The sequence below is a fragment of the Kitasatospora sp. NPDC127116 genome, assembly GCF_042677365.1.
In the GTDB taxonomy this organism is placed as follows: Bacteria; Actinomycetota; Actinomycetes; order Streptomycetales; family Streptomycetaceae; genus Kitasatospora; species Kitasatospora lactacystinica.
Map to the genome: position 1 here is coordinate 113,030 of NZ_JBHXTL010000004.1, position 44,701 is coordinate 157,730.

Here is a 44,701-nt window from a genome sequence, read left to right on the forward strand (position 1 = left end):
GTGAGGGCGGGACTGTCGGGGCCGCACTCCGAGACCCAGTCGTGCAGATCGATGCCGAGGCCGTCCGGCGGACCGGCCACCGGCACGCCCTCGGTGAGCAGCAGGTCCAGCAGGTCGATCCTGGTCCGGCTGGCGCGGATGCCGGTGTGGAGGTCCACGGGGACGGCGTCGGCCTTGAGCCGCTCGACCATCCGGCGGGCCAGCGCGAGGGTGTCCGGGCAGCTGGGCCGGCTGCGCCAGCCGCGGCCGTGGTGGTTGCACCAGCGCTGCAGCCAGGCGGCGGCCGGTTCGGCGCCCTCGGGGCGGGGGCCGGTGAGCAGGTCCTCGGCGCCGGTCTCGGCGAGCAGCGCCAGCCAGGCGGTGTCGTGCGCGGCCGGTTCGGAGGAGGACGGGTCGGGCAGCAGTTCCAGCAGGCGGGTGCGGACCGCCCCGTCGCTGCGGCCGAGCTCGACCAGCGCGCCGTGCCAGGACTTCCAGAACGCGGCGGGCGCCCGCGTGACCGCCGGGGAGTCCAGCAGCTCGGCGAGCAGCGCCCGTTCGTGCTCGGCGCGGTCCAGCCCGGCGGCCTTGATCAGCGCGCGGGCGTCCTCGGCGACCCCGGCGTACGGGGCCATGCCCGCCGCGGAGCGCTCGGTGCACAGCTGGCGGAAGCGCTGCCAGGCGGTCAGCGGGTCGAGCCGCTGGGCGAGCTCCTTGACGTACTGGCGCAGGGACTTGACGGTGAGCGCGCCGGCCAGGGCGAACTCCAGGAAGACGGCGCGCAGCCGCTCCTCGTCCACCGCCAGGCCGTGGGTGCGCTCGGCCTCGCGGGCCTTGCCGAACCAGGCGGCGGCGTAGGTCCGGTTCTCGTGGCGCAGGAAGATCCGGCCGACCTCCTCGCAGAAGGTGGGCAGGAAGTGCGGGACGGCCCGGCCGAGGCGGACGAACAGCTCGTCGAAGCCGTCCTTGGCGGCGCCGGGCTTGGAGGCGGCCTGGCGGGCGAGCCGCTCCAGCTCCTTGACCAGGGCGAGCGCGTGGTGTCCGTTGGCCGGGTCGTGGACCAGGGCCCAGGCGGGGAAGCCGAGCGCCTCCTGGCGGACCTGGCCGACCTCGGCGGGCGCGGCCTCCGGCGCCAGGCCGAGGAAGTCGAGGGCGAGGTCCTCGGCCGGGCCGAGCGCCCCGGGGACGAGCCGGACGATCCGGCGCCCTTCGAGCGCGGGGTGGGTGTAGCCGCGGGCGGTGAGGACGTCGGCGGCGCTGTCGGGGCGGCCGGCCCCGGGCAGGGTGCCGGGCGGGAGCACGGCCCCGGCGTCGAGCAGTTCCTCGGGCGTCGCGGTGGTCGGGTGCGCGGTGGTCGGGTGCGCGGTGGCGGTCATGCGGCTTCCTCCCCCTGGATCGTGCGGCCGGCGTACAGGGCGGCGGCCATCCGCATGCCCTCGGACCAGGCGACCGGTCCGACCTCGGTGAGCGGCAGGGCACGGCCGTCGGGGCCGGCCCAGCTGAGCGCGCCGGTCTCGCACGCGTCGTACTCGTAGTAGTCGCCGACCCAGACCCGGGCCTCGACGGTGCGCCCGCCCTCGGTGACCGGCTGGACGGCGGAGCCGCCGCGGACCCGGCAGCCGAGCCGGGTGCAGCGCCCGACCAGCTCGCGCAGCTCCCGGTAGCGACCGCCGGCGTAGGTGGTGACCTCGCTGTCCGCCGGCAGCTCCGCGGGCCGGTGCCAGACCTCGCGGTAGAGCTGCTGGACACGCTGGGAGACTCCGAGTTCGACGGCGAACTCGCGCAGCTCGTCGAGGTCCTGCAGCAGGACGGGGTGCGGTATCAGCACCTCGCCGTCGGTGAGGCGCACGGTGTCGCCGTCCAGGTCGACCAGGCCGAGGCCGCGCTCGGCGTCGACGCCGCGCAGGAAGCCGGCCACGGAGCCGTCCGTGGTGGTGACCACGAGGTCCTTCAGGACGCCCTGCCAGGCCTCGTCCGGCCACACGGCGGTGAGCACGGCGGCGGGCACCGGCAGCGAGCGGACCATCCAGCGCTCGACGTCCTCCAGGCAGCGGCGCTCGTGCGCGGCCAGCCACTCGGCGAGCTGCTTGAGCTGGACGACCACGCGGTCGTCACCGAGCTTCGACGGCAGGGACTTGAGGTCGCGCCCCGCCGCGTTGCGGCACGCCACCCTGCCCTCCCCGTCGAGCGCGACGCGGTACCCTCCCGCGTCCGTCTCCACCCATGCCACGGCCGTACTCCTCCCACCGGGAAACACATGTCGATCGCCTGCTGACCAGCGATGCGAGGAACGTAGCGAGGCCCACTGACAACGCGACGGGCGGGGTGAACTCGGGCCGTGACATGCAAAGTTCAAACCACTCGAACGAGTGATCGAGGAGGCGAAAAAACGGGGCGGCTGCTCGAAAGCAGCCGCCCCGCCTGTCCCTCCGCCCCGCCCGCCCCTCCACCCCGTCAGACCGACGGCGCCCGGGGCACGATCACCGGCGCACCGTCGCCCGGCGCCGCGAGCACATGGCTGTCGATGTCGTACAGCGCCCGCACCAGCGGCGCGTCCACCACCTCGCGCGGCGGCCCGCAGGCCACCACCTCGCCGTCCCGCAGCGCGACCAGCAGGTCCGCGTAGCGGGCGGCCGCCGCGAGGTCGTGCAGCACCATGACCACCGTCCGCCCGCCCGCCGCGACCCGGCGGACCAGCTCCAGCACCTCCACCGCGTGCCCGAGGTCGAGCGCGCTGGTCGGCTCGTCGAGCAGCACCACCGGGGTGTCCTGGGCGAGCACCATGGCGAGCCAGCAGCGCTGGCGCTGGCCGCCGGAGAGCCGGTCGAGGCGACGGTCGGCGAGGTCCTCCACGCCGGTGGCGCGCAGGGCCTCGGCGGTCAGCCGCTCGTCCTCCGCCGACCACTGGCGGAACAGCCCCTGGTGCGGATGGCGGCCGTAGCGGACCAGCCCGGCGACGGTCACCGCCTCCGGGGCCTGCGGACTCTGCGGCAGCAGCGCGACCCGGTGGGCGGCCTGGCGCGGGCGCAGCCGCCACACGTCCTCGCCGCCGACCAGGACCCGCCCGCCGTCCGGGCGGTGCAGCCTCGCGACGGACCGCAGCAGGGTGGACTTACCGCAGCCGTTCGGGCCGACCACCGCCACCACCTGTCCGGCCGGGACGGTGAGGTCGACGCCGCCGAGCACCGGGCGCCCCGGCCCGTAGCCGGCGCTGAGCCCTTGGATGGTCAACTCCATGGCAGTCCCCCTGGTTCGACGTGCGCTCAGTTGCCGCCGAGTGCCTTGGCGAAGTCGCCGATGACGACGTCGGCGGCGAGCGGGCCGCCCCGGGTGGACCAGACCGAGCCGTCCACGGTGACGGCGTGGTTGTTCTTCACCGCGCCCAACTCCTGGTATGCGGGCTTGGACTGGACGTCCTTGAGCGCGGCCTTGCCGTCGTCGGTCAGGGTGGACAGGAACAGCCAGTCGCCGTCGATCTCGTTGAGCTTCTCCAGGCTGAGCGCCGGGCTGTGCGCGTTGCCGTCCTTGTCCTGCGCGGCCGGGCGGGTCAGGCCCATGTCCAGGGCGACGCCGCCGGCGAACTGCTTCTTCTCCATCCAGCTCGGGCCGGTGGGGTTCCAGCGCACGATGGAGACGGCGGCACCCTTGTTCTTGGTGAGCCCGGCGCCCGCCTTGGCGGCCTTGGCGTCGTAGTCGCCGATCACCTTGTTGGCCTGGTCGAGCTTGTTGACGGCGTTGCCGATGCCGCGGAAGGCGAGCTTCCAGTCGTCCGTGGGCGCCATGGTGACCAGCGTGGCGGGGGTGATCTCGCGCAGCTGCTTGAGCACCTGCTCGTCCTGCATGTCGCCGGCCAGGATCAGGTCGGGCTTGGCGGCGATCACCTTGTCCATCACGGGCTGGAGCAGGTTCCCGACCACCGGGATCCCCTGCACCTTGTCCTTGAGGTACGCGGGCGGCTCGGCCAGTCCCTGGCCGTTGGTGATGCCGACCGGCCTGACGCCCAGGGCGAGCACCGCGTCCAGGTCCTCCTGGGTGAGGGTGACGATCCGCTTGGGCTCGGCGGGGACCTCGACGGCCTTGCCGGTGGCGTCCTTGACGGTCCGCTTGCCGCCGCTCCCGCCGCCTGCCGCGTCCGCCGCCGGGGACGCGGCCGCGGAGGAGCCCGAGGACGAGGAGGAGGAGCCGGAGGAGCCGCAGCCGGTGAGCAGGAGCGCGGCCGCCCCGGAGACGGCCAGCGCCTGGGCCGCACGGCGGCGGACGGGGCTGAGCGGGCGGCGGGCGAACGGCATGGGTGCCTCCGGGCAACGGTGGTACGGAAGTTGAGCGGCGTCCGAGAAGTTCGACGGGACGGGGGTGCCCCACGGGACGGGCTCGGCCATTAGGTTAGCCTTACCTTATGACATTCTCGCAAGCCGGCGTCCGCGCGGCGCCCCCCGCCACCGCGCCGGATTCGCCGCCACCGGGCCGGCGGAGCCGTCGGCCCGAGGGTGCCCGCCCCACCTGGCCGGCCGTCACGGCGGCGGCGGTCCTCCTGCTCGCCCTCGCCGCGCTCTCGCTGTCGGTCGGCGCCGGCGAGGTCGGCCCCGGGCGGGTGCTGGACTACCTGCTGAACCACGACGGCGCCCGCGCCGACGGCCGACTCGCCCTCGTCGTCGGCGACCTGCGGCTGCCGCGCACCCTCACCGCCCTGCTCGTCGGCGCCGCACTCGGCGTCGCCGGGGCGCAACTGCAGTCCGTCACCCGCAACCCGCTGGCCGAGACCGGCCTGCTCGGCGTCAACGCCGGCGCCTCGCTGGGCGTCGTGCTCGGCATCGCCGTGCTCGGCGTGCAGACCTCCTTCGGCTACCTCGCCTTCGCCTTCGGCGGCGCGGTGCTCGCCAGCACCGTGGTGCTGCTGGTCGCCAGCAGCCGGGGCGGCGGATCGCCGATGCGGCTGGTGCTCGCCGGCTCCGCCGTCGCGGCGATCTTCCGCGGGCTCACCGACGTGCTGATCGTCAACTCCCCCGAGGCGTACGAGCGGTACCGGGTGTGGGTGCTCGGATCGCTGGCCGGGGTGGAAGGCTGGACGACCCTGCGCCAGCTCGCCCCGGTGCTCGGCGCCGGGTTCCTGCTCGCCGCCCTCACCACCCGTCCGCTGACCGCCCTCGCCCTCGGCGACGACCTCGCCCGCGGCCTCGGCCACCGACCCGGCGCCACCCGGGCCGCCGTCGCCGTCGCCGTCACCCTGCTGACCGCCTCGGCGGTCGCGCTGGCCGGGCCGATCGCCTTCCTCGGGCTGCTCTCCGGCTTCCTCGCCCGCACCGTCGCCGGCCCCCGGATCGGCCGACTCACCCTGCTCGCCGCGCTGTTCGGCGCCACCGTGCTGACCGGCGCGGACGTGCTCGCCCGGGTGGTGGCCCGCCCCTTCGAGGCGCCGGTCTCGGTGATCGTCGCGCTGATCGGCGCCCCGGCCCTGATCGCGATCGTCCGCTCCCGGCACTCCGCCGCCCTGGCCATGGCCGACCCCGCCGAGTCCACGCCGGCCGCGCGACGCGGCGAACCGGCGCCGCTCAAGCCGGACTTGACCCTGCGGCACGGAACATGGTCGCTGCTGCTGCCGCGCCGGGCACTGCTGGCCTCGCTCGGCCTGGCCGCCGCCCTGCTGGCCGCCGTCGTGGTCTCGGCGCACGCCGGACAGAGCGAACTCGACCTCGCCCGCACCTTCCAGGCCGTGTTCGGCTACGGCGACCGGCTGGACGTCCTGCTGGTGCAGAAGTTCCGGCTCGGCCGGATCGTCGCCGGACTCGCCGCCGGCGCCGCCCTCGGCCTGGCCGGCTGCCTCACCCAGACCCTCGCCCGCAACCGCCTGGCCACCCCCGAACTCCTCGGCGTCAACGACGGCGCGACCGCCGCCGTACTCATCTCCGCCAGCACCGCGGGCACCTTCGGCGCCTGGTGGGCCGGACCGCTCGGCGCACTGGTCGCCGTCCTGGTCGTCACCCTGGCCTCCGGCGGACTCGGCGCGCGCGGCTACCGGATCCTGGTGGTCGGGCTCGCCATGTCGGCGCTCGCCTCCGCCGTCATCCAGGTCGCGATGGCCCGGCGCTCGCTCAACTCGGCCGGATCGCTGTACATCTGGACCAACGGCAGCCTCAACGGACGCGACCTCGCCGTCGCCACGCCCGTCCTGATCGGACTCGCGGCACTGGTGCCGGTCGCGCTCGCGGTGGCCCGGCGACTGGCGGTGCTGCGCTTCGACGACAGCGTCGCCTCCGCACTCGGCGTCGACCCGGGCCGGGTCCGACTCGCCTGCCTGCTGCTGGCCGTCGCCCTGGCCGGGCTCGCGGTCGGCGTCTGCGGGCCGGTCGGCTTCGTGGCCCTGGCCGCGCCGGTGATCGCCGGACGGCTGGCCGGGCCCGCGCGGGTCCCCGTGCTCGGCTCCGCCCTCACCGGCGCCCTGCTCGTCGTGCTCGCCGACACACTGGGCCGAGTGCTGTTCGCCGGGGTGGAGATCCCCGTCGGCATCGTCACCACCGTCCTCGGCGGTCCCTTCCTGCTCTGGGTGCTGCTCGGCCGCAAGGGCAGCCCCGCCTAAGCCTTTTGGAGTCACTGCTGTGGAAACCCCGCTCGTCGCCCTCTGCCCCGACGACCCCGCCTACCGCCTGGTCACCTTCACCCATCACGACGGCGACTGCGACGGCGTGCTCGCGCTGCTGCACACCGTCACCGACAAGGACCGCCACGCCGGGGACCTGACGCCGCATCTGATGAAGCGTCAGTCGAATGGGATGTGGGCGATCACCTACCGGCTGCGCGAGGACCACCGCGCTTCCTACCAGCTGTACCCGTTCCACGGCGAGGCCCCCGGCACCACCCGGCCCGACTGGCTGCGCGTCCTCGACCAGGCCCGCCCCGACCCGTACGACACCGAGCCCCGGCTGCCCGCCCGCGACGGCCGCCACCCCGCCTCGGTGCTCAGCCTGCCCGCCGCCCCCGCGCAGCCGTACGTGGCGCGGCGCGAAGGCGTGCCGCGCGGACGGACGCTCGCCCACACGGTGGCCGGCCGGCGGGTCGACGTCCACCTCCCCGCCGGCCACCGGGCGGACTGCGGCCCGTACCCGGTCGCGGTACTGCTGGACGGCGAGATGTGGGGCGAGGTGCTCTCCGTCGGCGACACCCTCGACAACCTGACGGCCGACGGCGCCATCCCGCCCACCGTCACCCTGCTGGTGCACACCATGGGGCCGAAGCGCCCGGACGACCTGAGCTGCAACCCGGCCTTCATCGACCTCCTCGCCGACCGCCTGCTGCCCTGGGCCGCAACGGAGTTCGGCGCGAGCGGCGACCCGGCCGCCACCGTGATCGCCGGCCAGAGCGCGGGCGGCCTCACCGCCGCCTACGCCGCCTACCGCCGCCCGGAACGCTTCGGCAACGCGCTCTCCCAGTCCGGCTCCTTCTGGTGGCCCGACGAGACCGAGTTCGACGCGGGCAGCGAATGGCTGACCCGGCGCCTCGCCGCCGAGGAACGACGGCAGGCCCGCTTCTGGATCGAGGTCGGGCTCCAGGAGTGGATGCTCCTCGCCCAGAACCGCCACCTGCGCGATGTCCTCACGGCCCGCGGCTACGACCTCGCCTACCGCGAGTTCAACGGCGGCCACGACTACGCGTGCTGGCGCGGGGGCCTGGCCGACGGGCTCGCGCACCTGCTCGGGTCACCCGAGGGGATGGTTTCGGGCTGATTCGCATACCTCCAGGCCATCGGGCGTCTAGCGTCGAACTTCGCACCGATCGGCCTGGAGGTATCCCGTGAACGCGCCCTCGTCCGCCGCGCCGCCGCCGATGTCGTGGAAGTACTGCGGCAACCAGATCAAGCTGTGGCGGACACGCGCGGGTGTCAGCCGCGAGGACCTGGCCACCGAGGCCGGGTACGGCATCGAGAGCCTGCGGTCGATGGAGGCCGGGCGGCGCAAGCCCTCGATGCACCTGCTGCAGGTGGCGGACGACATGTGCGACGCGAAGGGGATCCTGGTGGCGGGGGCGCAGTTCCTGGTGCCGGAGAAGTATCCGCAGTTCGCAGAGGAGTACATCCGGAACGAGGAAGAGGCGCTGGTCATCAACTGGTATGAGAACCAGCTCGTTCCCGGCCTGCTTCAGACCGAAGCGACGGCCAGAACCATCATCGATGGTCGTTGGCCCCCACTTGACGACGAGACCGTCGCGGCGCGGGTGGCCGCTCGTCTCGAACGTCGAGGGTTGCTGAACATTCAGACCAAGGCGTTCAACTTCGTGATCGAAGAGGCCGTCCTGCGCCGTCGCCTCAGCACGGAAGAAGCCCACACCGAGCAGCTGCGGCACCTCATCACGGTCGGCAAGCAACGCAACGTCGTCATCCAGGTCGTTCCCTCGAAGGGTTTCCATCCTGGCTTGGAAGGACAGCTCATCCTCCTCGACCTGCCCGAACACCAGCGAATCGCCTATGAGGAGGGCCAGGCTGGCGGGCGGCTGTACTCGGACATCGACAAGGTACAGCTCCTGAGCCAACGCCATGAAAGGATCCTCCGACAGGCTCTCACTCCGGAGAAGTCGGCCGGGTTCATCAACAAGCTGGTGGAGGATCAGTGAATCGCGAGTTGGTCTGGTTCAAGTCCAGTCACAGCGGGAGCGAGGGTGGCGCCTGCATCGAGGTCGCTTCCACTCCAGGCACCGTCCGCGTCCGCGATTCCAAGGACAAGACCGGCCCCCAGCTCACCTTCACGACCGAGGCTTGGGCCGAATTCATCGGCAAGCTCGTGGAGGAGCTATGAACACCGAACTGGCCTGGTTCAAGTCCAGCCACAGCGGAACCGAAGGCGGCGCCTGCGTCGAGGTCGCTTCCACTCCAGGCACCGTTCATGTCCGCGACTCCAAGGACAAGACCGGGCCCCAGCTCACCTTCAGCCCGACCGCCTGGGCCGACTTCGTCCGACTCGCCCGAGACGGCGCTTCTCCGGACCGCTGAAGCCGCCTCCACAAGCCCCGTGCTAGCGTCCCCGGGGCGGTGCAGCGGCGCCGGCCCCGGACGAGACGTGCGCCGTACCCGGCCTGCCAAGACGACGCACTGTGGAGGCGTCATGGCCGCTGCCGGTGCACCGGTCGCCCGTCCGCTGGACGTGCGGTGGATCCACGGTTCCCCGTCCGCCAAGCACAACACGGACCCGGACATCCAGGTCCACGAGTACGACGAGCACACCGTCATCCTGCGGCAGAACAAGGCGATCAACTACGAGGCCCCGTTCCTGTTCCTGCTCTTCGGGGCGGAGCGGGCGGTGCTGATCGACACCGGGGCGACGGCCGAGGCCGCGTACTTCCCGTTGCGCGCGACGGTCGACGCGCTGGTGGAGGCGTGGCTCGCCCGCAATCCCCGGGACGGCTACGGGCTGCTGGTGCTGCACACCCACCCGCACGGCGACCACGTCGCGGGCGACGGCCAGTTCGCCGACCGACCCGCGACCACCCTGGTCGGTGCCGATCTGCCCACCGCCTGGCCGTACTTCGGCTTCGATCGGGACGAGGAGGCCGTGGCCCTGGTCGACCTGGGCGGCGGGCGGGTGCTGAAGTGCCTGGCCACGCCGGGGCACCACGAGGCGGCCGTCACGTACTACGACCCGTGGACGGGCTTCCTTCTCACCGGCGACACCGTCTATCCGGGGCGGCTGTACATCGACGACTGGCCGGCCTTCCGGCGCACCGTCGAGCGGCTGGTGGCGTTCACCGGGAGCCACCCGGTGACGCACGTGCTCGGCTGCCACATCGAGATGACCCGCGAGCCGGGCGTCGACTACCCGATCCGCACCACCCACCAGCCCGACGAGCCCCCGCTCCAACTCACCCCCGCCCACCTGGACCGCATCCGGGCGGCCGTCGCCGAACTCGGTGACCGGCCGCGCCGGTACCCGCTGGACGACCTGATCCTCTGGCCGAGCGAGTGAACTCCCCGGGCCCCGCGGCCGATCAGTCCCGGTAGGGGACCAGCCGGGTCAGGTCCAGCTCGAAGTCGAAGGGCGCGGGGATGCGGAGATTCTCGCCGAACTCCCGTTCCGTCCTGGTGTGGTAGCGGTCGCGGTTGGGTTCGGAGAACAGGGTCACCGTCTTCTGCCGGGGGTCCACGATCAGGTAGAGCGGGAAGCCCATCCGCGGGTAGTCGCGGACCTTCCCGCTCCAGTCGTTGTCGGGGTTGGACGGCGAGGCGATCTCGACCGCGATCAGCGCCAGGTCGGCGGGGATCTCGCGGCCCAGCTCGATGATGTCCTCGGGCAGGTAGGTGAGGTCCGGATTGCGGACGGAACCGACCTCCGGCGAGGAGAGGTCGCTGTTCCCCGTCGGGAAGTAGCCGGGAGGACAATGCGCCTCGAACTGGCGCTGGACGATCGCCAGGTTGAGCTGGTGAATCGATGACGGTGACGTCTGCATGACGATGATGTCACCGGACAGCTCGACCTTGTAGCCGTCCGGCAGGCTACGACGGGCCTCTTCGAGCAGACGGTAGTGCTGAGGGTTCATGGGCTCTCCTCCGGTGCTCCGACCACCGTAGGGCAGTCGGAGCACCGGAGGACCACGGACCGCACCGGCGTCATTCCTCCGGGGGCGGGCCCGGGGCCTCGGCGGGGAGGCGGGCGGCCAGCAACGCGCCGGCGGCGACCAGGGCGGCTGTCAGCAGGAGGGCGAGGCGGTACGGCCCGACACCCGTGCCGTCGCCGAGCGCACCGATCAGCGCGGCGGTGGCCGCGATGCCCAGCGCCCCGCCGAGGGTGCGCAGGATGGTGAACAGGCCCATCGCGCGGCCCATGGCGGGCGGCGGGACGTCGGCGAAGCCGGCGATCTGGACGGTGAGGACGGCGGTGCCCAGGATCAGGCCGACGCAGAACATCAACACCCGTACGGCCCACGGGTTCTCGGCGAAACCGAGGGAGGCGAGGACGACCGCCGCCAGCAGCAGGCCCGGCAGGGCGAGCCGGCGCGGACCGAGCCGGGGCAGCAGGCGGTCGACCACCTGGGAGGCGGCCATCAGGCCGATCGCCTCCGGGAAGACGCTCAGCCCGGCGTCCAGGGCGGTGGCGCCGCGCGCCGCCTGGTAGAGCAGCGGCAGCACGAACAGCGCGCCCATCAGCCCGGCCGAGGTCAGCAGGGCGAGCCAGCTCGCCGCGCCGAAGGTGCGGTCGGCGAGCAGCCGCAGGTCCACCAGAGGTTCGGGGGCCCGGAGTTGGTGCCGTACGGCCGCCCCCAGCAGGGCCAGGCCGAGCAGTCCGCCGAGGGCCACGCCCGGGGAGGTCCAGCCGTGCGCCGGGCCGAAGCCGAGGGCGTAGGTCAGCAGGCCGAGGCCGGGCGTGGCGAGCAGGAAGCCGGTGGTGTCGAAGCGGCCGGCCGGGGGCTCCTGTTCGTCGCGCAGGCCGACCAGCCCGAGGAGCACGGCGGCGACCCCGATCGGCACGTTGACCAGGAACAGCCAGTGCCAGGAGAGGTGTTCGGTGAGGAAGCCGCCGAGCGGCGGCCCGAGGGCGGGCATCAGCGCGGTCGGGACGATCAGGATGCGGCCCAGGCCCGCCCGCTCGTGCGGGGCGAAGGCCCGGAACAGCAGCGTCATCCCGACCGGGGTGAGCAGCCCGCCGGCCACGCCCTGGACGGCCCGGGCCGCCGACAGCGCGCCCAGGCCGGGTGCCGCCGCGCAGAGCGCGGAGGCGAGCGTGAAGGCGGCGAGCGCGCCGAGGAAGACCCGCTTGACGCCGTACCGGTCGCCGAGCCAGCCGGCCACCGGCAGGCCGAGGGCGAGGCCGACCAGGAAGGCGGTCTCCACGGCGTTGGCCGCCGAGACGGGCCGGCCGAAGTCCTCGGCGATGCTGAACAGCGCCGGGTTGACGATCGTCGAGTCCAGGCCGTTCATGCACATCGCGGCCGTGTAGGCGACCACCACGGCGGCGCGCCCCGCGAGCAGGGGGCGCGCCGGGGCCTCGGCGCCGGGGGTGGCGGGTGGGGTCACAGGGTGGTCCAGTTCGCGGTGATCCACTCCAGGACGGCCGGGCGCTCGCACGGACCGTGGGCGATGCTCCAGCCGGCCGGGACGGCGGCGAAGGCGGGCCACAGGGAGTGCTGTCCCTCGGGGTTGACGAGCGCGAGGAACTCGCCGTCGGCGTCGAAGGGGTTGGCGGGGGCGTCACTCATCGGTGGTCTTCTCCATCGTCGGTCTTCTTCGGGAGGTCGGCGAGGTGGTCGGCGATCACGCTCGCGATGTGCGCGATCGGGGCGGGCAGGGTCATGTCCTTGTGGGAGCAGGCCACGTTCGTGTTGGCGATCCGGCCGGACACGTACGGCTCCCAGAGCTCGGGCACCAGGGTGTCGTCGATGGTGTCGACGGTGGCGCGGAAGAACAGCACGTCGCCGTCGAAGCGGCGGTGGTCGTAGCCGCGCACCAGGTGGTTGGTGTTGAGGTAGATCTCGTTCAGCGCGGCCACGGTGGCCTCGTCGAGCCCGGCGAGCGGGCTGCCCTCGCGGCGCAACAGCTCGGTGACGGGGCCGAGTTCGAGCGGACGTCCGTCGAGGTCCTCCGGCCCGAAGCCGCCCATGGTGAGCAGCGCCTCCAGCGCCTCGGCCTGGTCCGGGACGGGCAGCTCGCGGAAGCCCTCGGCGGGGTAGGCGTCCAGGATCGCGAGCAGTTCCACGTCCTGGCCGAGTTCCTGGAGGCGGACGGCCACCGCGTGCGCGATGATCCCGCCGGTGGACCAGCCGAGCAGCCGGTACGGGCCCTCGGGCTGGACCTCGCGCAGCCGGTCGGCGTAGTGCGCGGCCAGCTCCTCCAGCGTCGCGGGCAGCGGGAGTCCGGCAGTGGCGGCGCCGACGCCCTGGGCCTGGAGGCCGTAGATCGGCACCTCGCCGGGCAGGTTGCGGATCAGTCCGGTGTAGCACCAGCTGAGGCCGCCGGCCGGGTGGACGGCGAACAGCGGGCGCTGCCGGCCGGGGGCGACGGGCCGCAGCGGGAGCAGCACGTCCAGGGCGTCGGTGTCCGGTGCGCCCGCCGCGAGGGCGGCGTCCAGGGCGGCCACGGTGGGCGCCTGGAACAGGGCGCCGATGCCGACCTCCAGTCCGAGCACCTCGCGGATCCGCCCGGCGAGGCGCACGACCAGCAGCGAGTGCCCGCCGAGCGCGAAGAAGTCGTCCTCGACGCCGACCGAGGCCACGCCCAGCACCTCGGCGAACAGTTCGCACAGCTGCTGCTCGCGCGGGGTGCGCGGCGGGCGGCCGGCGCCCGCGGCGGGGGCCTCGGGGGCGGGCAGGGCGCGGCGGTCGAGCTTGCCGTTGGCGGTCAGCGGGAGGCGGTCGAGCAGGACGACGGCGGAGGGCACCATGTGGACGGGCAGTTCGGCGGCGGCGTGGGCGCGCAGCTCGTCCGGGGCGGCGCCGTCGGCCACCGCGTAGCCGACCAGCCGCTTGTCCCCCGGGACGTCCTCCCGGACCACCACGGCGGCGTCGGCGACGGCCGGGTGCGCGGCCAGCACGGCCTCGATCTCGCCGAGTTCGATCCGGAAGCCGCGCAGCTTGACCTGCTGGTCGGCGCGGCCGAAGTACTCCAGCACGCCGTCGGCGCGGCGCCGGGCGAGGTCCCCGGAGCGGTACATCCTGGTGCCGCGCTCGCCGAACAGCTCGGCGTACGGGTCGGCGACGAAGCGGGTCGCGGTCAGCTCGGGGCGGCCGAGGTAGCCGCGGGCCAGGCCCGCCCCGGCCACGTACATCTCACCCGTGACGCCGGGCGGGACGGGCTGGAGGTGCTGGTCGAGGACGTAGACCCGGAGGTCGGGGATGTTGACGCCGATGGTGCTGCTGCTCCCGGCGGCGGCGCTCGCCCGGTCGAGGGCGATGTACGAGACGTGCACGGTGGTCTCGGTGATGCCGTACATGTTGACCAGCACGGGGGCGTCCTCGGCGTGCCGGTCGTACCAGTCGTCCAGTCGGGCGAGTTCGAGCGCCTCGCCGCCGAACACCACGTAGCGCAGGGCGAGTTCGCTGCCGGGACGGTCCCGGTCGGCGGCACTGAGCTGGTAGAAGGCGGACGGCGTCTGGTTGAGCACGGTGACCCGTTCGCGGGCGAGCAGTTCCAGGAAGGCCGCCGGGTCCCGGCTGACCAGGTGCGGGACGACGACCAGCCGGCCGCCGTGCAGCAGGGCGCCCCACAGCTCCCAGACCGAGAAGTCGAAGGCGTAGGAGTGGAACAGCGTCCACACGTCCTCGGCTCCGAAGCCGAACCAGTGGTCGGTGGCGCCGAACAGCCGGACCACGTTGCGGTGGGTGACGGGCACGCCCTTGGGCCGGCCGGTGGAGCCGGAGGTGTAGATGACGTAGGCGGTGTCCTCGGCCCGCAGCGGGCGGGTGCGCTCGTGCTGGGCCAGCGGGACGGCCGGGTGGCGCTCGGACTCCGGTCCGTCGACCAGGAGTTGGCGCACCTCGTGGGCGGGCAGCCGGGGCGCGGTGGCCCGGTCGGTGAGCAGGGCGGCGGGGGTGGCGTCGGCCATCATGTAGGCGAGCCGGTCGGCCGGGTAGTCGGGGTCGAGCGGCAGGTACGCGGCGCCGGACTTGGCCACCGCCAGCAGGGCGACGACCAGTTCGAGCGAGCGCGGCAGGGCGAGCGCGACGATGGTGCCGGGGCCGATGCCCTCGGCGGCCAGCAGCCGGGCCAGCCGGTCGGCGCGGGCCCCGAGTTCGGTGTAGTCGAGCTGCTCGCCCTGGTAACCGACCGCGACGGCGCGCGGGTTGGCGGCGGCGGCCGCCTCGAACAGTTCGGGCAGGGTGGCGTCCGAAGCCGTCTCCACCGACGGGCCGTTCCACTCGACCAGGGCGCGCAGCCGCTCCTCCTCGCCGATCAGCGGCAGCCGGCCGATCGGGGTGTCGGGGGCGCTCGCGGCAGCGGTGAGCAGCCTGGTCAGGCGCTCCGTGAGCGCGGCCGCGGTGGCGGCGTCGAAGAGGTCGGTGCGGTACTCCAGGAAGCCGCCGATGCCGCCGCCTGGCAGTTCGCCGGCGTTGAGGGTGAGGTCGAACTTGGCCGTACCGCTGGGGATCGCGGCGATGTCGGCGGTGAGGCCGCCGCCCAGGGCGGTCCGCTCGTCCGGGCGGCTCTGCCAGGCGAGCATCACCTGGAACAGCGGGTGGCGGGCGAGCGAGCGGGCCGGGTTGAGCTCCTCGACCAGCCGGTCGAAGGGCAGTTCGGCGTTCTCGTGCGCGGCGAGCACGGTGGCGCGGACCCGGGCGAGCAGCTCCCGGAAGGTGGGGTTGCCGGACGTGTCGGTGCGCAGCACCAGCGAGTTGACGAAGTAGCCGACCAGTGCGGCGGTCCGCTCGTCCTCGCGGCCGGCCACCGGGGTGCCGACCGGGACGTCCGTGCCGGCGCCGTGCCGGGTGAGCAGGGCGGCGAGACCGGCCTGGACGGCCATGAAGACGGTGCTGCCGGCGGCCCGGGCGAGCCCGGCCAGGGCGCCGTGCGCCTCGGCGCCGAGCGCGAAGGGAACGGTGGCGCCCCGGTGGCCCGCCACGGCCGGGCGGGGGCGGTCGAGGGGCAGCTCCAGCTGGTCGGGCAGTCCGGCGAGCGCGGCACGCCAGTGCTCCGCCTGCCGGACGGCGAGCGCGCTGGGCGCCTCGGTGGTGCCGATCCGCTCCCGCTGCCAGGCCGCGTGGTCGGCGTACTGGACGGTGAGCCGCGGCAGTTCGGGGTCCAGTCCGGCGATCCTGGCGGTGTAGGCGGCGGCGAGGTCGCGGAGCAGCGGGGTGGTGGAGGCGCCGTCGCCCGCGATGTGGTGGAGCAGCAGGAGCAGGGTGTGCCGGTCCGCACCGCCGGTGGGCGGGGTGGATCCGCCGGCCGCGGCGGGCCCGGTGAACAGTGTGGCGCGCAGCGGGGGTTCGGCGGTCAGGTCGAAGGCGTACCGGACGGCCTCGGCCAAGTCGCCGGTGCCGTCGTGCAGTTCGATGCCAGCGGCGGGCAGGATGCGCTGGTACGGGCTGCCGTCCGCCTCCTCCCCGTAGACGGTGCGCAGGACTTCGTGCCGGGCGACGAGGTCGCCGAGGGCGAGGGTGAGGGCGTGCCGGTCGAGCGGGCCGGTGAGGGTGAGCGCCAGCGGGATGTTGTAGGTCGGGCTGGGGCCTTCGAGTCGGTGCAGGAACCAGAGGCCGCGCTGGGCGGGCGAGAGCGGCATCCGCTCGGTGCGCGGCACGGGCACCGGGACGGAACGCCGCTGCTCGGGCTCCGCGGCCGGGCCGGCCGCCCCGCCGAGCAGGGCCGCGAGGCCGGCCGGGGTCGACTGCCGGAACACGTCGGCGAACCCGACCGGGGCGGCGAAGGTGTCGCGCAGCCGGGCGGCCAGGCGGCCGGCGAGCAGCGAGTGGCCGCCGAGGTCGAAGAAGGAGGCGTCCCGGCCGGGCGCCTGCGGCAGACCGAGGACCTCGGCGAACAGGCCGCAGACCAGTTCCTCCTGGGGCGTGGCCGCCGCCGTGCCCTCGGTGGTGACGGCCGGCTCGGGCAGGGCGCGGTGGTCGAGCTTGTCGTGGGCGGTGCGCGGCAGTTCGTCCAGCAGCAGGACGGCCGCCGGGACCATGTGCGCGGGCAGCCGGGCGGCGAGCGCGGCGCGCAGCCCGTCCGGGTCGGGCCTGCTGCCGCTCTCCGGAACGGCGTAGCCGAGCAGCCGCCTGCCCTGCGGTCCGGGCCGGGCGATCACCACGGCCTGGGTGACGCCGGGCAGTGCGGCGAGGACGGCGGCGATCTCGCCGGGTTCGATCCGGAAGCCACGGATCTTCACCTGGTCGTCGGCCCGGCCGAGGAACTCCAGGGTTCCGTCGGTGCGGCGCCGGGCGAGGTCGCCGGTGCGGTACATCCGGCCGCCGGGCGGGCCGAACGGGTCGGCGAGGAAGCGTTCGGCGGTGAGGTCCGGGCGGCCGAGGTAGCCGCGGGCCAGGCAGGCCCCGGCCACGTACAGCTCGCCGGTGACGCCGTCGGGGGCGGGGCGCAGCGAGCCGTCCAGGACGTAGGCGCGCGAGCCGCGCACCACCCGGCCGCGCGGGGCGCCGTCCGGGCCCGGGGTCCAGGCGTAGGCGTCGACGGTGGTCTCGGTCGGGCCGTAGAGGTCGACCGGGTGCAGGCCGGGGACGGCGGTGAGGCGCTGCCAGAGAGCGGGCGGGGTGGCCTCGCCGCCGACCACGAGGACGGACGGGCGGTGCCGCCCCTCGTCCAGGATGCCTTCGGCGAGCAGGACTTCGAGGTAGGAGGGGGTGAGGTCGAGGTAGTCGATGCGCTCCCGGTCGAGGTGCGCGGCGAGCGCGGCCGGGTCGCGGTAGGTGGCGTCGTCCAGCAGGTGGAGCTCGTGGCCGTGGACCATCCAGAGCACCGGGTCCCAGGAGGCGTCGAAGGCGAAGGAGGCGCTGTGGGCGACGCGCAGCCGCTCCCGGCCGGTGCGGCGTACGGCGGGGGCGATGTGGTCCTCGCCGAGGCCGGCGTGCAGGTTGGCCAGCGAGGCGTGGGTGACCACCACGCCCTTGGGGCGGCCGGTGGAGCCCGAGGTGTGCAGGACGTAGGCGGGCTGGTCGAGTCGCGGGGCGGGCAGGGCAGGCACGGGCTCGCGGTCGAACCCGGGCTCACCGCTGGGCCCGGCGTCGGCCGCTTCCGGGCGGACGGTGGGCAGGCCGGCGGGCAGGTCGAGCCCGGCGAGGGCCTCGGCGGTGGCGACCGCGCAGACCGGGCGGGCGTCGGCCAGGACGGCGGCCAGGCGCTGCGCGGGGTGGGCGAGGTCGAGCGAGACGCAGGCTCCGCCCGCCTTGAGGACGGCGAGCATCGCGACCAGGGTGTCGGTGCCGCGCGGCAGGGCGATCGCGACCGGCGCTCCGGCCCGGACGCCCAGGGCGGTCAGGCGGTGGGCGAGCCGGTCGGCGGCGGCGTCGAGCTGCCGGTAGGTCAGCGCGCTCGAACCGGAGCGGACGGCGACGGCGTCCGGGGTGCGGGCGGCCCGGGCGGCGAACAGCTCGGGCACGGTCCGCTCGGCCGGGGGCTCGGTGCGGCCCTCGGTGGCGCGGCGCAGGCCGTCCGGGTCGAGCAGGTCGATCCGGGCGATCGGCGTCCGCGGGTCGGTGAGCAGCAGCTCGGTGAGGGCGTCGAGGTAGCGCAGCAGGCCGTCGCGGTGGGCGGCGAGCGAGGCGGGCCCGTAGCGGGCCGGGTCGGCGTCGATGACCAGGCGTAGCGCGCCGTCCGGGCCGGGCGAGACGTTCAGGGCGAGGTCGTCCACCGGGCCGGCGGCGAGGTTGCGGACGGTGCCGGGCAGGCCGGCCAGGTCGAGGTCGCTCTCGAAGGCCTTGATGTTGACCATCGGGCCGAACAGGGCGCGGCGGTCGCCGGTGCGGCCGAGGTCGCGGCGCAGTTCCTCCAGGGGGTAGCGCTGGTGGCGGCGGACGGCGCGCAGCTCGCGGACCACGGCGCGCAGCAGCGCCTCGGCGCTGTCGGCGGGGCGCACGGCAAGGCGCAGCGGGAGCACGTTGGCGGCGGCCACGGGGGTGCGCAGGGCGGCCGGACCGCGCCGGTTGGCGAGCGGCAGGCCGAGGACCACGTCCTGGGCGCCGGTCAGGCGGTGGAGGTATCCGGCGGCGGCGGCGAGGAGCAGTTCGGCCCAGGTGGCGCGGACGGCGTCGGCGGCGCGCTCCAGGCGGTCGCGGGTGCCGGCGGGCAGGTCGGCGGTGAGGCGGACCGCCTCGCCGGGCGCGGCGTCCCGGTCGGCGGCGGCGGGTTCGGGGGTTCCCGGGAGGGCGGCCGGGGTGCCGGCGACGGCGGGTTCGGGGCTTCCCGGGAGGGCGGCCGGGGTGTCGGCGCCGGCGGGTTCGGGGCTTCCCGGGAGGGCGGCCGGGGTGTCGGCGCCGGCGGGTTCGGGGCTTCCCGGGAGGGCGGCCGGGGTGCCGGCGCCGGCCATCCGGGCGGACCAGTGGGCGCGGTCGGCCTCGTACTGCGCGCTCCCGCGGTACGCGGCCTCCTCGGCGGCGGCCTCGGCGAGTCCGGCGAAGGGGTTCGGGGCGGGTTCGGCTCCGGTGACGCGGGCGGCGTAGAGGGCGGCGATCCGCTCGCCGAGGAGGGTCAACGCGTAGGCGTCGACGGCGAGGTGGTGGATGCGGCGGTACCAGATCCGGCGGTCCTCGGCGAGGCGGATCAGCGCGTGGGTGAACAGCGGGCCCTCGGCGAGGTCGGCCGGGCGGGCGAGGTCGGCGCGCATCCAGGCCTCGGCCTCGGCGGCCGGGTCGGCGGCGGCCCGCAGGTCGAGGCGGTGCAGCGGCCAGCGGCGGCCGGGGCGCAGCCGCTGGCGCGGCGTGCCGTCCGGGCCGGTGACGACGACGGCGCTCAGCGCCTGGGCCTCGTCCACCGCCTGCCGCAGCGCCTGTTCGAACCGGTCCTCGTCGAGCGGGCCGGTGATCTCGACCGCGTCGCCGGTGTTGTAGACCGGGCTCGCGGGGTCGAGGGCCTGGGCGTACCAGATCGCGGCCTGGGCGGCGAGCAGGGGGACGTCGGCGGTCTGGCTGTCGGCGATCTGGGTTTCGACGGCAGGCATGGGGTGGAGAGCTCCTCGGGGATCCGGAACGCCTTACTTAGGTTAGCCTAATCTAACTTCATATGATCTGGTCAACGGCCCCGCACGGACGGGCCCCTGACAACCCGGAGACGCCACCCATGCCCCTGACCGAGCCGCCGACCACTCCCCCCGCCGAGGCCAAGCAGGACAAGCAGGCCGTGCGCGACCGCGTCCACGCCCACCGGGCCGAGCTGCTCGCACTCAGCCGCCGCATCCACGCCCACCCCGAGACCGCCTTCGAGGAGCACCTCGCGGCCGACTGGTGCGCCGAACTGCTGCGCGCACACGGCTACTCGGTCACCGCACCCGCCCACGGCCTGGCCACCGCGTTCGACGCGCGCCTCGGCAGCGGACCGGTCACCGTCGCGCTGGTCTGCGAGTACGACGCGCTGCCCGAACTCGGCCACGCCTGCGGGCACAACCTGATCGCCGCCGCCGGGATCGGCGCCGCGCTCGGGCTCGCCCCGCACGCGGACCGGCTCGGGCTCACCGTCCGGGTGATCGGCGCTCCGGCCGAGGAGCGCGGGGCCGGCAAGGCGCTGCTGCTGGAGGCCGGGGCGTTCGACGGGGTGGACGCCGCGATGATGGTCCACCCCTGCCCCGTCGAGATCGCCGACTTCCGCTCCTTCGCGCTCGGCACGCTGTCCGTCCGCTACACCGGGCGGGCCGCCCACCCGAGCCTCGACCCCCACCGGGGGCGCAACGCCGCCGACGCGCTCACCGTCGCCCAGGTCGCGATCGGGCTGCTGCGCCAGCAACTCCCGCCGCAGTGGCGGGTGCACGGCATCACCACGGCGGCCGGGACGGCGCCGAACCTGATCCCGGACAGCGCGAGCGCCGAGTACGAGATCCGGGCCTCGGCGGCGGAGGACCTCGCCGAGCTGCGCTCCCGGGTCGAGGACTGCTTCCGCGCCGGGGCGCTCGCCACCGGCTGCGAGGTGGAACTGACCCGACCCGAGCCGGACTACCTGGACATGCGCTCCGACGCCCGGCTGCTGGCCCTGTGGCGGGCCAACGCGGCGGCGCTCGGCCGGCCGGAACCGGTCGAGAGCGGACCCTTCGCCTGTACGGACATGGGGAACGTGTCGCACGCGGTGCCGTCCATCCATCCGGTGCTGGACATCACCGGCGGCGCCTGCGCCCCGCACGAGGCGGCCTTCGCCGAGGCGGCGCTGGGCGTGGAGGCGGAGCGGGCGGTGCTGGAGGGCGCGGTGGCGATGGCGTGGACGGCGGTGGACCTGGCGACGGACCTGGCGGTGGACCAGGCGGTGGACCAGACAGGGGACCTGGCGGTGGACCAGGCAGCGCGTCCGGCGGCCGAGGCCGCGGCGGGTGGGGTGCGCTGACCGACGGGGGGCGACCGACAACTTTCAGCGAACAGATGATGAAATCTGTCACCTGAACTCTGTTCGCTGAAAGTTGTCACCCGAAGTCCGTCCGCGTCCGCACCCCGTAGCGCCCGGCCGCCCGCCCTCACCCGCCGAGCAGCACCCCCGGCGCCACCCGCACCGCCGTCACGCCCAGCTTCCGCACCAGCTCCCCGATCTCGCCCTCCTGCCACGGGTCGGCGAGCACCACGGCGGCACCCGTCCGCAGCGGCCACAGGTACTCCCAGAGCGGCAGGCCCAGGTGGAGCACCCGGTCGCCCGGCCCGAGCGGGTGCTCGGCCTGGAGCTCGCGCACCCGGCGGTCCGCCTCGGCATGGGTGAGCCGCACGGCGGTCGGGCGCCCGCCCGGTCCGTACCCGACGCAGAGCAGGTGGTGCGGGGTCAGCGCCCTGGGCGGGTCGGTCGGCAGCTCGCCGTCCGTCTCCAGCCCGGCCAACGCCCCCGGCATCCCCTCCCCCAGCACGCAGACCGGCGCGTTCTCCGCCAGCAGCCGCTCCCGCCGCCCGGGCGTGTCCGCCGGGTCCAGCGGGAGGTACGCCGCGCCCGACTTCGCCACCGCCAGCAGCGCCGTCAGCAGTTCCGCCGGACGCCGGACGCCCGCCAGACCGACCACCGCGCCCGGGCGGGCCCCGCGAGCGGCGAGGGCGCGCGCCAACCGGTTGGCCGCGACGTTCAACTCCCGGTAGCTGACGGTCTCCCCGTCCGCGAGCACCAGCGCCGGCGCGTCCGGCGTCCGGGCCGCCTGCGCCTCGACCGGACCCACCGCGGTGGTCGCCGGGTACCGCACCGTACGGCGGGGCAGTGCGGGCAGCTCGGGCGCCGCCGACAGCACCGCCTCGCGGACCGCACCCGGGGCCGCGCCGCGGACCGCCTCGCGCACCCCCGCCGCCGTCACCTCCGCCGCCGTCACGCCCGCCGCCGCCATGTCCGGCGCCATCACCTCCGGCACCATCACGCCGCGCCCAGCAGCTCGGCCCAGGCCTCGATCGCCGGCCGCTCCGCGAGCTGGACGAACGCCACCTCGGCGCCCGCCTCCTGCCAGCGCCCGGCCAGAGTCATCAGCCGGATGGAGTCCAGCCCCCAGTCGACCAGGTTCTCGTCCAGCGGGATCTCCGCCGGGTCCTCGCCGAGCAGATCGGCGACCTCGGCCCGGATCCGCTCCACCGTGAAGCCCACGCCCGTCACTTCCCGCTCACCCCTTCGAGTTCCGCAACAACCGCGACACCAGTGACACCAGCGACGCCCGCGACACCCTGGACATCCGAAACGCCCGGGGCGGCCGGAGCCAGCGCCCCTAGCACGGCCGTCGCCGTGGTGACTGTCCCGCAGCGCCCGGCCACCCAGGCCAGCGCGTCGCGGTGCTCCGCCGGGCCGAAGTCGGCGACCGCGTCGGCCACCACGAAGGCCTGCACGTCCCGCATCCAGGCGTCGCACGCGGTGGCCTGCACGCCGATGTGCGCGTACACGCCGGTGATCACCAGCTGGTCCCGCCCCTGCTCGCGCAGCAGCTGCTCCAGCTCGGTGCGCACGAAGGCGCTGTACTTCCACTTGGTGAGCACCGTGTCCACCGGCTCCGGGGCCACGGCCTCGGCGATCGCGGTGGCCCGCGGGTCGTCCGGGATGCCCGGGCCCCAGAAGTCCTGCTGCAGCCCGCGCTCGGCCGGGCTCTGCCCGCCGAGCTGCGCCGAGTACACGACGGGGACACCGGCGGCGCGCGCCGCACCTGCCAACGCCGAGACGTTGTGCAGGAGTTCGGGCACCGGCGCGGCCTCGGCGTCGAAGGCGTCCAGGAAGTGGTTCTGCAGGTCGTGCACCAGCAGCACGGCGCGCGCCGGGTCCACCGTCCAGGAGACCCGGTTGGCGGGCAGCTCCTCGGCGGCGGGCATGGGATAGCGGGGAATGCGGGGCAGGCCCACGGTGGTGTTCCTTAGCTAGACGTGGCGGTGTGGGGGGTCAACGGGCGGTCGGCGGCCGATCCGCGGGCGCTCAGCGGCTGGTCGGCGAAGCCGCGATCGCGGCGCGCAGGTCCTTCTTGCTGACCTTCCCGATCCCGGTGGCCGGGAAGGCGGCGACGAACTCGACCCGGTCCGGCACCTTGTACTCGGCGAGCCCGCGCTGCCGCACGAACCTCTTCAACTCGACGCTCTTGGGTGGGTTCTCACGGTGCGAGGCACGCAGCACCACGTAGGCGCAGGTGCGCTCGCCCAGGTACGGGTCGGGCATCGACACCACCGCCGCGTCGTGCACCGCGGGGTGCGCGAGCAGGTGGTTCTCGATCTCCTCGGCGGCGACCTTCTCGCCGCCCCGGTTGATCTGGTCCTTGGCCCGGCCCTCGACCACCAGGTGGCCGGTCGGGGTGCGCCGGACCAGGTCCCCGGTGCGGTAGAACCCGTCCGCGGTGAAGGAGGCGGCGTTGTGCTCGGGCGCGTTCCAGTAGCCGCGGATGGTGTACGGCCCGCGGGTGAGCAGGTGGCCGGTGGCGCCGTCGGGCAGGTCCCGGTCCTGGTCGTCCACCACCCGGACCTCGTCGTCCGGCGAGATCGGCCGGCCCTGGGTGGTGGTGATCAGCTCCTCCGGGTCGTCCAGCCGGGTGTAGTTGACCAGTCCCTCGGCCATCCCGAACACCTGCTGGAGCGTGCAGCCCAGCACCGGCCGCACCCTCCGGGCGGCCTCCTCGCTGAACTTGGCGCCGCCGACCAGCAGTACCTCCAGGCTCTCGTACCCGCGGGCGCCGCGCTCGGCGGCGTCCAGCCAGAGCAGTGCGAGCGGCGGCACCAGCCCGGTGATGGTCACGCCCTCGCGCTCGATCAGCGGGAAGGCCGTCTCCGGGGCGGGCTGCGGGCAGAGCACCACCCGGCCGCCGGCGTACAGCGTGCCGAGCGAACCCGGCGAGCTGAGCGGGAAGTTGTGTGCGGCGGGCAGCACGCACAGGTACACGCTGTCCCGGTCCTGCCCGCAGAGCTCGACCGAGCCGCGCAGCGAGTAGATGTAGTCGTCGTGGGTGCGCGGGATCAGCTTCGGCACGCCGGTGCTGCCGCCGGAGAGCTGGAGGAAGGCGACGTCCCCGGGCCCGGGCTCCCCGCCGAAGGCCTCCGGTCCGGGACCGTCGCAGGGCACGTCCGCGAGCCGGGCGTGCTCGCCCGGGTCCTCGCCGGCCACCAGCACCAGCCGAAGCGCGGGGTTCTCCGCCCGTACCCGGGTGGCGAGTTCGCGGTAGTCGTGACCGCCTTCGACGGCCGGCACCACATAGGCGACCGCCCCGGTGAAGGAGCAGAAGTACCCGATCTCGGCGTACCGGTGGGCGGGCAGCGCGAAGACCGGCAGCGCGCCGATCCGGAACAGCGCGAAGACGACCTCGAAGAACTCGGCGGCGTTGGGCAGTTGGACCACCACCCGGTCCCCGGCCCGGATGCCTCGGGCGAGCAGCCCGGCGGCCATCCGGTCGGCCCGGAGGTCGAGTTCGGCGTACGTCCAGCGCCGCTCGGCGGCCGCCACCGAGTGACCGCCCGGGTCGACGACGGCGATGCGCTCGCCGTGCGCGGCGGCGCGTTCGCGCAGCATCCGCCCGAAGGTCTCGCCGCGCCAGTACCCGGCGTCCCGGTAGCGCTCGGCGAACTCGGCGGGGTACGGGGTGAAGCCCGCCCGGGCGGTCTCCAGCGGCGTCACCGGGCCACCCCCGCGGCGTCCAGGAAGGTGCGGAACTTGGCGCTGGTCTCGGCGAGTTCGGCCTCCGGCCGGGACTGCTCGACCACGCCCGCGCCGGCGTACACCCGCAGCGTCCGCTCCTGCGCCTCGGCGCAGCGGATGGTGACCACCCACTCGCCGTCGCCGGTCGCGTCCTCCCAGCCGACCATGCCGGTGTAGAGGCCGCGGTCGAAGGGCTCGACCTCGCCGATGACCCGGCGTGCGACGTCGGTCGGCGTGCCGCAGACCGCCGGGGTGGGGTGCAGTGCGCAGGCCAGTTCCAGGGCGGAGACCGCGGGGTCGGCCAGCTCGCCGCGGATCGTGGTGGCCAGGTGCCACATCGCGGCCGTCCGTACCAGGGTGGGCCGTTCGGGAACTTCGAGGGTGCGGCAGTACGGCGCCAGCGCCTCGCGGATGGCGTCCACCACGACGGCGTGCTCGTGCAGGTCCTTGGGCGACTCCAGCAGCGCGGCGGCGCGCCTGACGTCCTCGCCGAGATCCTCGCTGCGCGGGACCGAGCCGGCCAGCGGGTTGGCCAGCACGGCCGTTCCCCGCCGGGAGAGCAGGAGTTCGGGGCTGGCGCCGATCAGGGTGCGGCCGCCGCCCGACGGGACGGCGAAGGTGTAGCCACCCGGGTCGCGCCGGGCCAGCCGCTGCAGGATGGCGGGCAGGTCGAGCGGCTCGGCGGCGCTCAGCTCCAGCGTCCGGGCCAGTACCACCTTGCTCAACTCCCCGCCGCGCAGCCGCTCGACGGCCGCCGCGACGCCGGCGCCGTACGCCTCCGGCGCGGGCACCGGGGCGATCCGCCAGTCGATCCGCTCGGCCGCCGGCGCGGGCAGCGCGATCAGTGGGTCGTCGCGCAGCGCCCCGGCGGTACGGACCCGGGAGGGCACGGCGAGTTCGACCCGGCTGTCCCGGTCGAACGCCACCGCGCCGACCACCAGCGGCCGTTCGACCCCGTCCCGGCCCGCCTCGGCCAGCGTCTCGGCGACCCGCACCGGCAGCGGCCGCCCGTCCTGGGGCACCCGGGCGTGCACGCCGGAGCCGAGCAGGGTGCGGGTCGGCGAGGCGAAGAACGCCTCGTCGGAGCCGGCCCGGTACTGGCCGAGCAGTCCGCTGGCCGCGCCGATGACGGCGTGGTCCGGGCCCTCGGCGAGGACGGTCGCCGGGGCGTCGGGCCCGGCGGGTATCGGCCCGGCAGGGGCGTGGTGCACCGTGGTCACGGCGGTCTCTCCAGTCTGGGACGGTTCTACGGGGGACGAGGAGGAACAGGAGGGCGGGGAGGAGAGGGAGGGCGGGCAAGGAGGAGGGACGGACGGGGCGCCGATCGGCACCGCCCTGCCCCGCTCAGGCGCGCAGGGTCGCGCCGCCGTCGACGTACAGGTCGTGCATGGTGATGTGCCGCGCCCGGTCGGAGGCCAGGAACACCACCGCCTCCGCGACGTCGGCGGGTGCGGCGATCCGCCCGAGCGGGATGCCGACCCGCCAGGCGCTCAAGTCGCCCTCGATCACCCGGCGTTCGGCCGCCTCGGCGTCCTCGCCCCACAGGGCGCGCTGCATCTCGGTGTCGGTCGAGCCGGGCGACACCACGTTGCACCGCACCCCGGACCGGGCGAGTTCCAGCCCCAGGCAGCGGGTGAACATGGTGGCCGCCGCCTTTGACGCCGCGTAGGCGGCCATCCCGGCCCGCGGCACCCCGGCGGCGTTGGACCCGACGGTCACGATCGCCCCGCGCCCGCGGTCCGCCATCCGACGGCCGACGGCACGGCCGGTGTGGAAGACGCCGGTGGTGTTGACCGCGAAGGTGTCCGCCCAGTCCCCGTCGGAGATTTCGACGACCGGTGCGGTGCGCAGGATTCCCGCGACGTTCACCAGCGTGCCGATCGGCCCGAGTTGGCGTTCGATCAACTCCACGGCGTCATCGACCGCCTGGGCGGCGGACACGTCGAGCACGTACGGACGCACCGTCGGCAGCTCGGCCACCAGGGCGTCGAGCCCGCCGCGGTTGCGGTCCACCGCCGCGACGACGGCTCCCTCGGCCACCAGCGCCCGCACCACGGCCGCGCCGATGCCCTGCCCGGCCCCGGTGACCATCGCCACGGCACCGGCGAATTCGGACTTCTGCTGCACAGGACATCCCCTCCGACCAGCAAGATTAGGCAAGCCTAACCTAACACAGCTGTTCGCCTGCATCGAGAGCCTGTGCGAACGTCAACTCGCTCCCGCTGGTACCGCGGCGGCCTCCCCCACCGCGAACGCGCCCCCGAACACGAGAAAGCCGCCCGTCCCCGGGTTGGGGGCGGGCGGCCTCTGCGTCTGCGGCCTCGATGTCCTACGGTCTCGGCCTCGGCGTCGGCGGCAGTGGCGCTGGTCGTGCCTGTGGTGCTGGTGGACGTGGTCGCAGTGTCCGGCGGGTCCCTACGGCAGGCGGCTCGCGAAGATCAGGTCGAAGCCGTCACAGCCCTCACCGTCGAGGTGTTCCGCGCGGCGCAGGCCGGCGCGCAGGGCGACGCGCCGGGAGGCGAGGTTCTCCGGGCGGACACGGGCGATCAGGGGGAGGTCCGGGGCGTGGGCGGACGCCCAGGCGGCGACGGTGGTGGCGGCCTCGGTCGCCACGCCGCGACCCCAGGCGGCGGGAGCGAGGCGGTAGAAGAGGTTGAGGATCGGCAGACCCGCCAAGGTCATCGGCTTGATGCCGCAGAAGCCCAGTACGGCCGGGGAGTCGTGCTCGCGGACCGTCCAGTAGCCGAAGCCGTGGCGCTCCCGGACCGCGTTCCAGCGGCCGCACAGCTCTTCGGCCTCGGTGCGGGTCGCGAGGGCGTCCGAGGGGTTGTGGACGCAGGTGGCCGGGTCCCGGTGGACGGCGAGGACGGCGTCGATGTCGCCCTCCGCGGGGCGCAGCAGGGAGAGCCGTTCGGTCGTCAGTTCCTCGTGCGTGCCCGACCAGCGCGGGCTAACGCGGGGCGGCGGGGGTGGTGGCCGCCTTCGCGGGACCCGAAGGGGCCTTCGCCGGAGCGGTGGGGGTCGTGGCCGGAGATGTGGGGGTCGTCGGTGCCGCACCGGGGCCGGCCGGGGCCGGGGAGAGGCCGGTGCAGCCGCGCAGGCCGTCGCGGCGCTTGAGGGCGGCCTCGGCGGTGGCGCCGCTGACCGGCTCCGGGATGCCCTTGTCGTCGATGGTGGCCGGGGTGAAGGCCTCGCCGGTCACCTTGCCGTCGGCGGTGAGGGTGAGGGTGGTGACACCGGTCTCGTTGGAGTTGGGGTAGTTGGAGGTGCCGTACCAGAGGAAGTTGCCGAAGCCGTAGCCGATGTAGGTGTTGCCGAGCATGCCCGAGCCGACCATGGTGTGCGCGTGGGTGCCGACCACGGCCGTGGCGCCCGCGCCGGCGAGCTTCTTGGCGATGGTGGTCTGCGGACCGGTCGGACAGGCCTTGCCCTCGTCGCCCCAGTGCAGGTAGACGAGCACCACCGGAGCCTGCTGCTTGGCCGTCTCCACCGCCTTGACCAGCGCCGGCACGTCCAGAGCCGAGGCGATGCCCGGCTTGTTGGCGCCGGCCCGCCACTTCTGGTTGGTGAGGTCCTCGACCTGGCTGGCGGCGACCACCGCGACCTTCACCCCGCGCACGGTGGTGACGTACGGGGCGTACGCCTCCTTGGCGTTGCGTCCGAAGCCGACCACCGGGATCGGCGAGGAGTCCTTGGCGGCGAGGGTGTCGGTGAGGCCGTCGGCGCCGAAGTCCACGGCGTGGTTGTTGGCCATCGAGACGACGTCGACGCCCGAGTCCTTGAGCACCGACAGCGCCTTGGGCGAGGTGCGGAAGGTGTACGTCTTCGGCTCCGGGGCGCCGCGCCCGGTGATCGCGGTCTCCAGGTTGAGGACGGACAGGTCGGCGTCGGCGAGGGTGCGGGAGATCGGGCCGAGCGCGGGCTCGGGCGGCTGGACGGCCAGCCGGGCCTCGGTGCGGCCCTCGAAGTGGACGTCCCCGGCGAAGGCGACGGTGATGGTGCCGTCGGGCCGGGGCGGGGCGCTCTTGCCCGGGGCCGTGCCGGAGGGCGAACCGTCCGGCGCCGAGGACGGTGGGACGGGGGCGGCGGAGGCCGGGACCGGTTCGGGGTCGTCCGGCCCGCAGGCGGCGACGGCGGTTATTCCGACGAGCAGCGCGACGGCGGCCGCGACACGGCGCATGAGTGGATCCCCCCGAGGATGATGCAAGAGCGGTCAGCCTACGCCACCGAATCACCACCACCCGGACCCGAGCCCGCAACATTCCAGCCACAAAGGACACCCCCGGGCCGGGCTGCGCATCGACGGTCGGACATCGACCGGCGGACATCGCCGACCGCGCATCAGGGGCCCGGCATCGGGGGCCCGGCATCGCCGGCCGGTCGCCGGACGCCCCCTGGCCCGACCGTCCCAATGGCCCCGGCCGACCCGGCCACCGTGTCCCTGGCGCGGAGGCGGGCGGGGCGCGCAGCGTGGTGTGCAGGGAGCGAATCCCGCGCCGAAGGCCGGGAGGTGTGGCGTGATGGGCAGCAATCAGATCTCCGCCGTGGGCGGCAGTCCCCCGTCCCTCACCCGGGAGCACCGGATCGTGGTCGGGATCGACGGCTCCGGGCCGTCGAAGGCGGCCCTGCGCTGGGCGGTCGGCCAGGCCGTGCTGACCGGCGCGGCGGTGCACGCGGTGGCGGCCTGGGAGTACCCCTCGCTGTACGGGTGGTTCGCGCCGATGGTGGACGACGGCTTCGAGCGGACCGCCCGCCGCACGCTGAGCGCCGAGATCAACGAGATCCTCGGCCCGGACCGCTCGGTGGAGGTCCGGGAGAGCCTGGTGCTCGGCCACGCCGCCGAGGTGCTGCTGGAGGCGGCGGCGGGGGCCGACCTGCTGGTGCTGGGCAGCCGGGGCCGGGGCACCTTCGCCCGGACGCTGCTCGGCTCGGTGTCCACCCGCTGCGCCGTGCACGGCGCCTGCCCCGTGGTGATCGTCCGTGCCGACGGGACGGTGGCCGCCCCGCCGCCGGTCGCGGCCGGCGGCGAGGGCGTCGAGCAATCGGCCCCCGGTGCCGTGCGCACCAAGGACTGGCAGCTCAGCCTGCACGTGGTCGAGGACGAGGACACCACCCGGGTGCACGCCGTGCTGAACGCCGACGGCGACGTGCTGCACAGTGACGCCCGCTCCCGCCGCAACCCGCGCGACGCCCCGGCCCCCGCCGTCGGCGACGAGTTCGCGGTCGGCCGCGCCCTGGTGGACCTCGGCCACCAACTGCTGCGCTCCGGCGTCCACGGCGCCACCGGGCCCACCGAGGAGTGAACCGCCGCCCGCGGGCGACCGCCGGGCCGCGGCATGCGCATCGCCCCGTCGGGTACGCCATGCTGAATCACCGCTGGACCACCGCTGGACAATCACCGAACCGCCGTACCGCCCCTCCCGCGACCCGACCGGAAGAGCCGCACCCCGCCATGGACACCACCCCGGCCCCCGAACCCCCGGCCGCCGAACCCCCGAACCCCGAGACCGCGATCCCCGAGGCCGTGGCCTCCGAGACCATGGCCTCCGAGACCGTGACGGCCGAGCCCGCGACCTCCGAATGCACCCCGCCCGGCGAAGCCCCCGCGCCGGACTTCACCCCCGACGAGCGCGCCCGGGGCCGCGCGCTGCGCCGAGCCCAGCTGCCGTGGGCACTGGGCGGACGGCTGGCGGGCCTGGCGCTGACCCTGCTGCTCGGCCTCACCCCGGCCGGTGCCGCCCTGGTGACCGCCGTCGGCGGCTGGTTCGGCGGCTCCCGGACGGCCGGGGTACTGGCCGGCGCGGCGGCCCTGGTGGTGCTCGGCCAGGCGCTGCAACTGCCGTTCGGCGCCGGGGCGCGGACCGTCCGGGCCCGGTACGGGCTGGTGACCCAGGGCTGGGCCGGCTGGGCGCTGGACGCCGTACGCGGCCTCGCGCTCACCCTCGTCCTCGTCCTCCCGCTCGCACTGGGCCTGTTCGCATTGACCGCCTGGTCGCCGCAGCACTGGTGGCTGCCGGCGGCGGGCGCGGCGGCGCTGCTGACGGCCGCGCTCTCCTTCCTCCATCCGCTGCTGATCGAGCCGGTGTTCAACCGCTTCTCCCCGATGCCCCCCGGGGAGCTGCGCACCGCGCTGCTCGCGCTGGCCGAACGGGACGACGTCCGGGTGCGGGACGTCCTGGTCGCGGACGCCTCCCGTCGCACCACCGCGCTCAACGCGTACGTCTCCGGGTTCGGGGCGACCCGCCGGATCGTCGCGTACGACACGCTGCTGACCACCGCGGAGCCGCGCGAGGTGGAGCTGGTGGTCGCGCACGAGCTGGGCCACGTCAAGCACCGGGACGTGCCGGTCGGCACCGCGCTGGGCGCGGTCGGCGCGGCCGTCGCGGTGGCCGTCCTCGGCCTGCTCGCCGCCTGGCCGCCGCTGCTGGACGCCGCCGGGGCGACGGACGCGGCGGACCCCCGGGCGCTGCCGCTGCTGGCGGCGCTCGCGGCGCTGCTGGGCACGCTGTCGGGGCCGCCGCAGTGCGCGGTGAGCCGCCGGATCGAGGCCAGGGCGGACCGGCACGCGCTCGAACTGACCGGGGATGTCGAGCAGTTCGTGGCCATGCAGCGCAGACTGGCCGTGGCGAACGTCTCGGATGTCGACCCGCCGAGGGTGCTTGAGCTACTGTTCGCCACTCACCCGAGTGCGACCAGGCGGATCGCCGCCGCCCGCGCATGGCGGGCCGCACCGGAGCAGCGAGCGCCGGGGCGGCGGGCAGCAGGGCGATGAGCGCCGGAGCGGCGAGCACCGGAGCAGCGTGCGACCCCGGGCAAATCCGTTGTATAGTGCAACAAATATCGAGGAGATAGGAACGCCGTGCCCGGCCGCCAGTCGTCCATCGAGACCATCCAGCGCGAGCTGACCGCCTTCGCCCGCCGCGCCCGGCACAAGGCCTCCCAGCTGCACCCCGACCTCTCCCTGGTCACGTACAGCATCCTCGACCTGATCACCGAGCGCGGCGGCTGCCGGGCCGCCGACGTGGCCGCGCACTTCATGCTCGACAAGTCCACCGTCAGCCGCCAGGTCACCGCCCTGGAGAAGCTCGGCCTGCTGGCCCGCGAGACCGATCCGGACGACCAGCGCGGCCAGATCCTGCGCGCCACCGAGGCCGGCCTCACCCTGCTGCGGGACGCCAACGAGCAGCGCAGGCTCTCCTTCACCGCGCGCTTCACCGACTGGTCCGACGAGGACGTCGCCCGCTTCGCCGACTACCTGGCCCGGTACGGCCAGGAGGGCTGACCTGGGGGAGCCACCCGGAACACCGGCCGGAGGGGCCGGTCGAAGGGGCCTAACGGAGAGCCGGTCGAAGGGGCCGGTCGAGCCCTTCCGGGTGCGCCCCTCCGCCTCCACGGTGTACAGAGGAGGAGTGCCCCTCCGGCAGCGTCCCGATGCGCCGCACCGCTCGAACGCGACGCATCCCCCCGACCGCCGCCGCGCCTGGCTGCCCGACCGCCGGGTGCTGACGGCGCTGACCCTCGCGCTGATCGTGCTGATCGCCGTGGTCGACATCCTCTCCCCGCCGGACATCCACCTCGGCCCGCTGCTGATCGTCGCCCCCGCCCTCACCGCCTCCTTCGCCGGACCCCGGGCCACCGCCGCGGTCGCCGCGCTCGCGTTCGCCGCGCTGACCGTCATCGGCGCCGTCCGCGACAGCCTGACCAGCGCGAACATCGAGACCCAGCTGAGCGCGCAGCTGATCGTCTCGGTGCTGATCGTCGGCCTGCGGGTGCTACGCGAGCGGCACGAGCGCGAGCTGGCCCGGGTGCGCTCGGTGTCCGAGGCCGCCCAGCGGGTGCTGCTGCGCCCGCTGCCGGAACGGATCGGACCGCTGCACCTGGCCTCGGTCTACCTGGCCGCCGAGGCCGAGGCGCAGGTCGGCGGCGACCTGTACGCGGCCGCCCGCACCGCCACCGGCACCCGGCTGCTGGTCGGCGACGTCCGCGGCAAGGGACTGTCCTCGCTCGGCGACGCGGCCCTGCTGCTCGGCGCCTTCCGCGCCGCCGCCCACCTGCACGCCGAACTGCCCGACCTGGCGGCCTACCTGGACGGCAGCGTCAGCTGGGACCTCGCCCAGCTCGCCGAACAGTCCCGACGGGACCGCCGCGACCGGCGTGAGCGACGCGAGCGGCAGGGCCTGCAAGCGTTGTCCGCCCTGCCCCTCCCCTCGCCCGAGGAGCCCCCCGAGGAGAGCGGCGAAGCCGGAGAATCCTTCATCACCGCCGTCCTGCTCGACATCCCCGACGACGGTTCCCCGGTCCGCCTGATCGACTGCGGCCACCCGCCCCCACTGCTGCTGCGCTCCGGCGGCATCACCACCCTCGCCGCGCACCATCCCTCCCCGCCGCTGGGCCTCGGCGAACTCGCGCCGGCGCGGTACGAGGCGGAGACCTTCCCGTTCCGGCCCGGCGACCGGCTGCTCATCTACACCGACGGCGTGATCGAGGCCCGCGACGCCCAGCGGCGTTTCTACCCGCTCACCGAACGCGTCACCGCCTGGCGCTCCGAGCGCCCCACCGCCCTGCTGCAGAGCCTGCGCCGCGATCTGCTCGCGCACGTCGGCGGCAGGCTGGACGACGACGCGGCCATGGTGGTGGTCGAGCGGCTGCCGTGAGGGTGGGCGACCGGCAACGACAAGCAATGGATGACGGATAACAGATGACAGATTTCGAAATCTGTCATCTGTTATCCGTCATCTGAAAGCTGTTCCCTGAAAGCTGCTACCTGAAATCCGTCGGCTGTCGGCTGTCGATCGGACCCTGCGCCACGGCTTGTACGGCAGCTGCGGCACATCGAAGCAGTTCGTGGTCATCGACGTCACCTGGGTGACCCAGCCGCCCTGCCCGCCCTGGGCCGAGTCCTGCCAACGGGCGGCGTTCAGTCACGCCCGGGTCGGCCCGGTGGGAGGCGGCTGCGGGACGAAGGAGGCGGGCAGGATCAAGCCGTGCGCGTCGTAGGGCTCGGCGCGGTTCATGAACGCCTCGACGCAGGAGCGCGTCGGCGCGACGCCGCAGGAGTCCAACGCGTCGGTCAGCCACTGCGCGCCCGCCCAGCCCTCCAACTCCCAGGCGGACAGCAGGGCGGCCCGGTCCGGGTGGTAGCGGGCCATCGCGGTCCGGAAGTCGTGGACCGCCGGGTACTGCTCGTCCTCGTAGTTCAGGCTCGACGAGGTCGCCCACAGCGCGTTGCGGCAGTCCGGCGAGGAGGCGTAGTCGGTGCGCACCGTCTCCGACCAGTTCTGCACGTTGGTGCCCTTCGCCGCCACCGTCACCCCGGCCTCGTCCGGCGCCCGGCACAGCGCCGCGTTGCCCCGGGAGTCCATCGCGTCGAACAGCAGCTGCGAGCCGTCGGCGTGCACCGCCGCGGCCACCGCCTGGAAGTTCGGCAGCGCGAAGTCCACCGTCCGGAGCAGCACCCGGCACCCCTCGGCCTCCAGCCCGGCCTTCAGCTGTCCGGCGTAACGGGTCGAGTCGGCCTGGTTGTGGGCGACCACGGCGGCGCTGGTCGCGCCCAGTCGCTGCTTGAAGAACCGGAAGACCTCGGTGCCCTGGTAGAGCGTGCCGTTCCAGCCGATCGACCGTCCGTCGCGCGGGGCGCCGCAGCCGTATTTCCCGTAGAGGTGCGGCCAGCGGTCGTACCCCGTGCCGATCGGCTGGCCGCCGACGTCCGGCACCGCCTTGCCGCTCACGTACGGGGCGCCCGCGTAGTCGAGGACGCTGCCGCTGACGAAGGCGAAGACGTGTCCCCGGTCGATCAGCCGGTGCATGCAGTCCTGGTTGCCGACCCCGCTGCCGCCGTCGTCGCAGGTCACCAGCCGGACGGTGCGCCCGTGCAGGCCGCCGCGGTCGTTGAGGGCCTGGAAGAAGGCCTGGGCGCCGTAGCGCGGACCGCTGAACACCTCGCTGCCGACCGGGCTGGTGAGCGAGGTGACCAGCCCGATCCTGACCTCCGTGGCGGTGACCCCGGTGTCGGAGGCGGGGTTGGCGCTCCCGGCCGCACCGGTGGCTCCGGTCACACCGGTGGCTCCCGCAGCAGGGGAGGCGAGGGTCTGGCGGGTCGCGAAGGCCTCGGCCGGCAGCCGGGAGCCGGTGCCGCAGCCGGCGAGCAGGGCGGCGAGGGGCGGCAGGAGGACGGCGAAGCGGCCGGTGAGGGCGCCGCGGGAGCGGTCCGGGCGGACCGCCGCCCGGACACGGCCGGGCCGCCGGCGCGGGAGCGCGTCGTCGGCCGGGCGGCGCGGCAGGGCAGTCGGCCGCATCCGGTCAGCCGCAGCCGGGGATCGGGGTGGCCGTGGCACCGCCGGCCTGGGTGACCAGACCGCACAGGGTCGAGCGGGACACCTTCCAGGTGCCGTTGTCGAGGACGGACTGGCCGGTCGCGCTCGGCTCCACCACGTTGCCCTGCAGCGAGAGCGCGTACGTGACGGTCGCGTCGCTCGCGTCGATGAACGCGACGCCGGCGACCTTCGCCTGCACCTGGCCGACCCTCGGGTCCTGGGCGAAGCCCTGGAGCGCCGGGAGCAGTTCGTCGCCGCCCTGGAGCAGCTGGGCCTTGTCGGCGATCGGGGTGTCGGGGTCGAAGAACCTCTCCCAGTTGGTGGTGATCTCCCCCTTCGCGGCGGCCGGGTCGGCGGGGGCCGTGCCGGTGGCGGTGGCGGTGGCCGTCGCAGGGGCGGACTCGGTGGCGGTCGCCGTGACGGTGGCACCCGTCCCCGCCGGGGAGGTGGCCGCAGAGCCGGACTTGCCGTCGCTGCCGCACGCCGCCGCCGTACCCGCGAGCAGCAGGACGAGCAGTACGCTCGCCGCCCGCCGGGCCCGGCGGGCGTCCTCGGGGGTGCCGCTTCGCGTCACGTGCATGGTGGTCTTCCCTCTCGACTGCGCCGCCCGGGCCCCGCTCTCCGTGTCCCGGATGCTGTTCCAGGCCGATCCTGGAAACGTCTCAAGTGACACCATGAAGACGGATCCATGGACGAATCACAATCCGACGGAGAAATCACCCGTAACGCCCCGGAGGGTTCGCCCGTCCGACGCTGCGGCCACCCGCTGCGCGCCGTCCGGGACGGATTCCGTCGGGACGGGTTCCTCCGGGACGGGATCCGTCGGGACGGGTTCCGTCGGACTCGGCCGCTGCGGACCGCCCGGGAGTGGGCGGGCCGGCTGCTCGCCGCGGTCGGCGCGGTGCTGTGCGTGCTCGGCTGGTACGGGACCTCCGGTGAGCGCTTCGTCGAGCAGCAGGTCCCCTACCTAACCTCGTCCACCGTCCCCGGCACGGCACTGATCGTGTCCGGGACCCTCCTGGTCGCACTGCGACCGCCGTCCCCGCCGGAGCACACGGATCTGACCGACCGACGGGTGGAACGGCTGTACGACCTGCTGGTCGAACCGGACGCCGGGCCCGCTCCACCGGACCCGGCCGACCGTTCCGGGCAGGCCGACGAAGCCAGCGAGGCCGATGTCACCGATGGCTCCCGGTGGCTGGCCGTCCCCGAGGGCGCCCGCTACCACCGGCCGGACTGCCCACTGGTCGCCGGCAAGCACCTGGCCGCACCGGTGGACGCGAACGCCGTCCGGGCCCGGGGCCTGACGCCCTGCCCGCTCTGCTCTCCGTTCGCCGCCGGGCCGGGCCCCACCCGTCCGGGGGAGTCCGCCCCGCCGAGTGGCTGACCGCCCATGAGCCCGTCGCCCCTCGACGCCGGCACCGTCGCAGGAGTCTCCGCCGTCGCCGTCGGCGTCCTCGCCGCCACGATCGGCCGCCTCCCCGGCGGACTCGCCGCCCTCCCCCTCCCCGGCCGCTGCCCACCCCCGACGGCCCCTCTCCCCGCGTCCCGCCTCACCCCGACCGGCCGCCGACTACGGTCCCTCATCGCACGGGACGGACGGCGATGATCCTCAAGTCCCCCACCACGCAGGCCATCGGGGGACCCGGCGGAACCTTCGGGGCCCCAGCCGCGACGAGGACCACCGAGCCGCCGGGCCAAGGACCGGCAAGCCCCTCGGCCACGGACAGCGGTTGTCGCACAGCCCGCGGAGGGAGAGGGACGACTGTCTCCGCCGGACCGCGGCAGGCGTTGCCCGAGGGGCCAGGGCACGCACACTCCGGAACAGCGGTGCAGCGGCTACGAGCTGCGGCGGGCCCGTTCAGCCCCACCTGGCTGCCACCGACCCCACGGGGTACGGCCCGGCCGATTGGGCCGGGGAGCGAGGATCACCGCGCGAGGCGGGCGGTCGTGATCACCAGGTCCCCCTGCGCCCAACCCGTCGGGCGATACCGCAGGGCCGTCAGAGCCACCCGGCGAAGTCACCGGCGAATCACAGCCACGAGCGACCGAACGATGGGCACCGCAGCGAGGGCGGTCCCGAGGCTCTCGGCTCACCCGCTGCTCGCCGCGGCGGAAAGTGCAGCGCACGGGCCGACCGCGGGCAGGGGGCCGGCCGCACGGGCGCATCGTCATCCGCAGGCGCAGGCCCACGCCCACGCGCACGCGCACAGCGCAGATCACCGCACCGGAGGAACTGCCATGACCACCCCGCCCCACAACGGCAGGCCGCTCCGCAGCGCGCCGGGCACGACCATGAGCGCCACTCCCCCCACCGCCCGGCTCACCGCGCGGGGCATCGTGCGGCGGTACGGGGGGATCGAGGCGGTGGGCGGGGTGGACCTGGTGGCGCGGGCGGGGCGGATCACAGCGTTGATCGGGCCCAACGGGGCGGGGAAGAGCACCTTGTTCGACTGTCTGGCCGGGACAGTGCGGCCCGACGGCGGGCGGGTGCTGCTCGGCGGGCGGGACGTCACCGGGCTGCCCGCGCACCGGCGGGTGCGGCTGGGGCTTGGGCGGACCTTCCAGCAGACCGCCGTCTTTCCGACCCTCTCGGTGGCCGGCAACGTCCGGGTGGGCGCCGAGCAGTACGCCCGACGGGTGGACGCCCGGACGGCCGCCGAGCGTTCGGCCCGCGCGCTGCGGTTGTTCGGCTTGCAGGAGATCGCCGCCGAACCGGCCGGTGGGCAGCCCACGGGGGTGTTGCGCCTGGTGGAGCCGGCACGGGCGTTGGCGGGCGAGCCCCGGGTGCTGCTGCTGGACGAACCGGCGGCGGGCCTCGACGCCGCGCAGACGGCCCGCCTGGTGTCCGTCCTGCGCGGCCTCGCCGAGCACGGCATGGCGCTGCTGCTGGTCGAGCACGACGCCGAACTGGTCGCCGAACTCGCCGATGCCGTCAACGCCATGGCGCAGGGCCGGGTGGTCGCCGCCGGACCGGCCGCGGCCGTCCTGACCGATCCCCGGGTCACCCGGGCGCGGGGAGCCGCCACATGATGCCGAACCGCCCGACCTCCGGGGTGGGTTGATGCCCGTCGAAGCCGCCCTTCGTGCCGCCCGGGTCCGCTACGGCCCGCTGGAGGCGCTGCACGGTGTCGACCTGGACTTCCCGTCCGCCGCCGTCACGGTCCTGCTCGGCCGCAACGGGGCCGGGCGGGCCAGCGCGCTGCACGCCCTGGCCGGGGTGGTGCCGCTGTCGGGCGGGCGGGCGCTCTGGCGGGACCGGGACATCGGCGGGCTGTCGGTGCATCAACGGGTGCGGCGGGGCCTGGCCGTGGTCCCGGCCGGTCGCGGGGTGTTCGGTTCGCTGACCGTGGCCGAGAACCTGCTCCTGGGTGGGCCGGGCGCGCCGAGGTGCTGGAGCTGTTCCCGGAGCTGATCGCCCTGCTGGGCCGCCGGGCCGGCGTCCTGTCGGGTGGCGAGCAGCAACTCGTCGCTGTCGGGCGGGCCTTGGCGACTCGGCCCGCTCTGCTCCTGCTGGACGAGCCGGAGCGCGGCCTGGCCCCCGCCGTCACCGCGCGGCTGCACGCCCACCTGCTGGCCGGCGCCGCCGACGGCCGTACGGCCGTGCTCGCCGCGCAGTCGCTGGCGCACACCCTGGCCGGGGCCGCGGTGGTGCACGTGCTGCACCGGGGCGAGGTGGTGTTCTCCGGCGAGCCCGGGGAGGTCCTCCCGGGCGGTCTCTTCCCGTCAGGTCCGGACGAGGCCCGGTTTCCGCGCCGGTGACCGGCTGCCCACCGTCCGACAGGAAGCAAGGCAACCAGCCCCGTTGAATTACTTTTTCATGACTTTCGGATGACCTTTCCCTTCCAAACCGGTCGTTACGATGGCCGCACCCATGTCGATCGGGATCGACATAGCCGGGTAGGGGGACCTGACCGTGAACCACATCCACGTCCAGACACATGCGTTGCGACAGTCGGCGAACGGCCTCACGGAGGCCGCCAAGACCTTCGGCCCCGTCGGGCACTGGCTCGACAACAGCCACACGGCCGCCGACGCGATGTCGGCCTGGGACTCCGGTCCAGCACTGAAGGACTGCGCCGACGCCTGGCAGGCCCACGTGAAGTCGGTCGTCGATCAACTCCATCTCTACTCCTCACAGTTGCACGAGTCGGCGCAGTCCTACGACCAGGCCGACCAGGAGTACGCCCGCCGGCTCGACGCCGCACTCGGTGACCTCGGGGGCACGGAACCGGGGCAGCAGCCGTGACGATGACCATCGCGGCGCTCAAGGCCGCCAACAGCATCGACGTCGATGCCGCCGCCAGCTCCTGGCTCTCCCTGTCCAAGCAGGCGTGGCAGGCCGTCAACGACATCCATGCCAACGGTGTCGACCCGCTCAAGGAGAACTGGAAGGACAAGGTCGGCGAGGCCGCCGGCCGCAAGCTCCAGGAGCAGGCCCAGATCCTGGAGGCCGGCGCGGACATCATGCGCGGCGTCGTCATGATCCTCGACGGGCTGAGCGCCGGCATCACCCGGGCCAAGCTCACCCTGAACTCCGCCCTGGACATGGCCCGGCAGTACGGCCTCACCGTCGACGAGACCACCGCCACCGTCCACGGCAGCGGCGGCGCGGCGGCCTCGAACGACAACGCCGTCCAGGAGGTGAACGCCATGCTCCAGGAGGCGCTGCGCGAGGCCGCCCAGGCCGACAAGCTGGCCTCCGCCGAACTGCGCAAGCTCGCCGCCGCGACCTGCGAGACCGACCCGCGCAAGGCACTGGACCAGCTCCAGCGCGAAGCCTCGCAGACCGAACTGTCCATGTACACCGGGGGCATCCCCAGCGGGCAGGACCCCCGACTGGTCGCCGACTGGTGGAAGGCGCTGACCGACAACCAGCACAAGCAGCTGATGCTCTCCGACCCCGTGACCCTCGCCAACCTCCCGGGCATCCCCGACGACGTGAAGGTGGGCCTGCGCGGCGGGCCCAACGCCAAGTACGACCGGGTGAAGACGGTCCAGTGGGCGCTGGAGCACTGGAACGACACCACCATCGACGTCTTCGACGACAACTGCACCAACTTCGCCTCCGAGGCGCTGCGCCAGGGCGGCGTGCACGCCAAGTGGGACCAGTGGTGGGGCTGGCGCGGGGACGACACCTGGGGACGCAGCGACGACGCGGGCGGCGACTGGCTCGACCAGCGGCTCGACTATTCGAAGAGCTGGGCCGGGGCGCAGAACATGCACGACTTCATGATGCGCCACGGCGGTCAGGAGGTCCCGCCGGGCGAAGTGAAGCCCGGGGACATCGTCTACTACGAGGAGGACTCCGACCAGGACTCCCAGGACAAGAAGGGCGTCGTCCACCACACCGCGGTGGTGACGGCGGTGACCCCGGACGGGGACATCCGCTACACCCAGCACAGCGGCGGCCAGCAGAACGCGAGCATGGGCGGCCGGATCGACAGCTTCCAGGAGCAGCGCGGGCACCAGAAGCTGCACTTCGTCCGCGTGAATCCGGACTGGTACTAGGCGTATGAGTGAAGAACAGCGCTCCCCGCGGTGGCTCCGGGCGGGCGGCCCGCTGCTGCTCGCCTGCCTCGGGTGGGCGTGCGGCGTGCCGACGCTCGTCGCGGACGGCGACATCCACGGGCTCGTGAGCCGCTGCCAGGACAGCCCCGGCGCCCCGGCCCCCGTACTGCCGCTCGCCTGGGCGGGGTTGGGGCTGGCCGTCGTCTCGGTGTGCTGGGGCGGCTGGCAGCTCGTCGCCGCCGTGCGCCGCAGGACGTTCCGGATCGGCCCGGGGCACGCCCTGCTGTGCGTACTTCTGCCGCTGGCGGCGATCGGGGTGCCGTTCCAGTACTCCCTGGTGCAGACCGCCGTGCACGACACCGGGGCTCAGCGGAGCAGCTGCTTCGGGCAGGGCCCGCTCACGGGCGCGGTCGATCCGGCCGCGGTGCCCCGGACACGGCTCCCGGCCTGATCGCCGCCGGGCAACCCGGCGCACGAACCCGAGGCCGAGCCCGAGACCGAGGCTGAGACCGAGGCTGGGAGCGAAGCCGCCGAGGGCGGCGGGCACGACGGCCGTCGTGCCGAGGACGCGCGGGTGGTAGTGGTAGAGGTCGAACACGCCGAGGCTCCTCCCCGGGGACCCGGACGGTCCCCGCTCGTGGTGCCTCAACGATGACCCCGGCCGGCCCTCCCCCGCATGTACCGAACGGCACATCCTGAGCAGCGGCACCCCCGTACTCCCCTGCCGATCGGCCCAGTTCCCCAGGTCCCGGCCCCTCCGGCCCCGGCCCCCTCGACTCCCGACCCCTCCGGCCCCGGTCCCTCGGCCGCCCTCGGCGGGGCCTACGGCTGGCGCACGTAAGGGGTCGTCGTGCTCACCCAGGCGAAGCCGAGGCGCTGGAGGATGGGCCGGCTCTGGTCGCTCGCGTCGACCTGGAGGTACTGGTAGCCGAGTTCGGCCGCGAGCCGGGCCCGGTGGGCGATGAGGGCCCGGTAGATGCCCCGGCCGCGCCAGTCCGGTGCGGTGCCGCCGCCCCAGAGGCCGGCGAACCCGGTGTCCGGGACCAGCTCCATCCGGGCGCCGCTGACCGGGCGGTCGCCGGCCATCGCGACGACCATGCTGACCGTCGAGGTGCCGTGCCGCAGGTGGTCGAGCAACCGCGCGCGCAGCCCGGGGTGCTCGGAGCCGAAGGCCTGTTCGTGGGCCTCCATCAGCAGGTCCACCCCGGCCGGGTCGGTCACCGGGAGCAGCCGGACCCCCTCGGGCAGGGCCGCGTCGGTGGGCAGGTCCGCGATCCGGGCGAGCATCAGCGCCTCGTCCGGCTCCGGGGTGAAGCCGGCCGCCAGCAGCCTGGCGCCGAGATCGGCGGGGCGGTCGTGGGAGTAGGCCTTCCACTCGAACTCCAGGCCCAGTCCGGCGAAGTGGCGCACCTGCGCGGCGATCGCCGCGTCCGCGCCGGCCTCGTCCAGGCCGGACCAGACGACGCCGTTCCAGCTGTGCTCCGGGCCCACCTGCCGGATCACCGCACCGTCGCGTTCGACGCGGCAGCCGGGGTCGGGCGGCGCGTTGCGCCGGAGCCGGTCGTCGAACAGGGCGAGCACCTCGTCATGATCCATCCGCTCACTCCAGCACGGTCCGGGAGCGCGCGCCATCGAGTTTCCGTGCCGCCGACCGCGGGCGACGGTCCCCGGCGGTCGCATCCACGGCGGTCGCACCCGCGGCGGTCGCACCCACGGGGGCCGCATCCGCGGGGGCCGCATCCGCGCCCGGCGTCCGCTCCGCCGCCCCGATCCGGCCGGACCGGATCGCCTCGCCCGGCGCCCGAGCACCCATGATGGCGTCCAACAGGCCCCGGGCCCGGTCGAGTTCGTCCATCTGCCGGGTGATCCTGGCGCGCTCCCGGGCCAGGCCGGCGAGCAACTCGGGGCAGGTCGGGCCGGGCGTTCGCTGCCCGGGAAGCGGCAGGCCGTGGAGGATCTCGGCGATCACGGTGCTGTTGAGCCCGGCCGCGAGGAGGGTGCGGATGCCCCGGACGGTGTCCACGTCCCGCTCGTCGTACTCGCGGTAGCCGCTGGGGCGGCGCTCGGGGGCGAGCAGCCCCTGCTCCTCGTAGTAGCGCAGGGCGCGCGGGGTGACGCCGGCGCGCCGGGCGAGTTCTCCGATCCGCATCGCGGACACCTCCTCGGCGGAGCGTCCGCGCCGTCCGCCGCGACGTTCCACCGTGCCTCTGCGCCTTGACTCTGCCGTCGGCGTGAAGCTCTAGCGTAGCCGCCGTGCCGAACGAACGATCTTCCTCAACCACCCCTGCCCGAACCGCCGTTGCCGTGCTGGGCCTGGGCCCGATGGGCCGGGCGCTCACCGGGGCGCTGCGGGCCGCCGGACATCCGGTCACCGTGTGGAACCGCACACCGGGCCGGGACGCCGAGCCGCTCGCCCTCGGCGCGCGGTCGGCCGCGAGCGCCGCCGAGGCGGTGGCGGACGCCCCGCTCGCGCTGCTCTGCGTCCGCGACCAGCCGGCCGCCCGGAGCGTGCTGGAGGCGGCCGGAACGGCGCTGCGCGGCCGGACCGTCGTCAACGCCACCTCGGTCTCCCCGGACGACGCGCGGGCGAACGCCGCCGACGCCGAGGCCCGGGGCTTCCGCCTCCTGGACGCCGCGGTCCTCACCCCCACCCCGACCGTCGGCCGCCCGGAGGGCACCGTCCTCCTGAGCGGCGACGCCGAGGCCTTCGCCGCCCACGAGGCCGCACTGCGGGCACTGGGCGGCACCGTACGCCACGTGGGCGCGGACCCGGGGCGGGCGAGCGCCTTCGACGCCGCCCTGCTCGACCTGTTCTGGACCACCGTGCACGGCTACCTGCACGCCCTGGCGCTGGCCCGCGCCGAGGGCATCGGCGGCGCCGAACTCGCCCCGTACGCCCAGGGCCTGCCGCGCCTGCTGCCGCCGCTGATCGACGGCTACGCGCAGCGCGCGGACGAGCGCAGGCATCCGGGCGACCGCAGCAGTCTCGCCTCCGCCGAGGCCGGGCTGGCGCACGTCGCGCACACCGCCCGGGCGCGCGGCCTGGACACCTCCGTGCTGGACGCGGCGCTCGCCCTCACCCGGACGGCGGTCGGCGCCGGACACGGGGCGGACGGAGTGTCCGTCCTGGTCGAGCTGCTCACCGGGAGCCGGGTGCCCGGTGGCGGCCCTACTGCGCCAGGTACCCGCCGTCCACCGGCAGCACGACCCCGGTGACGAAGGACGCGTCGTCGGAGGCGAGGAAGAGGACGGCCGCCGCGACCTCGGCCGGGTCCCCCAGCCGCCCCATCGGGTGCCGCTTCTCGATCGCCGCGAGGTACTCCGGGCCACCGGGCTCGTCGTACAGCCGGGCGACGCGCGCGGTGGTGATGGTGCCGGGGGCGACGGCGTTGACCCGGATGCCGCGGTCGGCCCATTCCACGGCGAGGTGTTTGGTGAGGCCGGAGGCGACGAACTTGGCGGGCCCGTACACCGCCTGGCCGCGCTGACCGGCCTCGCCGGAGATGGAGGACAGGCAGACGATCGAGCCGCCGGGCCGGTCCTGGGCGGTCATCGCCTCGATCGCGTACTTGCAGGTGAGGAACATGCCGCGGCCGTCCACCGCCATCACGTGGTCCCAGTCCTCGGCGGTGGCCTCGGTGATCTCCATCAGGGGGATGATCCCGGCGTTGGCCACCAGGACGTCCAGACGCCCGTGCCGCTCGACGGCGGCTGCCACCATCCGGCGGGCGTCCTCGTCCCGGGCCACGTCGCCGACCACCGTGCTGACGGCGCCGGGGAATCGTTCGGCCAGCCGGTCCAGCCCGGCCGCGTCCACATCGGTGGCGACCACCGACGCGCCCTCCCGGGCGAAGCGTTCGGCGACCGCCCTCCCGATGCCGTTGGCCGCACCCGTCACCACACAGGAGCGGCCGGCCAGCCGCCCGCCCGCCGGGCTCTCCGCGTTCACAGTCACCATGGCGGGACTCTACCCAGCCGACGGGCGGGAGCCGGGGCTCTTCGGCCGGTACGCCGGATCCGGACGGTCGGCGGCGCAAAAGCGGTCCCGGAGCGGCCCCGGAGCAGCCCCAGGACGACGCCAAGCGGCTCGAAGGGAGCACGAAAGGACCGCGAAGGGAGCACGTAGGGACTGCGAAGGGACCGCGAACAAGCTCCAGAGCGACACGCAGGGAGCGCGAGGACGAGGCCGGCGGAGAGCCGGAACGGCGGCGGCCGGGACCGTCGGTACGGTCCC

Annotated in this window: 38 protein-coding genes, 2 pseudogenes and 1 riboswitch (1 of these 41 only partly in view); of the genes and pseudogenes, 19 read left to right on the top strand and 21 right to left on the bottom strand. The window is 74.7% G+C overall.

Going from position 1 to position 44,701, the window contains the following annotated elements:
- The 4 genes from ACFVHV_RS02960 to ACFVHV_RS02975 all read right to left on the bottom strand — a co-directional run.
- Nucleotides 1-1,355 carry the 5' end (the start) of a hypothetical protein gene (locus tag ACFVHV_RS02960; protein WP_380348396.1) on the bottom strand. Its footprint begins 3,721 nt before the window's first position, so 1,355 of the gene's 5,076 nt are visible here — the first part of the coding sequence; it begins with the start codon at nucleotides 1,353-1,355; its stop codon lies beyond the left edge, outside the window.
- Complete coding sequence (locus ACFVHV_RS02965; protein ID WP_380348398.1) at nucleotides 1,352-2,209, bottom strand: DUF4132 domain-containing protein; 858 nt, start codon at nucleotides 2,207-2,209, stop codon at nucleotides 1,352-1,354. Before ACFVHV_RS02965 ends, ACFVHV_RS02960 begins: the two co-directional genes overlap by 4 nt.
- A 224-nt stretch (nucleotides 2,210-2,433) precedes the next feature.
- Nucleotides 2,434-3,216 (bottom strand): ABC transporter ATP-binding protein, encoded by a 783-nt coding sequence (locus ACFVHV_RS02970; protein ID WP_380348399.1) that lies wholly within the window; start codon nucleotides 3,214-3,216, stop codon nucleotides 2,434-2,436.
- Between the two features lie 26 nt (nucleotides 3,217-3,242).
- Complete coding sequence (locus ACFVHV_RS02975) at nucleotides 3,243-4,268, bottom strand: ABC transporter substrate-binding protein (RefSeq protein ID WP_380348401.1); 1,026 nt, start codon at nucleotides 4,266-4,268, stop codon at nucleotides 3,243-3,245.
- Between the two features lie 107 nt (nucleotides 4,269-4,375).
- Here ACFVHV_RS02975 and fhuB point away from each other — a divergent pair, with 107 nt between their 5' ends.
- The 6 genes and pseudogenes from fhuB (at nucleotide 4,376) to ACFVHV_RS03005 (ending at nucleotide 9,926) form a co-directional block, all read left to right on the top strand.
- Nucleotides 4,376-6,553 (top strand): Fe(3+)-hydroxamate ABC transporter permease FhuB, encoded by a 2,178-nt coding sequence (fhuB, locus tag ACFVHV_RS02980; protein WP_380348403.1) that lies wholly within the window; start codon nucleotides 4,376-4,378, stop codon nucleotides 6,551-6,553.
- 10 nt (nucleotides 6,554-6,563) lie between these two features.
- Nucleotides 6,564-7,697, top strand: a pseudogene (gene fes / locus ACFVHV_RS02985) (enterochelin esterase); the annotation flags it as partial.
- A 67-nt stretch (nucleotides 7,698-7,764) separates the two neighbouring features.
- Entirely contained in the window at nucleotides 7,765-8,580 is an 816-nt protein-coding gene (locus ACFVHV_RS02990) for a Scr1 family TA system antitoxin-like transcriptional regulator (protein ID WP_380348405.1), read from the top strand.
- On the top strand, nucleotides 8,577-8,762 hold the full coding sequence (locus tag ACFVHV_RS02995) for a DUF397 domain-containing protein (RefSeq protein WP_380348406.1): 186 nt from the start codon (nucleotides 8,577-8,579) through the stop codon (nucleotides 8,760-8,762). Before ACFVHV_RS02990 ends, ACFVHV_RS02995 begins: the two co-directional genes overlap by 4 nt.
- A complete protein-coding gene (locus ACFVHV_RS03000) occupies nucleotides 8,759-8,956 on the top strand; it encodes a DUF397 domain-containing protein (protein ID WP_380348408.1) in 198 nt (65 codons plus the stop codon). The genes ACFVHV_RS02995 and ACFVHV_RS03000 overlap by 4 nt, the downstream gene beginning before the upstream one ends.
- A 33-nt stretch (nucleotides 8,957-8,989) precedes the next feature.
- Nucleotides 8,990-9,057, top strand: a riboswitch (guanidine-III (ykkC-III) riboswitch).
- 11 nt (nucleotides 9,058-9,068) lie between these two features.
- Nucleotides 9,069-9,926, top strand: coding sequence for an MBL fold metallo-hydrolase (locus tag ACFVHV_RS03005; protein WP_380348410.1), 858 nt, complete (start codon nucleotides 9,069-9,071; stop codon nucleotides 9,924-9,926).
- Between the two features lie 22 nt (nucleotides 9,927-9,948).
- On the opposite strand, the gene ACFVHV_RS03010 is transcribed toward ACFVHV_RS03005, so the two are convergent.
- The 4 genes from ACFVHV_RS03010 to ACFVHV_RS03025 all read right to left on the bottom strand — a co-directional run bounded on the left by ACFVHV_RS03010 (nucleotide 9,949) and on the right by ACFVHV_RS03025 (nucleotide 19,547).
- Complete coding sequence (locus tag ACFVHV_RS03010) at nucleotides 9,949-10,497, bottom strand: Uma2 family endonuclease (RefSeq protein ID WP_380348412.1); 549 nt, start codon at nucleotides 10,495-10,497, stop codon at nucleotides 9,949-9,951.
- A gap of 70 nt (nucleotides 10,498-10,567) precedes the next feature.
- A complete protein-coding gene (locus tag ACFVHV_RS03015; RefSeq protein ID WP_380348414.1) occupies nucleotides 10,568-11,971 on the bottom strand; it encodes a DHA2 family efflux MFS transporter permease subunit in 1,404 nt (467 codons plus the stop codon).
- Nucleotides 11,968-12,153, bottom strand: coding sequence for an MbtH family protein (locus ACFVHV_RS03020; RefSeq protein WP_380348416.1), 186 nt, complete (start codon nucleotides 12,151-12,153; stop codon nucleotides 11,968-11,970). Before ACFVHV_RS03020 ends, ACFVHV_RS03015 begins: the two co-directional genes overlap by 4 nt.
- Nucleotides 12,150-19,547: an amino acid adenylation domain-containing protein gene (locus ACFVHV_RS03025; RefSeq protein ID WP_380348418.1), complete on the bottom strand. Its 7,398-nt coding sequence runs from the start codon at nucleotides 19,545-19,547 to the stop codon at nucleotides 12,150-12,152. Before ACFVHV_RS03025 ends, ACFVHV_RS03020 begins: the two co-directional genes overlap by 4 nt.
- Nucleotides 19,548-19,666: 119 nt before the next feature.
- On the opposite strand from ACFVHV_RS03025, the gene ACFVHV_RS03030 reads away from it, so the two are divergent.
- Complete coding sequence (locus ACFVHV_RS03030; RefSeq protein WP_380348420.1) at nucleotides 19,667-20,914, top strand: M20 family metallopeptidase; 1,248 nt, start codon at nucleotides 19,667-19,669, stop codon at nucleotides 20,912-20,914.
- 127 nt (nucleotides 20,915-21,041) lie between these two features.
- Here the strand turns inward: ACFVHV_RS03030 and ACFVHV_RS03035 are convergent, their stop codons facing one another.
- The 8 genes from ACFVHV_RS03035 to ACFVHV_RS03070 form a co-directional block, all read right to left on the bottom strand.
- Nucleotides 21,042-21,893 (bottom strand): AMP-binding protein, encoded by an 852-nt coding sequence (locus ACFVHV_RS03035; RefSeq protein ID WP_380348460.1) that lies wholly within the window; start codon nucleotides 21,891-21,893, stop codon nucleotides 21,042-21,044.
- Nucleotides 21,894-21,907: 14 nt separating this feature from the next.
- Entirely contained in the window at nucleotides 21,908-22,141 is a 234-nt protein-coding gene (locus ACFVHV_RS03040) for a phosphopantetheine-binding protein (protein WP_380348422.1), read from the bottom strand.
- Nucleotides 22,138-22,872 carry an isochorismatase family protein gene (locus ACFVHV_RS03045; protein WP_359904316.1) on the bottom strand — a complete coding sequence of 245 codons (735 nt, stop codon included), beginning with the start codon at nucleotides 22,870-22,872 and terminating at the stop codon, nucleotides 22,138-22,140. Before ACFVHV_RS03045 ends, ACFVHV_RS03040 begins: the two co-directional genes overlap by 4 nt.
- Before the next feature lie 70 nt (nucleotides 22,873-22,942).
- Nucleotides 22,943-24,622 carry a (2,3-dihydroxybenzoyl)adenylate synthase gene (locus ACFVHV_RS03050; RefSeq protein ID WP_380348424.1) on the bottom strand — a complete coding sequence of 560 codons (1,680 nt, stop codon included), beginning with the start codon at nucleotides 24,620-24,622 and terminating at the stop codon, nucleotides 22,943-22,945.
- Entirely contained in the window at nucleotides 24,619-25,830 is a 1,212-nt protein-coding gene (dhbC, locus tag ACFVHV_RS03055; protein ID WP_380348461.1) for an isochorismate synthase DhbC, read from the bottom strand. Before dhbC ends, ACFVHV_RS03050 begins: the two co-directional genes overlap by 4 nt.
- Before the next feature lie 157 nt (nucleotides 25,831-25,987).
- On the bottom strand, nucleotides 25,988-26,770 hold the full coding sequence (locus ACFVHV_RS03060; RefSeq protein ID WP_380348426.1) for a 2,3-dihydro-2,3-dihydroxybenzoate dehydrogenase: 783 nt from the start codon (nucleotides 26,768-26,770) through the stop codon (nucleotides 25,988-25,990).
- Nucleotides 26,771-27,058: 288 nt separating this feature from the next.
- Nucleotides 27,059-27,700, bottom strand: coding sequence for a GNAT family N-acetyltransferase (locus tag ACFVHV_RS03065; RefSeq protein ID WP_359904322.1), 642 nt, complete (start codon nucleotides 27,698-27,700; stop codon nucleotides 27,059-27,061).
- Nucleotides 27,594-28,823, bottom strand: coding sequence for a CapA family protein (locus ACFVHV_RS03070; protein WP_380348428.1), 1,230 nt, complete (start codon nucleotides 28,821-28,823; stop codon nucleotides 27,594-27,596). Before ACFVHV_RS03070 ends, ACFVHV_RS03065 begins: the two co-directional genes overlap by 107 nt.
- A gap of 340 nt (nucleotides 28,824-29,163) precedes the next feature.
- On the opposite strand from ACFVHV_RS03070, the gene ACFVHV_RS03075 reads away from it, so the two are divergent.
- The 4 genes from ACFVHV_RS03075 to ACFVHV_RS03090 all read left to right on the top strand — a co-directional run bounded on the left by ACFVHV_RS03075 (nucleotide 29,164) and on the right by ACFVHV_RS03090 (nucleotide 33,297).
- Entirely contained in the window at nucleotides 29,164-29,946 is a 783-nt protein-coding gene (locus ACFVHV_RS03075) for a universal stress protein (protein WP_359904328.1), read from the top strand.
- A 149-nt stretch (nucleotides 29,947-30,095) separates the two neighbouring features.
- Nucleotides 30,096-31,415: a M48 family metalloprotease gene (locus ACFVHV_RS03080; protein WP_380348430.1), complete on the top strand. Its 1,320-nt coding sequence runs from the start codon at nucleotides 30,096-30,098 to the stop codon at nucleotides 31,413-31,415.
- 87 nt (nucleotides 31,416-31,502) lie between these two features.
- Nucleotides 31,503-31,925 (top strand): MarR family transcriptional regulator, encoded by a 423-nt coding sequence (locus tag ACFVHV_RS03085; RefSeq protein ID WP_359904334.1) that lies wholly within the window; start codon nucleotides 31,503-31,505, stop codon nucleotides 31,923-31,925.
- 217 nt (nucleotides 31,926-32,142) lie between these two features.
- Nucleotides 32,143-33,297 carry a PP2C family protein-serine/threonine phosphatase gene (locus ACFVHV_RS03090; protein ID WP_380348463.1) on the top strand — a complete coding sequence of 385 codons (1,155 nt, stop codon included), beginning with the start codon at nucleotides 32,143-32,145 and terminating at the stop codon, nucleotides 33,295-33,297.
- Nucleotides 33,298-33,450: 153 nt separating this feature from the next.
- On the opposite strand, the pseudogene ACFVHV_RS03095 reads toward ACFVHV_RS03090, so the two are convergent.
- Nucleotides 33,451-34,761, bottom strand: a pseudogene (locus ACFVHV_RS03095) (ABC transporter substrate-binding protein); the annotation flags it as partial.
- 181 nt (nucleotides 34,762-34,942) lie between these two features.
- Complete coding sequence (locus ACFVHV_RS03100; protein WP_359904343.1) at nucleotides 34,943-35,536, bottom strand: hypothetical protein; 594 nt, start codon at nucleotides 35,534-35,536, stop codon at nucleotides 34,943-34,945.
- 108 nt (nucleotides 35,537-35,644) lie between these two features.
- On the opposite strand from ACFVHV_RS03100, the gene ACFVHV_RS03105 reads away from it, so the two are divergent.
- The 7 genes from ACFVHV_RS03105 (at nucleotide 35,645) to ACFVHV_RS03135 (ending at nucleotide 40,918) form a co-directional block, all read left to right on the top strand.
- The gene (locus ACFVHV_RS03105) at nucleotides 35,645-36,343 is read left to right on the top strand and encodes a hypothetical protein (RefSeq protein ID WP_380348433.1); all 699 of its coding nucleotides are present in this window, start codon (nucleotides 35,645-35,647) and stop codon (nucleotides 36,341-36,343) included.
- Between the two features lie 854 nt (nucleotides 36,344-37,197).
- A complete protein-coding gene (locus tag ACFVHV_RS03110; protein ID WP_380348435.1) occupies nucleotides 37,198-37,989 on the top strand; it encodes an ABC transporter ATP-binding protein in 792 nt (263 codons plus the stop codon).
- A gap of 31 nt (nucleotides 37,990-38,020) precedes the next feature.
- A complete protein-coding gene (locus ACFVHV_RS03115; protein ID WP_380348437.1) occupies nucleotides 38,021-38,371 on the top strand; it encodes an ATP-binding cassette domain-containing protein in 351 nt (116 codons plus the stop codon).
- Nucleotides 38,347-38,718 (top strand): ATP-binding cassette domain-containing protein, encoded by a 372-nt coding sequence (locus ACFVHV_RS03120; protein WP_380348439.1) that lies wholly within the window; start codon nucleotides 38,347-38,349, stop codon nucleotides 38,716-38,718. The genes ACFVHV_RS03115 and ACFVHV_RS03120 overlap by 25 nt, the downstream gene beginning before the upstream one ends.
- A gap of 154 nt (nucleotides 38,719-38,872) precedes the next feature.
- Nucleotides 38,873-39,205, top strand: coding sequence for a type VII secretion target (locus tag ACFVHV_RS03125; RefSeq protein WP_359904355.1), 333 nt, complete (start codon nucleotides 38,873-38,875; stop codon nucleotides 39,203-39,205).
- A gap of 2 nt (nucleotides 39,206-39,207) precedes the next feature.
- Nucleotides 39,208-40,467, top strand: coding sequence for an amidase domain-containing protein (locus tag ACFVHV_RS03130; protein ID WP_380348465.1), 1,260 nt, complete (start codon nucleotides 39,208-39,210; stop codon nucleotides 40,465-40,467).
- 4 nt (nucleotides 40,468-40,471) lie between these two features.
- Nucleotides 40,472-40,918, top strand: coding sequence for a hypothetical protein (locus ACFVHV_RS03135; protein WP_359904358.1), 447 nt, complete (start codon nucleotides 40,472-40,474; stop codon nucleotides 40,916-40,918).
- A 371-nt stretch (nucleotides 40,919-41,289) separates the two neighbouring features.
- On the opposite strand, the gene ACFVHV_RS03140 is transcribed toward ACFVHV_RS03135, so the two are convergent.
- Together ACFVHV_RS03140 and ACFVHV_RS03145 are read right to left on the bottom strand one after the other, a co-directional pair.
- On the bottom strand, nucleotides 41,290-42,063 hold the full coding sequence (locus tag ACFVHV_RS03140) for a GNAT family N-acetyltransferase (RefSeq protein WP_380348442.1): 774 nt from the start codon (nucleotides 42,061-42,063) through the stop codon (nucleotides 41,290-41,292).
- A gap of 4 nt (nucleotides 42,064-42,067) precedes the next feature.
- On the bottom strand, nucleotides 42,068-42,616 hold the full coding sequence (locus tag ACFVHV_RS03145) for a MerR family transcriptional regulator (RefSeq protein WP_380348444.1): 549 nt from the start codon (nucleotides 42,614-42,616) through the stop codon (nucleotides 42,068-42,070).
- Between the two features lie 104 nt (nucleotides 42,617-42,720).
- Here ACFVHV_RS03145 and ACFVHV_RS03150 point away from each other — a divergent pair, with 104 nt between their 5' ends.
- Nucleotides 42,721-43,683 (top strand): NAD(P)-dependent oxidoreductase, encoded by a 963-nt coding sequence (locus tag ACFVHV_RS03150; RefSeq protein ID WP_380348446.1) that lies wholly within the window; start codon nucleotides 42,721-42,723, stop codon nucleotides 43,681-43,683.
- On the opposite strand, the gene ACFVHV_RS03155 is transcribed toward ACFVHV_RS03150, so the two are convergent.
- Nucleotides 43,637-44,425, bottom strand: coding sequence for an SDR family NAD(P)-dependent oxidoreductase (locus ACFVHV_RS03155; RefSeq protein ID WP_380348448.1), 789 nt, complete (start codon nucleotides 44,423-44,425; stop codon nucleotides 43,637-43,639). The genes ACFVHV_RS03150 and ACFVHV_RS03155 overlap by 47 nt on opposite strands.
- Nucleotides 44,426-44,701: the final 276 nt, after the last annotated feature.

Excerpts from the sequence above, each read along its gene's own strand:
- ACFVHV_RS02970 (WP_380348399.1), bottom strand. The coding sequence starts at position 3,216 with ATGGAGTTGACCATCCAAGGGCTCAGCGCCGGCTACGGGCCGGGGCGC.
- ACFVHV_RS02975 (WP_380348401.1), bottom strand. The coding sequence starts at position 4,268 with ATGCCGTTCGCCCGCCGCCCGCTCAGCCCCGTCCGCCGCCGTGCGGCC.
- fhuB (WP_380348403.1), top strand. The coding sequence starts at position 4,376 with ATGACATTCTCGCAAGCCGGCGTCCGCGCGGCGCCCCCCGCCACCGCG.
- ACFVHV_RS03000 (WP_380348408.1), top strand. The coding sequence starts at position 8,759 with ATGAACACCGAACTGGCCTGGTTCAAGTCCAGCCACAGCGGAACCGAA.
- ACFVHV_RS03005 (WP_380348410.1), top strand. The coding sequence starts at position 9,069 with ATGGCCGCTGCCGGTGCACCGGTCGCCCGTCCGCTGGACGTGCGGTGG.
- ACFVHV_RS03010 (WP_380348412.1), bottom strand. The coding sequence starts at position 10,497 with ATGAACCCTCAGCACTACCGTCTGCTCGAAGAGGCCCGTCGTAGCCTG.
- ACFVHV_RS03020 (WP_380348416.1), bottom strand. The coding sequence starts at position 12,153 with ATGAGTGACGCCCCCGCCAACCCCTTCGACGCCGACGGCGAGTTCCTC.
- ACFVHV_RS03025 (WP_380348418.1), bottom strand. The coding sequence starts at position 19,547 with ATGCCTGCCGTCGAAACCCAGATCGCCGACAGCCAGACCGCCGACGTC.
- ACFVHV_RS03030 (WP_380348420.1), top strand. The coding sequence starts at position 19,667 with ATGCCCCTGACCGAGCCGCCGACCACTCCCCCCGCCGAGGCCAAGCAG.
- ACFVHV_RS03035 (WP_380348460.1), bottom strand. The coding sequence starts at position 21,893 with ATGGCGCCGGACATGGCGGCGGCGGGCGTGACGGCGGCGGAGGTGACG.
- ACFVHV_RS03070 (WP_380348428.1), bottom strand. The coding sequence starts at position 28,823 with ATGCGCCGTGTCGCGGCCGCCGTCGCGCTGCTCGTCGGAATAACCGCC.
- ACFVHV_RS03075 (WP_359904328.1), top strand. The coding sequence starts at position 29,164 with ATGGGCAGCAATCAGATCTCCGCCGTGGGCGGCAGTCCCCCGTCCCTC.
- ACFVHV_RS03080 (WP_380348430.1), top strand. The coding sequence starts at position 30,096 with ATGGACACCACCCCGGCCCCCGAACCCCCGGCCGCCGAACCCCCGAAC.
- ACFVHV_RS03100 (WP_359904343.1), bottom strand. The coding sequence starts at position 35,536 with ATGCACGTGACGCGAAGCGGCACCCCCGAGGACGCCCGCCGGGCCCGG.
- ACFVHV_RS03105 (WP_380348433.1), top strand. The coding sequence starts at position 35,645 with ATGGACGAATCACAATCCGACGGAGAAATCACCCGTAACGCCCCGGAG.
- ACFVHV_RS03110 (WP_380348435.1), top strand. The coding sequence starts at position 37,198 with ATGACCACCCCGCCCCACAACGGCAGGCCGCTCCGCAGCGCGCCGGGC.
- ACFVHV_RS03115 (WP_380348437.1), top strand. The coding sequence starts at position 38,021 with ATGCCCGTCGAAGCCGCCCTTCGTGCCGCCCGGGTCCGCTACGGCCCG.
- ACFVHV_RS03130 (WP_380348465.1), top strand. The coding sequence starts at position 39,208 with ATGACCATCGCGGCGCTCAAGGCCGCCAACAGCATCGACGTCGATGCC.
- ACFVHV_RS03135 (WP_359904358.1), top strand. The coding sequence starts at position 40,472 with ATGAGTGAAGAACAGCGCTCCCCGCGGTGGCTCCGGGCGGGCGGCCCG.
- ACFVHV_RS03140 (WP_380348442.1), bottom strand. The coding sequence starts at position 42,063 with ATGGATCATGACGAGGTGCTCGCCCTGTTCGACGACCGGCTCCGGCGC.
- ACFVHV_RS03145 (WP_380348444.1), bottom strand. The coding sequence starts at position 42,616 with ATGCGGATCGGAGAACTCGCCCGGCGCGCCGGCGTCACCCCGCGCGCC.
- ACFVHV_RS03155 (WP_380348448.1), bottom strand. The coding sequence starts at position 44,425 with ATGGTGACTGTGAACGCGGAGAGCCCGGCGGGCGGGCGGCTGGCCGGC.